The organism is Wenzhouxiangella sp. 15190 (assembly GCF_003417465.1).
Lineage (GTDB): Bacteria > Pseudomonadota > Gammaproteobacteria > Xanthomonadales > Wenzhouxiangellaceae > Wenzhouxiangella.
This window is the reverse complement of the sequence record NZ_QVMV01000045.1, coordinates 1-48723: the sequence shown is the minus strand read 5'-3', so window position 1 is coordinate 48723 and position 48723 is coordinate 1. Positions and strand designations below refer to the sequence as shown.

The window sequence follows — 48723 nt, the reverse complement described above, 5'->3', positions numbered from 1 at the left end:
CGCGCGTAAGCGCGTCCGGTGGAGGCCCGACAGGGCCGGAACGTACTTGAGCGACTTGTTATGTTTCATCATCTACTATTGGCCCGCCGACCGTATCGAAAAGCATAGAATGGCATTCAACTGAGAACCAATTGTCAAATAGCTCAAGGGACCGCTGTCTAGGCCAGAGATCGGGATCGGTATACCAGCCTTCTAGTTCACTTTCAAAAAGGACACTAAAGTTCGTCTCAACCCAACCACGAACGGCCTCGGACGTCTCAGCGTCCTCGTCACTTATCAAGTACACAGGGCGGTCTAAATTGGCGTCTTCGAGGGTAACTTCTTTTGCAGCCGGATTAGGATCGGCAGCATTTATCCACCGAATGGCTGGCTCTTTGTACCGAAGAAGCAGAGCTGCTCTATTCAACAAAGCCAATCTCCTGATCGAAACATAACTAATAACTAGGTGGATTAAGTGTGGGGCGGTCGATTGGGGAAGCAAAGTTCCGTTTAATTGTGACCTCACGGGTTTCGATTGGCAGTTTCTTCATAAATTCAGAGCTTTGGCCAGACACCTGAGCGGCTTCATTGCGGCGCTTTTCCTTTTAAGTAGCAACTTTCCTACCGCACAGCGCGCTTTGTTCTCATTTTGCCGCTCAATGCGGTGCGCTTCAATCGTAGGCTCACTCGATACGGTTGAACAGGCATGGCGAGCAAATTGCTGGATCGGCTTCGGGCGGCGATTCGGGCCCGGCACTACAGCTCTCGCACCGAAGAGGCCTACGTGCACTGGGCTCGGCGATTCATTCTGTTTCACGACAAGAAGCATCCCGCGGATATGGGCAAGCGGCAGGCCAGCAGTTGCTGAGCCATTCGGAGGTGCGCACCACGATGATCTACACGCACGTGATCCATCGCGGTGCGATGGGCGCGAGGAGTCTGATGGACGGGATGTGAGATTGGCCACGCTACCGCCGTGGCCCGCCCGCATTCACGCCGCGTCCCCGGGGCCAGTCTAGCGAGCCCGGATTCGGGGTTCAAATTTGGGGTTCACTCGAGTTCTTTGAGCAGCGCTTCCATCGAGGCCTTGGCGTCGCCGTAGAACATGCGGGTGTTGTCCTTGAAGAACAGCGGGTTCTCGATGCCGGAGTAGCCGGTGCCGCTGCCGCGCTTGCACACGAACACCTGTCTTGCCTTCCACACTTCCAGTACCGGCATGCCGGCGATCGGACTGCCCGGGTCGTCCTGGGCGGCCGGGTTCACGATGTCGTTGGCGCCGATGATGATGACCACGTCGGTGTCGGGGAAGTCTTCGTTGATCTCTTCCATTTCGAGCACGATGTCGTAGGGCACCTTGGCCTCGGCCAGCAGCACGTTCATGTGCCCCGGCAGCCGGCCGGCGACGGGGTGGATGGCGAAGCGCACGCTCTTGCCCTGCTCGCGCAGTTTCTTCGTCAGCTCCGACACCGCGGTCTGCGCCTGGGCGACGGCCATGCCGTAGCCGGGCACGATGATCACGCTATCGGCATCGGCCACCGCCGAGCCCACGGCATCGGCGTCGGCGGCGACCATCTCGCCGTCGACTTCCGCGGAGCCGCTGGACTCCCCGCCCCAGCCGCCAAGGATGACGGAGACGAAGCTGCGGTTCATGCCCTTGCACATGATGTAGGACAGGATCGCGCCCGAGGCGCCGACCAGCGCCCCGGTGACGATGAGCAGATCGTTGCCCAGGGTGAAGCCGATGGCCGCCGCGGCCCATCCCGAGTAGGAGTTGAGCATCGACACGACCACGGGCATGTCGGCCCCGCCGATGGCCATGATCAGGTGGCAGCCGATCAGCCCGGCGATGACGGCCACGGCGATCATTGTCCACAGGCCCGCGCCGCCCAGGTAAAGCCCGCCGAGCACCAGGCAGGCGATGACGGCGACGAGGTTGAGCATGTGGCGGCCCGGCAGCGTGAGTGCGGCGGAGCTGAGCTTTCCGGACAACTTGCCGTAGGCGACGATCGAGCCGGTGAAGGTGATCGCCCCGATCAGGATGCCCAGGAACAGCTCGACCTGCAGGATGCTGAGTTCCACCGCCGACTTCTTGGCGATGGTGGCCGCGAAACCGGCCAGTTCGGCGACGGTGCCGGCCTCTTTCGCGGCGAGTGCGACGGTCATTTCCAGGTGCGCGTTGATGCCGATGAACACCGCGGCCAGGCCGACCAGGCTGTGGAAGCCGGCGACCAGTTCGGGCATCTGCGTCATCTGCACGCGCTTGGCCACGAACCAGCCGACCAGGCCGCCGATGGCGACCAGCAGCGCGATCAGCGGATACTGGCCGACACCCGGCGTGCCGATGGTGGCGAACACCGCCAGCGCCATGCCGACGATGCCGTACCAGATGGCGCGCTTGGCCTTTTCCTGGTTGGCGAGCCCGCCCAGCGCGAGGATGAAGAGTACGGCCGCGACGACGTAGGCGGCAGTGATCAGTCCGATAGGCATCGTTATTCCTTTAGCTGCGCTTGAACATGGCGAGCATGCGGCGGGTCACGAGGAAGCCGCCGAAGATATTCACCGAGGCCATCAATATGGAAGCCGCGGCCAGCCACATCACCGTGGCGTTGGACGAGGCCACCTGTAGCAAAGCGCCGACGATGATGATCGACGAGATCGCGTTGGTGATGGCCATCAGCGGCGTGTGCAGCGAGTGCGCCACGCCCCAGATCACGTGGTAGCCGACGAACACCGCCAGCACGAACACGATGAAGTGCTGCATGAAACTCGGCGGTGCCACCGCCCCCACGCCCAGGCACAGCAGGCCGCCGATGCCCAGCATCCAGCCGGTGCGGTTGAGCGAGGCTTTCAGTTCCGTGGCCTCGCGCTCGGCCTTTTCTTCCTTGGTCTCTTCCGGCTCCTTCTTCTTCGGCTTGGCCGAGGCGATGGCCTTGGTCTTGGGTTCCGGCGGCGGCCAGGTGATCTCGCCGTCGTAGCAGACCAGCGAACCGCGGATCACGTCGTCTTCCATGTCGATCACCGGCGTGCCGTCTTTCTCCGGCGTGAGGTCGTCGAGCATGTGGCGGATGTTGGTGGCGTATAGATTGGATGACTGCGTGGCCATGCGGCTGGGGAAGTCGGTGTAGCCGATGATGGTCACGTCGTTGTCGGTGACGATGCGCTCGTCCTTCTTGGTGAGCGTGCAGTTGCCGCCGCGCTCGGCGGCGAGGTCGACGATCACCGAACCGGGCTTCATGGCCTCGACCATGTCCTCGGTCCACAGCTCCGGCGCCGGGCGATTGGGAATCAGCGCGGTGGTGATGACAATATCGACGTCGGGTGCGAGCTCGCGGAATTTCTCGAGCTGCTTCTCGCGAAACTCCGGGCTCGACGGCGCCGCGTAGCCGCCGGTCTCGGCACCGTCCTGCTGTTCTTCCTCGTCGAACTCGAGGTAGACGAATTCCGCGCCCATCGACTCGATCTGCTCGGCCACTTCGGGGCGAACGTCGAAGGCCAGGGTGATGGCGCCCAGCGAGGTCGAGGTGCCGATGGCGGCCAGCCCGGCTACGCCGGCGCCGACGACCAGCACTTTGGCCGGCGGCACCTTGCCGGCGGCGGTCATCTGGCCCATGAAGAAGCGGCCGAAGTTGTTGCCCGCCTCGATCACGGCGCGGTAGCCGGCGATGTTGGCCATCGACGACAGCGCGTCCATCTTCTGCGCCCGGCTGATGCGCGGCACCATGTCCATGGCCAGCACGGACATGTTTTTGGCTTTCATCTTCTCGAGCAGGTCCTCGTGCTCGGCCGGCCAGACGAAGCTGATCAGGGTCTTGCCCTCGGGCGCGGCCTCGATTTCCTCATTGGAGGGTTCGCGCACCTTCACGATGATGTCGGCCTGCTGCCACAGCGCCTCGGCCGAATCGACCACTTCCACGCCGGCCTTTTCGTACGCCTCGTCGGTGAACGAGGCCGCCAGCCCCGCGCCCTTTTCGACCAGGCAGTCGTAGCCCAGCTTCTGAAGCCGGCCCGCGCTCTCGGGTGTCAGCGCAACCCGCGCTTCACCCGCTGCGGTCTCTTTCGGTGCACCTACTTTCATTCCATGCGCTCCTGGAAATTTCTGTTGGGGTGGCCCCGCATTCGGTGAGGCCGATTCCCTCCATCAAGGGGTCGTCGCCGGATCAGCGCCATCCCCTTGCTCCTCTGGGATGCTAGTGTACCCCGTCACTCATTCTGCAACTTATAGCGAGTCGGAGAGCGTTTAGCTGCAAGGCCTGTCTCGCAGGGAATGGTGGGGCCATTTTCAAGAGACAGAACGCCGCAGATGAACGCTCTCCGGCTCGCCCTTCGGGAGCGCGCCTGAACCGACATTGCAGGGCAGGCGGAGCCGCATGGCGGCTTTCGCGGAGCGAAAAAAGCCATGCGAGCGTAGCCGTCGCCCGTGTTGCGCCCCTTGCAAAGGGCGCTGCCATTCACTGCGGGTCGCGCCTTGCACTGTCGGCTCAGGCACGCTCTATAAGTTACACAATGAGTGACGGGGTACACTAGCCCACTCCGCCGGGCCCGGCAACTTCCGGCCCGACCGGCATCCCCTTCGATGCTTTTTAGTCCGCGATCTTCTTCAGCGCTTCGCCTGCCGCGCCCACGGTTTCGGTGACGTCGGCGGCGGTGTGGGCACTGCTGACGAAGCCGGCTTCGAAGGCCGAGGGGGCCAGGTAGATGCCGGCATCGAGCATCGCATTGAAGAAAGTCTTGAAGTGCTCGATGTTGCAGGCGGCGGCCTGGTCGAAGTTGGTGACCTGCTCGGCGTCGGTAAAGAAGTAACCGAACATGCCGCCCACCGCCACGGTGGCCATGGGGACGCCGGCGTTGTCGGCGGCCTGCTTGAAGCCCTCTGCCAGTTGCGTCGTGCGGGCCTCGAGCTTTTCGTAGAAGCCTTCCTCGCGCAATAGCTCCAGGTTGGCAATGCCGGCGGCCATGGCAACCGGGTTGCCCGACAGCGTGCCGGCCTGGTAGACGGGGCCTTCCGGGGCGATGAGCTTCATGATCTCGTGCTTGCCGCCGAAGGCGCCGACGGGCATGCCCGCGCCGATGACCTTGCCGAAGGTGGTCAGGTCGGGAGTGACGCCGTAGCGGCCCTGGGCGCCGGTGGGGCCGACGCGGAAGCCGGTCATGACTTCGTCGAAGACCAGGACGGCGCCGTACTCGTCGCAGATCTGGCGCAGGCCTTCCAGGAAGCCGGGTACGGGCGGCACGCAGTTCATGTTGCCGGCCACCGGTTCGACGAAGACGCAACCGATCTCGTCCGGATACTGGTCGAACAGCGATCGAACGCTGTCGAGGTCGTTGTACCGGGCATTGAGGGTGAGTTCCGCCAGCGCGGCGGGCACGCCCGGTGACGTCGGCACGCCCAGGGTCTGCGCACCGGACCCGGCCTTGACCAGGAAGCTGTCGCCGTGGCCGTGGTAGTTGCCCTCGAACTTGATGAAGCGGTCACGGCCGGTGGCCGCACGCGCCACGCGCAGGGCCGACATGGTCGCCTCGGTACCGGAGTTGACCATGCGCACGCGTTCCAGCGAGGGAATCAGCTCGCACAGCATTTCGGCCATGGTGACCTCGCCTTCGGCGGGCGTGCCGAAGCTCAGGCCCTTGGCGGCAGCTTTTTGTACGGCCTCGATGATGTGCGGGTGGGCATGGCCGCAGATCATCGGGCCCCAGGAGCCGACGTAGTCGATGTAGCGCTTGCCGTCTACATCGAACATGTAGGCGCCTTCGGCATGTTCGAAGAAAATCGGCTCGCCGCCGGTGGCGGAAAAGGCGCGTACGGGCGAGTTGACGCCGCCGGGAATGCGGGCACAGGCTCGGGTGAACAGGTCGTGGCTGACGGTCATGGCGTTTCGAACAACTCCTGGAATTGGCATGCACGGGTCGAAATTTCGGGCAACCAGTTTACGGCATCCGGCCCCGACGGCGAGCAGGTACGCTGCCGGAGACGAGCTCCATCATTTAGAATGCGCATCTGATTTCCCAATACGGATTTTAACGCGTGAGCGAAGAGCAACCCTTCAAGAGCTGGATGTGCATCGTCTGCGGCTTCATCTACGAAGAGGAAGAAGGCTGGCCCGATGACGGTATCCCGCCCGGAACCCGCTGGGAAGATGTTCCCGAGGACTGGGTCTGCCCCGACTGCGGGGCGGGGAAGGAAGACTTCGAGATGGTCGAAATCTAAGAAGCCGCCGCAGAGCTACTGCGCGGGCGACTGACGGCGTCCGGCGGTACTCGCAATCCTCATGTATCTTCTACATACACTGCGGTTACTGCGTGCCGGCGGCCACCGTCACTCGCCCGCTCGCTACGCTCTGCGGCGGCTTCTTCCGGAATCCAACGCCTGAACTTACCTGATCTCTGTTCAGATTCCGGTTGCTTCGAAGATTCCCGTCTCCCATTTGCCGTCCGGCCACAGCCGGAACCAGCGCGCGGAGGGGCCCTGCTCGCTCGGGCTGAATTTCGGCGCTTCGCGTACGCCGTTGGCGGCCGTCGAGGGTGCCGACAGGCAGGCCACCCCGTCATGCTCTCCTTCGAAAATCTGATGGACATGGCCGAAGGCCACCGCCTTGACGGGCTTGCCAGCCAGGCGCTCCCACAATCGTGCCGGCTCGATCAGCGGGTACTTGTCGATCCAGGGTGAACCGACCGCCAGGGGCTGGTGGTGGACAAACACCAGTGCGGGCTTGTCCTCGGCCAGGTTCTCCAGCCCGGCCAGGCGTTTCTCGGTCAGTTCGCCTTCGGGTCGGTTGGGCCAGGCCGAGTCGAGCAGCGCGATCTGCCAGCCGCCGTCTTCGATCAGCGGCCCGGCTTCGAAATCCAGTTCATCGAAAACCTCGGCCATGACCCCGCGTTCGTCGTGGTTGCCGGGGATCCAGGCAATCCGCGGTGCCAGATCGCGCACGAAGCCGCCCATGCGCCAGTAGGATTCCGGCGATCCGTCCTCGGAGACATCGCCGGACAGGACGATGGTGTCGGGTGAGAGATCCTGAATGCCCGGGCGCAGGCTGGCCAGGTTGGCGTCGGCGGGCTGGCCGCGATAGCGGGCCTGCGGGTCCTTCGACAGGTGGCTGTCCGAAAGTTGCAGGAGGGTAATGGGTTGCGCAGTGGTAGCAGGTAGATTCATACCGGTCAGGATATCGCAGAGACGGGTTGAGCTCGGCTAAAAACCTGGAACCACGGAAGACACGGAAATCACGGAAGAAAATCCCGGTGGCACCCAGGAGCCCTCGATCCCAAGTGGGAGCGGTCTCCAGACCGCGACCTCCCGGTCCAGCTTTGCATCGCGGCTTGGAAGCCGCTCCCACGTCGGGTCCGAGTCTCTGAAAATGTTGACGGAAAAACTCTTTCCGTGAATTCCGTGTCTTCCGTGGTTCCCTGGATTTATTCCTTTGAGGAAGACGCCTCGCTTTCATCCGAGTCGCTCTTTCGCCGCTCGCGGAAGGCGCCGACGATGACGGTAACGACCAGCATGATCATTTCGTCGATGAAGGGAATGGGATCCGGGATGAACAGGTTGGCGCCGAACAGGCCGGCCAGGATCAGGAACAGGGTGGGAAAGCGCCGCCGCTCTAGAAAGCGCTGGAAGGGGCCGAAGAGTTTCTTGAAGATCCACATGCTTGCTGCGCCTGGAGGTGAAGCTAAACCCCGAGCTTATCACCCGGTTGAGCCTCCATCGTGCCATGTCGTCCCGGAAATCGCGCGAGCGATTATCCGGGATCTCGCAGCTTTCCGGGTGGCACTGCGTTAGGCCGTACAGATTCCGCGCCTGCGAGGTCCCGGCTCGGTGGCCGGGACGACAGGTGGTGCAGTCATTTCCCCTGGTCGCGGGATTCCAGTTGCGCGACATTCCCCACCTGGATGCGATCCCCCGGCTCGATGCCGTACTCCGCGGCCAGCCCGCCGTTGATTTCGAGCACGTACTTTGCCGGGCCGTCGCTGGGATAGTTCGGGCAGCGTCCGGTGCGCGATCGGCACGGCGGGGTATCGGCGCTGATGCTGACCACTTCCAGGTCGCGGTCGAGGTAGATGATGTCGAGCGGGATGCGGGTGTTCTTCATCCAGAACGAGCGCGGCCGTTCATTCGGAAAGATGAACAGCATGCCGTGGTCGGCGGGCAATTCGTCGCGAAACATCAGGCCCTGGGCACGGGTGGCGTTGTCGGCGGCGATTTCGACGCTGAAGCGCTCGCCCTCGACCGTCACGTAGGGCTCGCCCGCATCGCAGCCGGCCAGTGCCAGCATCGCCATGACGGCCACCACCAGCTTGATCCGCTTGTGTGCCATGTTGGGCATCATAGCGTTTTCGAGGTTTGGGGGCATCCGCTTGTGGTCTCGCCTGGTGCGTAATGGTCAAAGGCGAATAACCGCGAAGACGCGAGAAACGACAAGGACAGAACAAAAACCGAGGAACCACGGAAATCACGGAAGGCGCGGAATGAAAAACTAATTCCTTGTTTCCGTGCTTTCCGCGTCTTCCGTGGTTTCCATCTTTCAGGTTCTATATTCTTTGCGCTCTTTGCGTCTTTGCGGTTAAAGCGCTTTTGTCTCGCTTCTGCCGCTCAGCCTTCGAGCATGGCCTTCAAGGCGGCGATGTTGTCCATGGCGTCTTCGGCCGAGGCTTCCTCGCTGCCGTGGCGCGCCGGCCAGGAGATGGCGCTTTCGGGCAACTCGTCGAGGAAGCGACTGGGGGTGGTCTCGACCTGTTCACCGCCGCGGCGGCGACGGCGCGCGTAGGAAATCGCGAGCTTGCGCTCCGCGCGGGTGATGCCGACGTACATCAGGCGGCGTTCTTCCTCGATGCTGTCCTCGTCGACCGAGCGGGTGTGCGGCATCAGGCCTTCCTCGCATCCCGCGAGCCAGACACGTGAGAATTCCAGCCCCTTGGCTGCGTGCAGGGTCATCAGGCGCACCATGTCGGCACCGTCGTTCCGATCGTCGTCGGGACCGGCGGCCAGGGAGACCCGGGCGATCAGCTCCTCGCCGGACTGCACGTCGGCGCTCAGACGCTCGACCCAGCCGGTGAGGTCCTTGATTGATCGACGGCGGCGATCGGCCTTTTTCGGGTCGTCGTCGGTGTCAATCAACCACTCGATGTAACCCATGTGGTCGAGCATCTCGGCATAGGCTTCGCTGATGCTGTTTCGCTCGGCCCGGTCGTTGAAGTCGATCAGCATGTTGGTGAACGAGCGAAAACCACGCTGCGCCTGGGTCGGCAGCTCGGACTGGAACATCGGATCGATGGCCGCCTCGAACAGGCTCTTGTGCGTGGCGTCGGCATAGGTGGCCAGGCGCGACATCGCGCCTGAGCCCAGTCCGCGCCGCGGCGCGTTGGCCACGCGCATGAAGGCGGGGTTGTCCTCGGGATTGACCAGCAAGCGCAGATAGGCGAGGCAGTCGCGCACCTCGCGCGCATCGAACCAGCTCGGCCCGCCCGAGACCACGTAGGGCAGGCCGTACTCGCGCAGTTGCTGTTCGATCGCCCGCGCCTGGAAATTGGAGCGATAGAGCACGGCGCAGTCGCCGTAGCGCGCGTGGCCGCCGTGTACCTCTGTAATGATGGCGCGTGCGATCGATTCGGCTTCGTCGGCCTCGTCGGCATACTCGGCGATCTCGATCCTGTTACCGGGGCCGCGCTCGCTCCAGAGCTGCTTTTCGAACTCGTGCGGATTGCAGGCGATCACCGAGTTGGCGGCGGTCAGGATATAGCCGGTGGAGCGGTAATTTTGCTCGAGCTTGACCACCTCGAGATTGGGCCAGTCGGACTTGAGGCTGACCAGGTTTTCCGGCCGCGCGCCCCGCCAGCCGTAAATCGACTGGTCGTCGTCACCCACCGCCGTGAAGGCACCGGTGTCGGCGGTCAATCTGCCCAGCAGGCGATACTGCGCCTCGGAAGTGTCCTGGTATTCGTCGACCAGCAGGTACTTGAGCTTGTGGCGCCAGCGCGTGCGCAGCACGGGATCCTCGAGCATCCTGGCCGGAATCGCGATCAGGTCGTCGAAATCCACGGCGTTGAGCGCGGCCAGTCGTTCCTGGTAGCCAGCGTAGATCTCGGCCGCGCGGGCGGCATTCTCGCTTTTTGCCGCGGCGTGCGCCTGCTCGACGTTCAACCCGGCATCCTTGTAGCGTCCGATCCCGGCCTGCACCGCGTAGACCATGTCGTTGGGCGCGCCCGAGGGCAGCAGTTCGCGCACCAGGTCGCCGGCGCCGTGCTGGTCGAGAATGCTCAGGCCCTTGCGCCGGCCGGCGGCTTCCGGCTCGGATCGCAGAATCTGCCAGCCCAGGGAGTGGAAGGTGGAAATGGTCAGGCCCTCCACCTTCTTGCGCCCCAGCCGCTTGCCGATGCGGCTCTTCATCTCGCGCGCGGCCTTGTTGGTGAAGGTGATCGCCGCAATCTCGCGCGCACCGTAGTGGCCCTTGTCGATCAGCCAGGCGATCTTCTCGGTAATCACCCGCGTCTTGCCCGAGCCCGCCCCGGCCAGGACCAGCAGCGGCGTGTCGATATGCGTGACCGCAGTGTGCTGGGCCGGGTTGAGTTTTATGGCGGGCTTCGACATGGGCGCGGCATTGTAGCGGATAGTCGATTCTACAGGCCGGAATTTTCCGACGTCGGCCTGCGCACCGGAAACGATATACTGCTGTTTATGCGATTACTCCTTTGCCTCACCATCGTGCTGACCAGCCTGTCCGCCGCGCCATCTTTCGCTGCCGATGTCACCCGCATCGAGCTGCACCAGCGCGAAGACGTGATGCAGGCGCAGCAGCGTTTCGTGGGCAACCTGCGTGCGCAGGCCCAGCGCGAGGGCATCGTGGTGAAGGTGCCGCAGCTTTTCGTCTATTTCACCGACCGGAGCAGCGCCTGGCATTTGCTGGGATTCCGGCGCGGCTTCGAGCGGGAACTGGGTCTGACCTACGAGCACGGTCGACGCGAGCGCTCGATGGTGAACCTCGAGCGGCTCCTCGATCGCACGCTCACGCCCGAGGGCGAGCCCTACACCCATGAAGACCTGCCCGAGGCCGACCTCTACCTGCTGTTGTATCGCCGCGAAGACTGTGACGATTGCCGGCTGGTGGAATCGACCCTGAGTGACTGGCTGGATGAACAAGAGAACCTGAATGCGGTCTGGTTCGACGTCTGGGTGGATCGGCACGAAGCGGACTGAACGTTCGAGCATGGCCAAGCTTTATTTCTATTATTCGACCATGAATGCCGGCAAGACCACGGTCTTGCTGCAGTCGGCCTACAACTACCTCGAACGCGGCATGCGGCCGCTGCTGCTCAGTCCCGGTATTGACGACCGCGCCGGCGGCGGCGTGATCCGTTCCCGCGTGGGCATCGAACAGCCGGCGCTGGCGGTGGGCCCCAAAGACGAGCTGTTCGAGCTGGTCCAGGGCGAACTCGACTCCGGCAACATCCACTGCGTACTGACCGACGAGTCGCAGTTTTTCACCCGCGACCAGGTCTACCAGCTCACCGAGGTAGTCGACCGCCTGAAGATTCCGGTGCTGGCCTTCGGATTGCGCACGGATTTCCGCGGCGAGCTGTTCGAAGGCAGCCAGTACCTTCTGGCCTGGGCCGACAATCTCAAGGAACTCAAGACCATCTGCCACACCGGCTCGAAAGCGACCATGGTGGTGCGCGTCGGCGACGACGGCTATGCCGTCACCGACGGTGAGCAGGTGGAGATCGGCGGCAACGAGCGCTACGTCCCAGTCTCGCGCGCCGAGTTCAAGCTGGTGTTCTACGGCGGCAAAAAGGTGCGCGACTTCGAACCGGTGCGCACGGAAAGCCAGCCGGATCTGCTCAAGCCCTGACGCGTCTTTCCTTTAGCGCGGCTGCCCAGTCGCCGAGCAAGGCCACGAGCCTGCAGATGATAGAGAAACTTCCTAGCGGCTCCAGCCGGAGGCCTCGGCCTGTTTGACCAGCCATTGCGAGAGGTGGCGGATGCCCGGTTCGTTCATACGCGAGGTCTTGCAGGCGAAGTGGAATTCGTCACCGGTTCTGAACTCATGGGTGGGCAGGCGCACAAGGTCCGGGTCGGTTGCGGTATCGAGCATGTAGTCGTTCGACAGGGCGATGCCCTGGTGGTGACGCGCCGCCTCCTGGGCCAGCAACATGTGCGAGAAGTGCTGAACGTGCGCGTCGGGTGGCAGCTTCGCCTCGCCGGCGGCGAACCAGCGGCGCCAGTCCTCGCCCGGGCGCTCGAAGATGCTGGCGGCCGACAGCAGGGTAAAGCGCGCAAGCCACTCGGGCCGTATGGCGCCACCACCCTTCTTCCGCAGACCGGCATCGTCGAGTTCGTCTCGAATATGGTTCCAGTACTGACGTGAACACACGGCGAACAAGCGCTCGACGTAGAGGCGCTGCGACTGGTAGCCGCGTTGCTTGTAGCGAAAGGTGATGTAGCAATCGGCCAGGCGTTCGGACATCAGCGGCATGTCGGCGAGCATTTCCAGGTCGACATCGAGCTCGGGATGCTGGCGCTGCAGGTGCGGCAGGCGGGGAATCAACCAGCTCACGGCGAAGGAGCTGGGTACCGCCAGCCGGATGCGGGAGTCACTGACACCGCGCAGCTGTTCGCTGGCGCGCTCGATCTGGGCCAGGGCCGGGGCGACGGTCTCCAGGTAACGTTCGCCCTGCTCGGTCAGCGCGACGCGGCGGCCGCCGCGCTCGAACAGCGATTCACCCAGGTGATCCTCGAGCTGGCGAATCTGGTGCGAGACCGCCGACTGGGTCACGTGCAGTTCCTCGGCCGCGGCCGAGAAGCTGAGCGTACGGGCGACGGCCTCGAACACCGGCAGGGCCCTGAGCGGAGGCAGGCGCATTATCTAAATATCTCATGTGTGATGATTATTGATCATTTTACATAATCCATTTGCAGTCCCAGAATTGGCGCCTGAGCAGATGCTCGTCCGTTAGCCCGACGTTGGCCACCGGAGCCGCTGTCGCCCCGGAAATCACGCAATGATTATCCGGGGCCTCGTCGATCGGTTCGGTTGAGCTTCAATGCAATGGTCCCGGATAACGCCTTCGGCGTTTCCGGAACGACTGGTATTGGTTGAGTCACCGTCCATACAGGAGGTACGGCATGTCCGGACGCACCGTCAACAGCGCGATCTTCCTGCTGGTCGTCGGCAACCTGCTGGCGATCTTCTCGGACACGCTGATCAAGTGGGCCAGCGGCGACCTGGCGGTGTTCCAGTTCGTGGCCGTGCGCCTGGTATTCACCGTGCTGTTGCTGGTGCCGTTTCTGTCGCTGGTGGACTGGAAGAATTTCTGGGGCGGTTCCCGCGTTCACCTGGTGCGCTCGCACGTGGGCCTGGGCGGCATCCTTTGCATGGTCGTCGCCCTGGGCGCCCTGCCGCTGGCCACGGCCAATGCCATCTTCTATGCCGCGCCGGTGCTGGTGATGGTCTTCGGCGTGCTGTTATTCGGAGAACGGCTGAACAAGTCGAGCCTGTTCGCCGTGATCGGCGGCATGCTCGGCGTGCTGATCATCCTGCGCCCGACCGAAATGAACCTGGCCGGCTTCACCGCGCTGGGCCTGGCCGTGGCGCTGGCGGTCAACGCCTTGCTGGTGCGCAAACTGCCGCGCGAGCAGTCGGTGGTGCACAGCCTGCTGCTGAATTACCTGTTCGCACTGCCCGCGGCACTGGTGCTGGCAGCCATCGAGGGCGCGCCGCTGGATGTGTCTTCACTGGGCGCGGCTTTCGGCTCGGCGCTGTTCATCCTGGGCTACAACATGACGGTGATCCTGGCCTACCGTCACGTCGACGCCAACCAGGTGACCGCCTCGGAATACACCGGTATCGTCTGGGCCTTCGTGATCGGCTGGTTGTTGTTCGCCGAGGTGCCGGACCTGTGGTTCTGGGTCGGCACGACCCTGATCGTGGTGCCCTTGCTGGTGCAGGCCCTGCAATCGACCCGTCCTGCGGGACGGCGGCGCCTGGCCACACAAGTGGGCGGTTCGCGCCGCGCTACCGACCGGCTGTCGGCCGCAAGCGAGGAATCCGAGACGACCCCGATCAGTCAGCCGGCAAACGCTCACGGTCGTGCTTGCGATGAAAGTCCAGCGCCGGTCCGATCGGCACGATGTGGTTCGGATTGATCGTGTCGTGGCTGCCGTAGTAGTGCAGCTTGATGGCGTGGAAGTCGACCGTCTCTGAAATACCCGGCACCTGGTAGAGCTCGCGCAGGTAGTTCGACAGGTTGGGGTAGTCCTCGATGCGCCGGATATTGCACTTGAAGTGGCCGACGTAGACGGCATCGAAGCGGATCAGGGTGGTGAACAGGCACCAGTCGGCTTCGGTGATTCTTGACCCGCAGAGATAGCGATTCTCGTCCAGACGCGCCTCGAGTTCGTCGAGGGTCTCGAACAGCGGGATCACCGCCTCTTCGTAGGCATGCTGCGCGGTGGCGAACCCGGCCTTGTACACGCCGTTGTTGACGTTGTTGTAGACGGTTTCGTTGATGGCGTCGATTTCTTCGCGCAGATCCTCGGGGTAGTAGTCGCCCTCGGCGGCACCGACCTCGTCGAAGGCCGAATTGAACATGCGGATGATATCGGCCGATTCGTTGCTGACGATGGTGTTTTCCTGCTTGTCCCACAAGACGGGCACGGTCACGCGGCCGGTATAGTCGCTCTTGGCGGCGGTGTAGACCTGGTGCAGGAACTCGGCGTTATGAATCGGGTCGGGCGTGACCTTGTAACCGGGCTGGAAAGTCCAGCCGTTTTCGCGCATCAGGGGATTGACCACCGAAACCGGAATCATCTCTTCCAGGCCCTTGAGCTTGCGGAAGATCAGCGCACGGTTGGCCCAGGGACAGGCGTAGGCGACGTAGAGGTGATAGCGGTCGGGCTCCGCCTTGAATCCACCCTTGCCCTGCGGGCCGGGAGATCCGTCGGCGGTGACCCAGTTACGGAAGGCCGCCTTGTCGCGCTCGAACCGGCCACCGGTGGATTCGGTGTCATACCACTGGTCGTGCCAGACCCCGTCGACGAGAAGTCCCATCTTTCACTCCGGATTGGTTTCTGATGTAACTAGTTTAACAAGATGCAGCTTGGACGTTCCCCGGAGCGGCCAAAGTCAGCATGCCCACAATCAACCGGCTGTCAGCGCCTCGCCCGTTTGGAACATGCGAATTTGCTTGGTACTTGGTGCTTGCAATTTGAGATTTCCAAGGCTCAATCCCATGGCCCAACCGGGTTACTCACTCTCAAAGGATCCGCCTGCAGAACTGCTGGCACGCTTCAATGTACGGCCCACCGAAGAGATTGGCGTGGTTGAGCATGTGGTAGAGCTTGTAGTAATGGCGGCGGGTTTCAAATCCCTCAGGCAAGGGCCACGCCTCGTTATAGGCGCGAAAGAAGGCGTTGTCGAAGCCGCCGAACAGATGTGCCATGGCCAGGTCGCATTCACGGTCGGCGTAGTGAACGGCCGGATCGAAGATGACCGGCTCGTCGTCGCCCAGGGCGGCGGCATTGCCACGCCAGAGGTCGCCGTGAATCAGCGATGGCGGCGGATCGTGCCTGGCCGAAACGGTCTGCCAGGCGGAGATCACCTCGTGCTTGAGATCGTTCCAGCCCTGGTCGGGAAGGTTGCGACGCAGGCGGTCGAACTGCGCGGCCAGGCGGTGCGAGGCGAAAAAGGTCGCCCACTCCCCGGCCGGGGTATTGATTTGTGGCGTCCGGCCGATGTAATTGTTGCGGTGCCAGCCGAAATGCTCGCCCGTGCTGCGATGCATTTGCGCAAGCTGCTGACCCAGGTTGGCATCGGCGCGGCTGTTTCGTCGGCCGAGCTCGAGATATTCCAGCGCCAACCAGGCAAAGTCTGCCTGCATGCCGCGGCCGATAACACGGGGCACACGAATCGTGCCGGTCCCGGCCAGGGCCGAGAGACCATCGGCTTCGGCTGACAGAAGACCGGATTGCTCCAGCGGCAGGCTCTTGAGAAAGATTTTCGAGTCGGCGGCTCGAAGAAGCCAGGCATCGGCTATGTCGCCGCCGGGAATCCTCTCGATGTGCAGGCCGTGCTCGTCAAGCCCTAGGGTTCTGGCGACCGCAGATGCCTGTTCTATATCCAGCGACATTGCTTCCCCTGACCGGGGTCAGCCGGTTACGTAGCGTTCCAGTTGTTCAATCAGCTGCTTCTGGTCACCGATGACGGCATTCACGAGGTCGCCGATGGAAACGACACCCAGCAGTTGGCCTTTCTCGACGACGGGCAAGTGACGAATGCGCTTATTGGTCATTAGCGCCAGACCCTCTTCCGCGGTCGCCTTCGGTGAGATGGTGATGGCCGGACTCGAACAGATGTCGCCTACCTCGGTGTCGCGTGAGGATCGGCCTTCAAGAATCACCTTGCGGGCATAGTCGCGCTCGGAGACGATGCCGTGGAGCTGATCGTCGTCCAGGACGATCAACGCGCCGATTCCCTTGGTCGCCATCAGGCGAATGGTGTCGTAGACCGTGTCTTTCGGGCTGACCGACCAGATCTGATCGCCCTTCTCAGCGAGAATCTGTCGAATCGTGTGCATGACCATCACCCTCTTGCTATGCGGTTGTCGGATTCGAGTATAGGCCTGCCGGGCCCGGGTCGGCAAATACGCTATTTGCCGATGCAGAAGCTGGAGAAGATACGACCGAGCAACTCGTCGGAACTCATTCGCCCGGTGATCTCGCCCAGCGCTTCGGCCGCCAGGCGCAGTTCCTCGGCCAGCAGTTCTCCCGATCCGCTGGCGGCCAGCTCGGCCTGGCCGCGGCGGATATGCTCGCCGGCGTGATCGATGGCGTCGACGTGTCGCTGCCGCGCGGAATACTCGCCACCACCCGATTCGTTCAGGCCGAGTTCTTCGACCACCAGCTGCTCTAGCAGGTCCAGACCGTTGCCGGTTTTGGCCGACACGCGGACGTGTCGCCCTTCCCTGGTCGGCGCTTGCCCCAAGAGATCGATCTTGTTGTCGATACGGATCAGCGGCACATTCTCGGGAAGTCCCGGCAGAGGATGGGCTTCGGGGTCGGCGGCGTCGACTACCCAGAATATGAGGTCGGCGGCGTGCATCTCGCGTTCGGCCCGACGAACGCCTTCGGTTTCGATCCGGTCGGCGGTCTCGCGAATGCCCGCGGTATCGGCCAGTGTGACCGGCAGACCGGCAATGGTGATGGTCTCGCGCAGTACGTCGCGCGTGGTTCCCGGAACCTCGGTGACGATGGCCGTGTCATGGCGGCTGAGCGCATTGAGCAGGCTCGACTTGCCGGCATTGGGCCGGCCGACGATGGCGATGCGAACCCCGCTGGACAGCAGCCGGCCGGTGCCGGCACGGGCAAGCAACTCTTCCTGACGGGCACGCAGGTCGGCCACACGCTGTGCCACCTGACCGTCGGCCAGGAAGTCGATTTCCTCGTCCGGAAAATCCAGGGCGGCTTCGACCCATACGCGTAGTTCGACCAAGGCTTCGGCAAGTTCGTCGACTTCCTTGGAGAACGCGCCTTCGAGACTTCGGTGAGCGGCGCGTGCGGCGGTATCGGTGGCGGCGGCGATCAGGTCGGCCACGGCCTCGGCCTGGGCCAGGTCCATGCGGTCGTTAAGAAAGGCGCGCTGGCTGAACTCCCCCGGCCCGGCTCGCCGGGCGCCGAGTTCCACGCAGGCGGCAACCATCATCTCCAGTACCACTGGCGATCCGTGACCCTGCAGTTCGACGACGTCCTCGCCGGTGAATGAATTCGGCCCGGGAAAAACGATCACCAGGCCGGAATCCAGGGTTTCACCCCCGGGGGCCCTCAACGTGCGCAAGCTGGCATTTCGAGGCGACGGCAGCTTGCCGCCGAGTTTCTCCGCAATCGCGCGGCTATCCGGACCTGAAAGACGCACGACGCCAACACCGCCCTGACCCGGTGGTGTAGCAATGGCGACAATTGTTTCGGTGGGAGAATCCATGTTTTGGGATTTTGCCATGCAGCGGGATTGGTTACCTGGTGGGTGACACTGGCCGCTGTGCGGGCTTCGACACGTCAAGGGCGGTTCCGCCCGCCTGCTCCGCAGGCTGATGGCGGGTGGTTCGCAAACTTACCAGTTGCTGGGTTGCTTGGCGCCCCGTCACTCCATGAGACGCTGAAAGGCTTTCAGGGTCTTCTTGTCGAACAACACAAAGCGAACCTGCAGGTTCGCAGGCGCATGTGCCTGAACCGTTTCGCTTGCGATGGTTGCCGCATCCTCCAGCGGATAACCGAAAGCCCCGGCCGACAGGGCCGGAAAGCCGATCGACTTGATACTGTTTTCCTCAGCCAGGCGCAAGGCATTGCGGTAGCCGTCGGCAAGCAGGCGATCGGCCGGTTCGTCGAGCCCATAACGCGGACCAAGTACATGAATGACCCAGCGATTCGGCAACTCGAAGGCTTCGGTGATGACCGCTTCGCCGGGCTCGATCGGCGCCATGGGCCGGCAGGCCTCGGCAAGCTCCGGGCCGGCGGCGCGATGAAGCGCGCCGGCCACCCCTCCGCCGGGCATCAATTGCGCGTTAGCGGCGTTGACCACGGCATCGAGGCCGGGTTGGTTTGCGATATCTCCTTCAACGATTTCGATGGGCATCTTGCCTCCGTTTGGTTGGATACTCTTCAATGGTGCCATGATCCTAGGAAGTGCCTGAAAACGTAGCGAGCGCGCGACTGGCGGTGGCCGCCGGAGCGCAGGAACCGCAGTGTATGTGTGAAATACATGAGGATTCCGAGCACCGCCGGACGCCGTCAGTCGTGTGCGCAGTAGTTTTCAGGGGCTTCCTCAGTCACCGCCAGCCGGGGCAAACTCCGGATACGCTTCCATGCCGCAGTCGACCCGGTCGAGACCGGCCGCTTCGTCGTCGGGATGAACCCGCAGGCCCACGGTGGCCCGGAGGATGCCCCAGAAGGCGAAGCTCATGGCGAATACGAATCCGCCGATGACGGCCAGCCCTGCCAGCTGCCCGCCCCATGTGGCGTCCGAATTGGTCCAGAGCACGATCAGCACACCCCAGATGCCGCATGTTCCGTGCACCGAAATGGCGCCGACCGGATCGTCGATCTTCAGCTTGTCGAGCAGCACGATGGAGCCGACCACCAGGCCACCGCCGACCAGGCCGATCAGGGCGGCCTGTACCGGCGCGGGCGCCAACGGTTCGGCGGTGATCGAGACCAGGCCCGCCAGGGCGCCGTTGAGCGCCATGGTTAGGTCGGCCTTGCCGAATGCCGTGCGGGCAACCAGCAGAGCGGCAACCAAGCCGGCCGCTGCCGCGGCATTGGTATTGACGAAGACTCGGGCAACGTTGTTCGCCGACTCGACGCTGGAGACGGCCAGTTCCGAGCCGCCGTTGAAGCCGAACCAGCCCATCCACAGGATGAAGGTCCCCAGGGTGGCCAGGGGCAGGTTGGCGCCGGGAATGGCGCGGGCCTTGCCGTCGGGGCCGAAACGGCCCTGGCGAGGTCCGAGCAGCACAACACCGGCGAGCGCGGCGGCCGCACCGGCCATGTGCACGATACCCGAGCCGGCATAGTCGCTGTAGCCCAGGCCGTCGAGGAATCCGCCACCCCAGCTCCAGTAACCCTGAACCGGATAGATGAAGCCGGTCAGGATGACGGCGAAGGCCAGGAAGCTCCAGAGTTTCATGCGCTCTGCCACCGCACCGGAGACGATCGACATGGCGGTGGCCACGAACACGACCTGGAACATGAAGTCCGACAAGCGGGAGTAGTAGATCTCGCCGTCGCTGGCGAGCACCGCTTCAGTGCCGTGATCCGTGGCCGAAAGCAGCCAATCGACGCCCGGCCAGAAGCCGTTGATGCCTTCGGCCGGGTACATCAGGTTGTAGCCGATGATCATGTACAGCAAGCAGGCCACCGAATACAGGGCGACGTTCTTGGTCAGGATCTCGACGGTGTTCTTGGCCCGTACCAGTCCAGCCTCGAGCATGGTGAAACCGGCGGCCATCCACATGACCAGGGCGGCGCAGACCAGGAAGTAGAAGGTATCGAGGGCGTAGCGTGTTTCGATGATGGCTTCCATTTGTGTCGGTCCTCCCCTAGATGGCGTCCTGGTCGCGTTCGCCGGTGCGAATGCGGATGACTTGATCGAGTTCGGCGACGAAGATCTTGCCGTCGCCGATTCGGCCGCTGCCGGCCGAGGACTGGATGGCCTCGATCACGTCGTCGAGGCGGCCGCTGTCGACGGCGATCTCGAGCTTGATCTTGGGCAGGAAGTCGACGTGATATTCCGCGCCTCGGTAGAGTTCGGTATGCCCCTTCTGGCGACCGAAGCCGCGCACCTCGGTGAGCGTCATGCCAGTGACGCCGACCTCGGCCAGCGCGGAGCGCACCGGGTCGAGCTTGAAGGGTTTGATGATGGCCGTGACCAATTTCATGGCGGTTCTCCCGTGGATGTCCCTGACCAACAGGGCAAGCGGCGTGCCATTTCTTCAATGCCCTGATTTCTAGTGATTTTTCCCAACAGACCTCCTGACCACTGCCCCGATTCTGGGCAGACGCTGGTCAAATTTGGCGCAGGCACTCACCCGGCGTGCGCGATAATGCCCTTCGCCATTCATCGCCTGGATCACGCCATTCCATGCCCGAGTTGCCCGAAGTCGAGACCACCCGCCGGGGCCTGAGCCCGCTGGTCGCGGGACGGCGCATCGCCGCCGTAACGATTCGCCAGCGGCAGCTGCGCTGGCCGATTCCCGAGGAGGTCGACGGCATCGCCGGGCAGACGATCACGGCACTGGAGCGGCGCGCAAAGTGGCTGATCTGGCATCTGGAGTCCGGCTCGCTGCTGTGGCACCTGGGCATGTCGGGATCCTTTCGCGGCTGGCAACAACCCCCCGCTCCCGGACCGCACGACCATGTCGACCTGCAGGTCGAGAACGGCTACCTGATCCGCTTCACCGACCCGCGCCGTTTCGGCGCCCTCTTGTGGGGCGGAGACCAGCCACTCGAGCATCCGCGCGTGGCCAACCTCGGCCCCGAGCCGCTGGGCGATGATTTCCACGGCGAGCGGCTGTGGCGCTTGAGCCGTGGTCGAAAAGCATCGGTCAAGCTGTTCATCATGGATGCAAAGACCGTGGTCGGCGTTGGCAACATCTACGCCTCCGAGGCCCTGTTTGACGCAGGTATTCACCCGCGCCGGCCGGCCGGGCGCATCAGCCGGGCGCGCTACGGTGTGCTGGCCGATACCATCCGGCAGACCCTGGCCGATGCCATCGAACTCGGCGGCACTTCGCTGAGGGATTTCACGGTCGGCGATGGAACGCCCGGCTATTTCGGGCAGTCCCTGAAAGTCTACGGACGCGAAGGCTTACCGTGCCCCGGCTGCGGCGAGCCCGTCCGGCGCGAGATCATCGGCCAGCGCAGCACCTTCTTCTGTCCAAGATGCCAGCGTTGATTGCCAGAAACCGTTCGATGCTGCCAACAACCATGTGGTCCCATCGGCCTTGCCCCGGCATGCTCCACGCTGTACAGGTCGGCACGGCGCGGGCTATGCTCTGGGCAGGGGGATTCACCAAGGAGGTAAATCCATGAGCACCAATCGGATCATCGGCATCATCCTCATTATCGTCGGCGGCGGACTGCTGTTCTTCGGCCTGCAGGCCACCGGCTCGTTTGCCGAAGAAGTCCACGAAACCTTTACCGGTCGCTTCACCGACGAAACCACCTGGTACCTGCTCGGTGGCGGGGCGGCGCTGGTCGTGGGCCTCATCATGGCCTTGCGCGGCGGGAAGTAAATAGTTTCGGCAACCTCAACCGTTCGAGACCATGACCCGAAAAGCCTCAATTGAGACCGCCTGCGTTCACGCCGGCGAACAGCATCACGACAGCCGCTTCGGGCTCAACAGCCCCATCGTGACCAGCACCGCCTTCGATTATCGTCAGTCGGGCGTTCGTTACCCACGCTACGTCAACGCGCCCAATCACGACGTGGTCGCCGGGAAGCTCGCGGCGCTCGAGGGCACGGAAGCGGCACGGGTCACCGCTTCTGGCATGGGAGCGATCAGCGCCGTCTTTCTCAGCCTGATGAAGCCCGGCGAACACGCCGTGATTCTCGACGGACTCTATGGCGGCACGACGGACCTGATCGAAGGCTTGCTCGAGCCCCTGGGGATGCACTTTTCAACGTGGGATGGCGATCCGGATGCACTGGCCGGGTTGTTCGAGGACAAGACACAGTTGTTGATGGTCGAGTCCCCGACCAACCCCCTGCTTTCGATCGTCGACCTGGCGGCCACGGCCGGCATCGCGCGCCAGCATGGCGTGGTGAGCTTTATCGACAACACCTTCGCCACCCCCGTCCTGCAGCGTCCGGCCGAACACGGCTTCGAGCTGATCATGCACTCGGCCACCAAGTACCTGGGCGGGCATTCCGACCTGCTTTGCGGGGCTCTGGCCGGCTCGAAGGAGCTGATTGATCGCATCCACCCCAACATCGTCCGCCTGGGCGCGACCCTCAACGGCCAGGACCTGGCCCTGCTGGAACGTTCGATCAAGACCCTGGCCGTACGCGTCGAGCGCGCATCCGGGAACGCCGGCGATCTGGCGAAACGCCTCGACAGCGATTCGCGCATTGCCGAAGTGCGCTACCCGGGCCTGCCCGACCATCCGGGGCATGCCGTCGCGGCGAAGCAGATGAGCGGTTTCGGGGGCATGCTGACGTTTCGGCTGGCCGACTCGATCGACCCGGAGGCATTCCTTGAGCGACTCCAAATGATCGCCCCGGCCATCAGCCTCGGTGGTGTGGAGTCGACGATTTCCCAGCCGTCGAAGACGAGCCACGCCAAGCTCACCGACGAAAAGCGTCAGGCACTCGGCATCGACGATCGGCTGATGCGGCTGTCGGTTGGAATCGAGGGGGTGGACGAAATCTGGGCCGATCTGAATCAGGCCTTGGAAAACTGATCCAAAAAAAGCAAAATCTCTAAAACGCAAAGACGCGAAGCAGCAAAGAACGCTAAGAGAAAATGAATTCTGGTTTTCCTTTGCGCTCTTCGCTGCTTCGCGTCTTTGCGTTTTAGAGATTTTCAGGACGACCAGTAGGCAACCCCCGAATCTGGCTACAGCTCCGGCGGCACGCGTTTCTTCGTTGCCTGCTCGTAGGCATAGGCCAGTGCCAGTAACTTCGGTTCGCTCCAGGCCGAGGCGAAGAAGGACAACCCCACCGGCAATCCCTCGATCTGCCCCATCGGCACGGTGATGATCGGATAGCCCGCCCGGGCCGAAGGCGAGGAACTGGCCAGCTGGAAGTTGTCTCCCAGCACCAGGTCGGTCATCCAGGCCGGTGATCCGGTGGGTGCGATGACGGCGTCCAGTTCATGTTCGGCGAGTACGCGGTCGATACCTTTCTCGCGGCTGTACTCGAGCATGCGCTTGAGGGCTTCTAGGTATTCCTTGCTTTCGATATCTTCCTTTTCGGCGGCCTGGAACAGGAGCGAACGATCGAAGCGCGCCGTTGATTCCGGATCATTGCGTACGGCTTCGACCAGGTCCTTGTAGTTCTCGAACGGCGCACGCTCACCCAGTGCGGCAAGGTAGGCATCCATGCCGTGATGGAATTCGTAGAGCAACACATTGAAGGCATCGCCGCCAATGTTCTCCTCGGTGATGGTATCGATTTCGATGACTTCGGCCCCGGCAGTTTCGAGTGTCGAAACGGCTTCGCGCGTCAATGCCTCGACCCGATGGTTTTGTTCGGTCGGGCCGGTCCACAGACCCAGGCGCTTGCCCTTCAGCGCACCGGCATCGAGAAACTGCGTGTAGTCGTCATGGCGAACAACGTCATCGCCGACAGTCTTGTCGTCAATCGGATCCTCGTGCGCCAAAGCGCCAAGCAGTACCGCCACATCGCGCACGCTACGCGTCATCGGGCCGGCGCTGTCGGTGGTGTGTGAAATCGGGATGATGCCGCTACGGCTCCACAGTCCCACCGTGGGCTTGAGACCGACGATACCGTTGGCGTTGGACGGGCAGACGATCGAGCCGTTGGTCTCGGTGCCGATGGCCAGGGCCGCCAGGCTTGCCGCGGCCGCCACGCCGGAGCCAGCGCTCGAACCGCAGGGATTGCGGCCCTCGCCATAGGGATTCCTGACTTGGCCGCCGAGCCGACTCCAGCCGCTGGACGAGGTGCTCGAGTGGAAATTGGCCCACTCGCTCAGGTTGGTCTTGCCCAGGATGATCGCGCCGGCCTCGCGCAGACGCTCGACGATGAAGGCATCCTTCGGGGGAATCACGCCTTCGAGCCAGATGCTGCCGGCCGTGGTCGGCATGTCGGCGGTGTCGATGTTGTCCTTGATCAGCACCGGTATGCCGTGAAGCGGGCCCCGAACCTTGCCTTCGGCCCGTTCGCGATCCAGTGCGGCAGCCCGCTCAAGGGCATCTTCGTTGACGTGACGAACCGCGTTGAGCATCGGGCCGGAGCGATCGAGTTCTTCGATCCGGTCGAGATAGGCGGCGGTAATTGCTTCAGCGGTAAAGTCACCGCGCTCGTAACCCGCCTGGATGGCGGCCACATCCAGCCCGGCCACATCGACCGCTGCCATGGCCGGCCAGGGCAGCACCGCGATCAGCATCAACAGGGAACCACGGAAGGCACGGAAGAACACGGAAGAATTCTTTTGATCCGTGAATTCCGTGCTTTCCGTGGTTGCAATAGTGTTCATCACTTAGCACCTGGCTCGGCGAAGTCGGCGAACCACTTCCGGACTTCTTCGTACCAGTACAACGAGTTGTTGGGTTTGAGCACCCAGTGATTCTCGTCCGGGAAGTAGATCAGACGCGATTCGATGTCCTTGCTCTGCAAGGTTCGGAACAACTCGAAGCTCTGGCCGACCGGCACACGCAGGTCCTGTTGGCCGTGGATGATCAAGGCCGGCGTGTCGAAGTTCTCGGCATAGTAATGCGGCGAGATTTCCTGGTAGATCTCGGGGGCTTCCCAGAAATTGCCGAAACGCTGGGCGTGCACGGCAAAATCCGCGGCCATCTGCGAATACATGTTGTAGACCGGCGCGTGGATCATCAGCGCATTGAAGGGATGCGCCTTGCCGAGCAGGATCGAAGACAGGTAGCCGCCATAGCTGCCGCCGCCGGCAACCATGCGATCTTCGTCGATCCAGTCCTCGTCCTCGAACCACTCGGCCGCGGCAATGGTGTCGTTGTAGGGCGCGGTGATCCAGTCCGGATTGATGTAGTCGACGAAATCCTGGCCGAAACCCGACGAGCCGTGGAAGTTGTGCCAGGCCGTGACGTAACCCCAGGACGCGAAAGTCTGCGCGTTCCACCGGAAGTGGAAGACATCGTTGATCGATCCGTGCGGGCCACCATGGATGAGCAGGAACAGCGGGTATTCCTTGCTGTCGTCGAAACCCGGCGGATAGTTGACCCACATCTGGATTTCGGCACCGTCGTGGCCGGTATAGGTCACCGACTCGTAGCTGCCGGCATCGAGCGAATCCAGCAGTTCCTTGTTGATGGTGCTCAGGCGATCGGTCTCGCCGCTGTCGGTATCGATTCGCACCAGGCGCGGCGGATAGAGGAAGCTTTGATTGGTACCGACCAGCGTGCCGTTATCGGCAATGGCCAGATCGCCGTAGCTTGTGTCGGTCGTGATCGCGCGCGGCTGGCGGCCCTGCGCGTCGATGAAGAATACGCGTACCGTGCCCTCGTCCTGGATACTGCCGTAGAAGCCGTCGGCATCCGGCGCCCAGACCAGGCCCGAGGCCGAGCGATCCCAGTCCGCGGTGATGTTGCGCTCATCACCCGAATCGAGATCGACGAGGATGATGTTCTGCGTGTCGCCGTAGAAGCCGGGAATGTTCTGCTTGAGGTAGGCCAGGGTTTCGCCGTCGGGGCTGAACATCGGCGTGCCGTCATTGGCTTCGTTTTCCGCGGTGAGATTCTCCGCCGACTCGCTGCCGACCTCGGCCAGGAATACGTCGTAGTCCGGATCGACACCGTCACGCTTTCGATCGGAAACGAAGGCGATATGCGTCTCGTCGGGATGGATGTCGTAGCTGCCGGCACCGGCGCCCGAACGGGAAAGCTGTCGGCCGAGCGGCTGTGTAAGCGGCTCCACTTCACCGTCGTCGGCCGGGATTCGAAAGACGTGGTTCTGCCGATCTTCCTCGATCCAGTGATCCCAGGACGAATAAGGCAGGGCGTTCCACTGGCGGGCGGAAACCTTGGATTCCTCTTCCTCCTCGAGTTTCTCTTCCATCGCCTCCCAGTCCTTGTCAGGCCAGACGCTGGAGACGAAGTAGATATGCTCACCGACCCACTTGAGCGCACTCGCACCCGTGGGCACGTCGCTGAGGCGTTGCGCCTCGCCGGGGCCGTCCATATTGATCAGGTAGATCTGGCCTTCCTCGTCGTCACCGCGCTTGGCGACAAAAGCCAGCTGATCACCGTCTGGCGAGAAGGCCGGGCTGGAGGCGTCCTGCCCCTCAACCGTCAGAGGCCGTTCGACCGAGCCGTCGGCCGCGAACAGCCACAGCCGTGTCTCGCCCTCGTCTTCCTCGACGTCGTAGTCGGTCACCGGCGCGACGACCCAGTCACCGTCAGGCGAGATCGCGGGCGAGCCGATGCGGTCCAGTTCCCACAACACTTCGGCCGAGAGAACCTTGCGGTCATCGTCAGCATTGTCGTCCTGGGCCAGTGCCAGGATGGGAAGGAGGAGTAACAAAGTGAGAAGTATTCGCTTCATATCGATGCCCTCGATGTTCTTCGTTGCTAGTTGGGTCTCACGCAGATCCACACAGACGCGGAGTTCGCAGATAAAAATCTAAACAACTGTAACCACGGAAGACACGGAAATGCACGGAAACAGCTTCTCAAGAAAGGAAAGTTCTTGTGCAGGATATTTTCTGAATCCGTGCCTTCCGTGTTTTCCGTGGCCAAATGGTTTGTAAGCTTTCTACCGCACTCCTAACCGGAGTACGGCTTCAACGAATCCACTGCCATCGTGTAAGCGGAGTCGGCGGTTTCGTTGGACACTTCCTCGATATTGAGCGTGCCTTCCATGTAAAAGGCGTCCCAGATGTTGACCATCTCGATGGGTTCTTCGAGGCGGCCGTAGATGATCTGGTTGGCCGGCGGCGGGGGCACGTGAATGCAGGCGCCGAAATAGGGTACCAAAAAGAAGGTTTCGAGCTTGCCTTCGCCGTCGGTTTCGACCGGCACAACGAAGCCGGGAATACGCAACTTCTGGCCGTCGAGTTCACCCACGGTTTCCCAGGACTGGAACTCCTCAGCCGAGGCGTAGCCGGAATGATCGACATTGTTGGAAGCCTCGTCCCAGGCCTTCTGCTCCGCTTCCGGCATGAGGTCCATCCATTCGACCTCCTGCACGTCGTTGGCCAACGCGCTTGCGGCCCACAACAGGCCGAAGGCCGCGACGATCCGGATCATCGTTCGATTCATGAAACTCCCGTTCACTGCTTCGGTTTGGTTAGTATGCAGACAGTCTAATACGGTGGTGGGTTCAAAGCCGAACCTGCATGCCGTCGGCCAGGGTACGGCGATAGGCCATGATGGCCGGGGCAAGCGCGACCAGCAAGCCGATCACGAAGATACCGCCGAGTACCGCCCATTGCCAGGGTTCGGGCAGGGTCACCCCGACAGCCAGGCCGAAAACCTCCAGCAGCCACGGCCCGAGCGCGTAGATTGCGCCGAAGGCCAGCAGGATGCCCAGCAACAAACCGCCGGCGACGATCAGGCCGGCCTCGAAGACCAGCAGGGCGGCGATCTGCCAGGCGCGCGCGCCATTGGCGCGGAGAATGGCCATCTCCCGGCGTCGCTCGTTGAGCGTGGTCAGCAGCACCGTGACCATGCCGAGCAGGCCGGTGATCACCACCAGCACGGCGACGGCGCGCAGTACCAGTTCGGCCACGCCCGTCAGTCGCCAGAGTTGCTGCAGGGTGATTCCGGGCATCAATGCCGTAAGCGGTTCGGCCTCGTATTCATTGAGGTCGCGCTGAAGTCCGAATACCGCCGCCGGGGTGGTCAGGCCGACCAGCACGGCGGAGATTTCCTCGGGTTCGTGTTCGTGGGCTTGTTCGCGCGCCTCGTCGGGATCGAGCCCGCTTCCCGGTCGGTGCACACCCGATTCCCAGCCGACGTGAATCACGCCGTAGGCGTTGACCGGGATGTAGAGGTTGCGATCGACCGGCGTGCCGGTGGGTTCGAGCGCGCCGCGTACGGTGAAGGGATGGGCCTCGTGCTCGTGGAGGCTGACGTTACCGCCACCGTGAGCCAGGTGAATCTCGTCGCCCACGGAATATCCGAATCGACGGGCGATCTGGTGCCCGATAACCACGTCGAACAGGTCCGCGAAAGGTTCACCGGCAGCCATCTCGAGCGATTGGCGGTCGGCATAGCGATAGTGCTCGAAGAAATCCTGCGTGGTGCCGATCACGCGCTCGCCCCGATGGCTGTCGCCGATCAAGAGCGGGATGGTCCACTCGACCATACGCTGGTCCCGGATGTGTTCGAGGGTCTCGTGCGAAATGCTGTTGCCGGGCGTGCCGATACCGAAGACGGTATTGAGCAGCAACTGCACGGGTGCCGTGCGCGCACCGACGATCATGTCGGTGCCCGAGACCGAGCGGTAGAAACCGTCACGCACGTCCTGACGCAATTGCTCGACCAGCACCAGCAGGGCAATCGACAGGGCGATGGTGAAGATCGTGAGCATCACCGTTGTTCGGCGATTGAGCAGGGAATGCCAAGCCAGGCGCAGCAGGGTCATGCCGGCATCGCCGCCCGGTTGATTTCCGGCAGATCGACGACGCGGTCGAAGCGTACGGCCAATTGCCGGTCGTGGCTGACGAACAACAGGGCGCTGCCGGCTTCCTCGATACGCTCGAACAGCAAATCGAGAAAGCGATCGCGCCGATCGGCATCCAGTGAAGACGTCGGCTCATCGGCCAGCACCAGGTCGGGCTGGCCGATCAGGGCCCGGGCCGCGGCCACGCGCTGCTGCTGGCCGACGCTGAGTTGGTCGGCCCGGCGATGCCACAACGAGGATTCAAGATCCATCCCTTCAAGCAGGCGTGCGGCCGCAGCCTCGACATCACCGGCGCGCCGGGCGCGCGCCCTGGAGAAACGGCACGGCAGGGTCACGTTGGCGGTCACGTCCAGCCAGGGCAGCAGGTTGAACTGCTGGAATATCACGCCGAGATGATCGGCCCGGAACCGATCGCGACCGCCGCGCGACAGCGACGATAAATCCTGCCCGCACAATTCGATGCGCCCGGCCTGCGGCACCACCAGTGCGCCAATGGCGGCAAGCAGCGTGGACTTGCCCGAACCGCTTGGCCCGTGAAGAAACAGCTTCTCCCCCGGCGCAATCGTCAGCCGCTCGATCGCCAGCACCGCCTCGTCCTGGCCGGGCCAGGTGAAACGCAGGTCTTCGATGTCGAGTACGCGATTCATGGTCCCTCATTCTGCCGCATGGCGTTCCACATTTGGTGAGGCAACACCCTATCGTCCCGGAAGCCGCGCAGCGCAGGCAATGGAGGAGGCCCGGCTTTCGCCGTCAGGCGAAAGAAGGAGTTCCGGAATGCCGTTAGCGCGTGGCTATCCGGGACCTCGCAACATTTCGGTGGCTTTCAGTCGGGCCGTACAGATGCCTGGCGTGCGAGGTCCCGGCTCTCCGCTACGCTCCGGCCGGGACGACAGGGTGGGGGATTCCCCGACGTGTCGTCCCGGCTCGGAGGCCGGGACGACAACAGGCGAGAATGTGCTCGCCTGCTGTCGTTTCGAACATTCAAATTTCGGTCATTCGAATTTGTTTGGTACTTGGTGCTTCGAATTTGAAAATTTGAAGCCAGACCACGCCCCCGGGAGTGGCGGACGGCGAGTCCTTCGATCGAAGGCGCCAATTCCGCCAAGTTTGCACCCACCAGGACCTTGACGCACAATTGCCGGCCAGTAATAACAACTTCATTACTCGGGGACTCGAAAACAATGAAAACCACTTCCATTCACGGCATGTGGTCGTCGCGGCTGGCCTTCATCCTGGCCGCCACCGGCTCGGCCGTCGGCCTGGGCAACATCTGGCGCTTTCCCTACGTCACCTCCGACAACGGCGGCGGCGCCTTCGTGCTGATCTACCTGGCCTGCATCGCCGTCGTCGGGTTGCCGGTAATGTTTTCCGAGATCGTCATCGGCCGCCGGGGCCGCATGAGCCCGATCAATTCGCTCAAGGAACTGTCCGACGACGCCGGCGCCAGCCGGGCCTGGACCGGCATCGGCTGGATGGGCATCATCGCCGGGTTCCTGGTGCTGTCTTTTTACTCGGTCGTCGCCGGCTGGACGCTGCACTACGGGTTCGCCTATTTCAAGCAGTTGCTGGGCGGCGCCGCCATCACCGATCCGGAAGCGACCTTCACCACACTTCTGTCCAACCCGGGTGAGTTGACCTTCTGGCATGCCATCTTCATGACAATGACGCTCGGTGTCGTGGCGTTCGGTGTGGAGCGTGGGCTGGAACGGGCCGTCAGCATCCTGATGCCATTGCTGTTCTTCCTCCTGCTGATCCTGCTTGGCTATGGCATGAATACCGGTCACTTCACCGAGGCCGTCGGCTTCCTGTTCCAGCCCGACTGGTCGCAGGTCTCCGGTGCGATGGTCGTCACCGCCATGGGCCAGGCCTTCTTCACACTGAGCCTGGGCATGTGCGCCATCATGACCTACGGTGCCTACCTGCCGGCCGGGGTGAGCATTCCGCGCGTGGGCATAACCGTGGCCGCAGCCGATACGGCGGTGGCGATCATCGCCGGTCTGGCCATCTTTCCGATCGTGTTGTCCTTCGGCATCGACCCGGCCGGCGGGGGTGCAGGCCTGATCTTCACTTCCCTGCCGCTTGCCTTCAACGAAATGCCCTTCGGCATTCTCTACGGGATGATGTTCTTCCTGCTGCTTTCGGTGGCCGCCTGGACCAGTTCCATCTCGTTGCTCGAGCCGGCCACTGCCTACCTGGTCGAAAGCACCAACCTCGGCCGCAAGGCAGCCGCCCTGGTCATAGGTATCCTGGCGTGGCTGGCCGGCATGGCCTCGGTGTTCTCGTTCAACGTGTGGTCGCACGTGTCGATCGGCGGGCGCGACATCATGAGCGCCATCGAGCACGCCGCCAACAACATCATGATGCCGCTCGGCGGACTGTTGATCGCACTTTTCGCCGGCTGGGTGCTGTCGGACAAGGTCACCCACGAAGAACTCGACAAAAAGATGCCCGACTGGGCCTTCAAGACCTGGCTTTGGCTGGTGCGGGTGGTGACTCCCGCGCTGGTGCTGGTCGTGTTGGCGAGCCTAGTGGGTCTCATTTGAGGGCCTGAACCGACCGGAAAGCCCCTCGGCTTCGGCCGGGGGGTCGTGTTTCGAAATACGAAATCCGAAGCACCAAGCTTGAATCAAATCCGAAATCCGAATATCGAAATCCGAAACAAGCACGAAATTCGAAATTCAAAACAAAGAATTTCAGTTCGCCACATTTCGTATTTGGGTTTTAGAATTTGTTTCGGGTTTGGTGCTTCGGATTTCGAATTTTTTGTGCGGGATTGAGGGCACTACCCCTTCAACCACGCTCCAACCCCTTCTGCCAGCAGTGGGCTCAAATCAATCTCCCCCTCCGGTACATCAATGCTGTTGGTGCATACGATCTGATTCAGCCCCGCTTCGGCCAGGGTTTCGCGGGCGCAATCTCCGAACAGGCCGTGGACGCCGACGACCACGGGTGCGCGGAATCCGGCCTGGACCAGTTGGCGTCCCGCTGCGGCCATCGTCGTGCCCGAGGAAATGATGTCGTCGACCAGTACCGGCGTATGCCGGGCCAGGCCGGACAGGTCGGGCATCTGCAAGGCCACATCCCGGTCGCCGAGGCGCTTTTTGGTAAACACTCGCCAGGGCAGTTTGCGCAGTTCGGCTACCGCCGAAACCCACTGCTCACTTTCACCGTCGGGCCCGATCAGCACCGGATCCTCGACTTCGGCGGCTATCCAGTCGGCCAGGGCGGGGGCGGCCTCGACCACCGTGGATTCCAGGGAGTAGATTTCATCCAGGCTGGCGTAGCGGTGCAGGTGTGGATCGACCGTGACCAGCCAATCGAACGCGGCCGAAATCAGGCGCGCGAAGGATCTCGAGGTCACCGCCTCGCCGGGATTGAACCGCATGTCCTGTCGCATGTAGGGCAGGTAGGGAGCGGCCAGCCCGATTCTTCGCGCGCCCATCTCCCGGAGCAGGTCGGCGGCAAAAAGCAGGGTGGCCAGTATGCTGTCGGGATGATCGAGGCGAGCGACGACGACGATGTCGCGGCCCGCCGGATCGTCGTGCAACCTCAAGTAGCTTTCGCCGTCGGGAAACCGGCGCCACTCCAGCTCGCCGCGATCCAGGCCGAGTCGCCCGGCCAGGGAGATCGCGAGATCATCGCTGCCAGGCAGGGGAAGGATCAGTGCCTTCTCGCGACCTTTCATGCCTTGGCCGAGATGGTCACGATGCCGTTGTGCTCGGCATACTCGCGCGCATAGGACAGCTCTCCGTTCGACTCGGCGTGAATGGCATAGAGGGGCTGACCGTGTTCAACACGATCGCCGAGTCGCACATGCATGAACACACCCGCGGCGGCTGCACCCGGCGCACCGGCCAGCTTGGCGACCTGTGCCAGTCTGCGGTTGTCAAAACGGGTGATCACTCCGGTGTGCCTGGCGGGCATCTTGTGTTCGTATTCAGCCCGGGGTGGGCGTTTCAGGCCACCCTGGGCCCGGCAGATGGCTTCGAATCGTGCCCGCGCACGGCCACTGGCCAGGGTTTCCTCGGCCATGATCTCGCCCCGTCCCTGCTCGGCCACGCCGGCCAGCTCCAGCAGCGCACCGGCAAGCAGAACGGCCCGTTCACGCAGGTCACGCGGCTGTTCCTCGGCGTTGGCCAGAACCGCCAGCACGTCGTGCGCTTCCAGCGCCGGCCCGATGCCACGACCCACTGGCTGACGGCCGTCGGTAAGCAACACCCGGACCTTGATGCCGAAGCGTTCGCCGACGGTTTCGAGCCGCGCGGCCAATCGCTCGGCGTCGGCCTGAGAGCGGATCTTGGCTGTCTCGCCCACCGGCACGTCGAGCACCAGATGCGTGGACCCGGCCGCCACCTTCTTGGACAAAACCGAGGCGACCATCTGGCCTTCGGCGTCGATATCCATCAGGCGTTCGACCCGAATCAGGGTGTCGTCGACGGGACTGAGCCGCATCGCGCCGCCCCAGGCCATGCAGCCGCCTTCCTTCTGGACCACCTCGCGGAGCATCCGGATATCGAGATCGACAGGAGTCATTGTCTCGACCGTATCGGCGGTTCCGGATGGAGAAGTGATCGCGCGCGAGGAGGTCTTGGGCATCCACAAGCCATGTTCGGCGACGATGGCGACAACCAGCGGTGTAGTCCGGTTGCCGGGCAGACCGCCGACACAGTGTTTGTCGACGATGATGGCGCGAGACCATTCGAGTCGTTCCCCGACGTCGACCATGGCGGCAATCATGTCGGCAAGCTCGTCGTCGTCGGGATCGCGGGCGGCCACGCTGGTCAGGAACATGGCCAGGTGAACGTCGGCGTAGCGCCCGGCTGCAATGTCATTGATGACTGCGTGCATCTGGGCCCGGTCGAGACGCTTGCCGTAGACGCGACCGCGCACGGCACTCAACGAAGCGACGGGTTGCGGGTGGGCGATGTGTACGAAATCGCCTTCTTCGGCCTCGAGACGTTTCCAGGCCGACTCGGACAGGCCCAGCTCGTCGAGGCCGAGCAATGTCGAATCCACCTGGTAGAGGGTGGCGATGATGGATCGCCGGCCGTTCTTCAGGCGAACCCGTGCATGTGCGGAAAACCCTTCCGAGCGGCAGATCGGGCAGTCGCGCCGCGTGATGACCACGAGTTCATCGTGGGTATCCAGTCCGAGCCTGCGCGCGACCAGGTTGTTGCCCTCGTCCGCATCGGTCCGGGGCCTCATGCCAGTTCGTGCTCCGATTCGTGTTCAGGCACCAGGCAGTCCCAACCCAGCTCTTCCTCGATTCGCAGGCGCAAGGTGTCGGCCGCCGCCGACTCCCCATGCACGATGAATGTCTTGCGCGGCGGCTTCTCGAAGCCCGACAACCAGCGCATGATTTCGTCGCAATCGGCATGGGCCGAAAGCATGTCGAGGTTCTCGACTTGCGCCTTGACCGGCCAGTACTGTCCGTGGATTTTCACGGATTTCTCGCCGGCGACCATCTTGGCGCCGCGGGTGCCACCGGCCTGGTAACCGGCGAACAGGATGGTGTTGCGCTCGTCCGGGGCATAGACCTTGAGGTGATGGATGACGCGACCGCCGGTCGCCATGCCGCTGCCGGCAATGATGATCTTGGGATGCGGGTCGCGATCGAGGGCCTTGGAGCCCTCCACGTCGCGAACGTATTCGGGCAGCGAACAGGCCGCCTCGGCCTCGGCCACGCTGAGGCGGTGATCGTCGGGGTGATTGGAAAAGACTTCCGTGGCGTTGATCGCCAGCGGGCTGTCCAGGTAGACGGGAAGCGTCGGAATTCGCGCGGACTGAATCAGCCGGTTGAGATGATGCAGCAACAGCTGGGTGCGCCCCACGGCGAAGGCGGGAATGATCACACTGCCGCCGCGGTTTACCGTTTCGTTGACGATGCGGGCGATTTCGGTTTCCGGATCATCCTGATTACGGCGCCGGTCACCGTAAGTGGATTCGACCACCAGGTAATCGGCTTCGGCTACCGGTCGGGGTTCGGGCATCGTGGCGCTGTTGTAGTTGCCCAGGTCGCCGCTGAACACGATGCGGGTGCCGCCGATGTCGATCTGTGCGGTCGCCGCACCCGGGATGTGGCCGGCATGCCTGAAAAGCAGCTCGAGGTGATCGGTCCGATAAGGCTCGTGAAAACGCACCGCCCGGAAATTTTTCAGTGAGGCTTCAGCTTCCGCCTTGGTATAGAGCGGTTTGGCCGGCTTATGCTTGGTCCAGCCGTGGCGATTGGCGTCCTCGGCATCCTTTTCCTGGATGAAACCGCTATCGGGCAACAGGTGGCGACACAGGTCGCGGGTACCGGGCGTGGCGAGAATCTTGCCGCCGAAGCCCTCGCGACAGAGTACCGGAAGCCAGCCGGAATGGTCGATATGCGCATGAGTCAGGATGACGTGCTTGATCTGCGAAGGCTTGATCGGCAGCGATCGCCAGTTACGCGCGCGCAGTTGCTTGTAGCCCTGGAACAGGCCGCAATCGACCAGATAGTGCGAGCGCTTGCAGCGCAGCAGGAACTTCGAGCCGGTGACCGTGCCAGCGGCACCCAGAAACCGGATTGTCTTGTCAGCGGCTTTCGCCATTTCCTCCACCTCGGTCTGCATCGCAAATTGCGGCAAAGCGCCGCAACACGTTTATTCCGGCTCGCGTCTCCCGGACATTGTCGAGAATGGCGCGGCTGTCGAAGCCTTCCCCGTCGAGCAAATCGGCGCGCGCCTCGACATAGCATCGCATGATCACCGCATCGAATTCCGGGTGGAATTGCACGCCCCAGCTTCGGCCACCGAAGTGCAAGGCATGGTTGGCGTCCACTGCGGTTCGGCCGAGCACGCGCGCGCCCGGCGGTGCATCGAGTACCACTTCCAGATGCGTGACCTGTACCGGGGCTTCGGGCGCCAATGGGCCGACCAGCCCGTCGTCGGCTTGCCCGACCTTGAACCGATCAGTGCCCATTCGGCGGCCGTCCGGGTTGGGGCCGACACGACCACCCAGTGCATGGGCGATAAGCTGGTGCCCATAGCACACACCCAGCACGGGCAGACGATCGTCGGCGATGACCTCCGCCAGCCAGCGAGCGGTCCTTTCGGACCAGTCCAGCCTGTGGGAGACCATGGCCGGCGAACCGGTCACGACGACGCCGGCATAGTCACCGGCCGTCTCGAGCGACGGGAGGATCTCGTGATCGGAGACATCCACCGTTTCGTAATCGAATCGATCCGGCCCGATGGCACGGGCAAACCAGCGTTCGAAGTCTCCGAAACGCCGTCGGGCCTCGATGGCGGCGGATCCGGTCTTGACGATAAGCAGTCGGTCGCGGGTCACGACAGTCCAATCTACAGCGGGGTGAAGGGCCGCTCGGGGCGATCATGATAACCGGATGGGCGCCACCGTCCGGTATATGGGCCGTTATACTTGCAGGCTTGCCTTACAACGTCGGACAAGACCGTGTATTTTCAGGACTTCATACGCACTCTGGACCGTTACTGGGCCGACCAGGGCTGTGTGCTGACCGCGCCGCTGGACCTCGAGATCGGCGCCGGGACCTTTCACCCGGCCACTTTCCTTCGGTCCATCGGCCCCGAGCCGTGGAACGCCGCCTACCTGCAGCCCTGCCGGCGTCCCACGGACGGGCGCTACGGCGAAAACCCCAATCGCCTGCAGCACTACTACCAGTACCAGGTGGTCATGAAGCCCTCACCGCTTGATTTCCAGGAACGCTACCTGGGCTCGCTCGACGCGGTCGGCATCGACCCGAAGGTGCACGATATCCGCTTCGTCGAGGACAACTGGGAATCCCCCACCCTCGGCGCCTGGGGCCTGGGCTGGGAAGTCTGGCTCAACGGCATGGAAGTCACGCAGTTCACCTATTTCCAGCAGTCCGGCGGCCTGGCCTGCAAGCCGGTGATGGGCGAACTCACCTACGGTCTCGAGCGCCTGGCGATGTACCTGCAGGGTGTCGACAGCGTCTACGACCTGGTCTGGACGGAAGGGCCGTTCGGCAAGGTCACCTATGGCGATGTGTTTCACCAGAACGAGGTGGAGCAATCGACCTACAACTTCGAGTGGGCCGATGTCGACAGCCTGTTCGGCTGGTTCGATACCTGCTACCGCGAGGCGGTACGCCTGGTCGAGGCCGACCTGCCGCTGCCCGCCTACGACCAGGTGCTCAAGGCCTCGCATACGTTCAACCTGCTCGACGCACGCCAGGCGATATCCGTGACCGAAAGGCAGCGCTACATCCTGCGCGTACGTGATATCTCGCGCCGCGTGGCCGAGGCCTACTACGCCAGGCGCGAGGAGCTGGGTTTCCCCGGCCTCAAGCATGAGCGGGAGGACGCGGCATGAGTGAGCACGCGGACCTGCTGATCGAAATCGGCTGCGAGGAATTGCCGGCCGGACAGCTCCAGGGGCAGGTGAAGCTTTTGGCCCAGGGCCTGGGCAGCCGCCTGGTCGACGCCGGCTTGATCGACAGCGATGACGACATCGCTCAACTCGGCACACCGCGCCGCCTGGCTGTCCGCATTCCGGCAGTCAGGGAACGCCAGGCCGACCAGGTGCTCGATCGCAAGGGCCCGGCCGAGAACGTGGCCCTCGACGCCGATGGCAATCCGACCAAGGCGGCCGAGGGCTTCGCCCGCAGCGTGGGCAAGTCGTTCGACGAACTCGAGTGGCTGGAGAACGACCAGGGCCGCTGGCTTTTCACGCGCGTCGAGCAGCCCGGCAAGTCGCTTTCCGAACTGCTGCCGGAAATGTTCGACGCCACCGTGCGGTCCATGGCCGGGGCTCGTTCCATGCGCTGGTCCGATCGCGACGATCGCTTCCTGCGACCGGTACGCTGGTTGCTCGTGCTGCACGGTGAGGCAACGATCGAGCTCGAATACTTCGGCTTGAAGGCCGATCGACAAACCCGCGGTCATCGCATTCATGCGCCGGGCTGGCATGCCGTCGATAGCGCCAGCGCTTACGACCAGGTACTCGAGAAAGCTTCGGTCATCGTGGACCCGGCCCGCCGTCGAGAGCGGATCGTGGCGCAGGCCAAGCGCCTGGCTGGGGAGTCCGGCCTTATGGCCGTGCTCGATGACGCGCTGGTCGACGAGGTTGCCGGCCTGACGGAATGGCCGGTGGCGGTCATGGGCCGCTTCAGCGAAGACTTTCTCGAAGTGCCCGAGGAAGCACTGATTTCCTCGCTCGAGCAACACCAGAAGAGTTTCGCGCTAAGAGACGGCGAGGGCAGGCTGGCCCCGCGCTTTATCGCGGTGGCCAATATCGAAAGTACCGACCCGGAACTGATGACGGCCGGCTTCGAGCGCGTGATTCGTCCGCGGCTGGCCGATGCGCGATTCTTCTGGGACCAGGACCGACGCAACACCCTGGCCGATAAAAGGGACCGGCTCGACGCCATCCTGTTCCAGGAAAAGCTGGGCAGTATCGGCGACAAGGTCCGGCGCCTCGAGAGGCTGGTCGAGACCACGGCCCCCGCCCTGGACGCCAATATCGAGATCAGTGCCCGGGCCGCCCACTTGTGCAAGTGCGATCTGGTCACCGAAATGGTGGGCGAGTTCCCCGAACTGCAGGGGATCATGGGCCGCTACTACGCGCTCTCCGACGGTGAACCGAAGGCCGTTGCCGACGCCATCGAGGGACATTACCGCCCGCGCCACGCCGGCGACGAGCTGGCCCACGATGCGGCCGGCCGGGCCCTGGCCCTGGCCGACCGGCTCGACACCGTCCTGGGCGTCTTTGCAGCCGGTCAGAAACCCAGGGGCGGCAAGGATCCATTCGCATTGCGCCGGGCCGCGCTGGGCATCGTGCGCCTGCTCGCCGATTCCGGAACGACCTTGACGATCCGAAAGGCCCTCGAAGCCGCCGCCCAGCCCCTCGAGGGGACGGTGGCCATCGATGAGACGCTGGTGGATGAAGTCGAGCAGTTTGTCTTCGAACGTCTGCGTTCCTGGGCATCGGAGCAGGGCATGGAGACCAACACCGTACATGCAGTCGCCGCAGGCGAGGCCGGCTCGGTCGCCGATTTCCTGGCGCGGGCCCGTGCCGTCCAGCAGTTCGCCGACGACCCGGCCATGGCTTCGCTGGTGGCGGCCAACAAGCGTGCGGGCAACCTGCTCAAGCAGGCCGGGCTTCAGACCGGGCAGCGTATTGACCGCCAACTGCTTTCCGAAGTGGCCGAATCCAGGCTGGCGGCGGCCATCGACTCGACCGAGTCCGAACTCGACCGGGCCATGGAGCAGGCCGATTATCCGGCCGCGCTGGCAACGCTGGCCAAGCTGCGCGAGCCGGTCGACGCCTTCTTCGACGAGGTCATGGTGATGTGCGACGACGAGTCGCTCAGGAACAATCGCCTGGCCTTGCTCGGCCACCTCCGTGCGCTGTTTCTGCGCATCGCCGATGTCGCCCGGCTGGGTCGCTGATGGGTGGGCCGGCCGCTCCGGTATTGATCGAACGGGCGTTGCTGCTCGGCCGCGGCGGACGGTCGCCCGACGCCGCTCGCATCGAACGCGTGGTGGCCTTTCAGCGCCGCGGCCATCGCATCGTCCTGGTCGCACCCAAGCCGAGCGGATGGCGGCCGACCCGACGCAGCGTGGACCACGACCTGGCGCTGCAACAACAGCTCCATCAACTGTTCACCCGCGCCGGTGCCGAGCTCGACGGCGTTCTCTACCTGGGCACCGGCCTGTTCAGCCGCAAGCACCGCCAGAAAAACGAATTCGAGCAGACGGCGCAGCGATATGGCCGCAACGTCGGCGAAATGACCCTCATCGGTTCCGATCAGGCACTAATCGAAGCCGCCGACCGTGTCGGGCTCAAGCTCGGCGTCGTGGGATCGACGCCCATCCCCAACATCCCCACCTTCGAAAACCTCAAAACCGCCCTGGCAAACGTCGATTAGTGACCAGTTACAGGCTGTCGCTTGTAACTTGCAAGCCACCGGCACGCTCAATCGTACCGACCCAGACTCCGGACGAGAACGCCCGATCGTTTGGATCATTCGAATTTCGGTCATTCGAATTTGTTTGAGATTTGGTGCTTCGAATTTCGAATTTCGCCGTTCAAACGAAGCCCGGCGACTGTCCGCGCCGGGCGACACGCTCGAAGTCGTCAAATATCCAGGTTCGAAACCTGCAGGGCGTTGTCTTCGATGAAGGCTCGCCGCGGTTCGACTTCGTTGCCCATCAGGGTCGAGAAGATTTCGTCGGCGGCCACGGCATCCTCGATATTCACGCGCAGCAGGCGGCGGGTTTCCGGGTTGACCGTGGTATCCCACAGTTGCTCGGGGTTCATCTCACCCAGACCCTTGAAGCGCTGGAACGAGCGACCCTTGCGGGATTCTTCCATCAGCCAGTCGAAAGCCTCGGCAAACCGCGTGATCGGCGAGGCATTGTTACCGCGCTCGACGCGTGCCCCTTCGTCGAACAGATCGTGGACGGCTTCGCCCACTTTCGCCAGCTGCCGGTACTCCGGCGAGTTGAAGAAGGAAGTGTCCAGCACCGTGTCCTGGACCACGCCCTGGGCGTGGCGAGAGATCACCACACCGCCACCGCCGAGCGGCTTGATCTTCCAGCTCACCCCGGCCGGCGTGCTCCGCTCCAGGCGGGCGCCAAGGGCTTCGGCCCAGGGATCGAAGTCGGAATCTGAAGAAAGCGGTTGAAAATCAACAAGTTGTTCGATGACGTCGGCATCGTATCGGAGTTTGAGTCGCTCGCCCACCAGGCGCGCCTGCTGGAAATTCTTGAGCAGTTCCCCTAGGGCCGCATCGTCGATCGCCGGGGCATCGGACGATGGATAAAGGCGCGCTCCGTCCAGGGCGCGCTCGAGCAGGTAGCGGTTCATTTCCGCTTCGTCCTTGAGATACCACTCCTGCTTGCCCTGCTTGATCTTGTACAGCGGCGGCTGGGCGATATAGATGTGGCCACGCTCGATCAACTCCGGCATCTGGCGGTAGAAGAAGGTCAACAGCAGCGTCCGGATGTGCGAGCCGTCGACGTCGGCGTCGGTCATGATGATGATGCGGTGGTAGCGCAACTTGTCGATGTTGAACTCGTCCTTGCCGATGCCGGTACCGAGGGCCGTGATGAGGGTGCCGACCTCTGCGGACCCCAGCATCTTGTCGAAGCGGGACTTCTCGACGTTCAGGATTTTGCCCTTCAGAGGCAGGATGGCCTGGTACTTTCGGTTCCTTCCCTGCTTGGCCGACCCGCCGGCGGAATCACCCTCGACGATGAACAGTTCCGACAGCGCCGGATCCTTCTCCTGACAGTCTGCCAGCTTGCCGGGCAGCCCGGCGATATCGAGCACGCCCTTGCGCCGTGTCATGTCGCGCGCCTTGCGCGCGGCCTCCCGGGCGCGGGCGGCGTCGATCACCTTGCCGACGATGACCTTGGCTTCGTTCGGGTGCTCGAGCAGGAAGTCGCGCAGATGTTCCGACAGCGCCGATTCCACGGCCGGCTTGACGTCGGAGGAGACCAGTTTGTCCTTGGTCTGGGACGAAAACTTGGGGTCGGGCGCCTTGACCGAAAGAACGGCGATCAGGCCTTCCCGGCAATCATCGCCGGTGGTCTGCACCTTGGCCTTCTTCGCAAGGCCTTCCTCGTCGATGTAGTGGTTGATCGACCGGGTCAACGCCGCACGAAAGCCGGCCAGGTGGGTGCCACCGTCTCTCTGGGGAATGGTGTTGGTAAAGCAGAACACGGACTCCTGGTAAGAATCCGTCCATTGCAGCGCCGCTTCGACGGTGATGCCGTCGACCTCGGTGCAGAAGTGCAGGGGCGTGGGATGCAGCGCACTTTTCTTCTCGCCCAGGTGCTGCACAAAAGACCGGATGCCGCCCTCGTACACGAATCGGTCCTGCTTGCCGCTGCGCTCGTCGAGCAGTTCGATCTCGATGCCGGAGTTGAGAAAGCTCAGCTCGCGCAAGCGCTTGGCCAGGATGTCGTAGTGGAATTCGACATCCGTGAAGGTCACGCTGCTGGGCGTGAACCGGATTTCCGTACCGCTGCGCGTACTCTCGCCGGTCGCCTGCAAGGGCCCGTCCGGTACACCATCGGTATAGCTCTGGTACCAACGCTGCCCCTGGCGGTGGATGACCAGTTCGAGCTTTTCCGACAGGGCGTTGACGACCGAGACCCCGACCCCGTGCAGGCCGCCGGAGACCTTGTAGGAGTTGTCGTCGAACTTGCCGCCGGCGTGCAGCACGGTCATGATCACCTCGGCCGCCGACCGTCCTTCTTCTTCGTGCAGGTCGACCGGGATCCCGCGACCGTTGTCGGAGACGCTGACCGAACCGTCGCCGTGCAGAATCACGCGGATCACGTCGCAGTGACCGGCGAGGGCCTCGTCGATGGAGTTGTCGACGACCTCGAAGACCATGTGGTGCAAGCCGGTACCGTCATCGGTGTCGCCGATGTACATGCCCGGCCGCTTGCGAACGGCATCCAGGCCCTTGAGGACCTTGATGCTGGTTGAGCCGTAACTGTCTTGCGCCATTTGGATGCGATTTCCAGGAAGGTTTGCGCTCGACCGCGGAGCGGGAATCCGCTCGCGGAACTTCATCACGGGATTATACCACCGGCTCGACCCGTCCCTGTTCCACGTGGAACATGCGTGCCGGCACCGGCGATTCGGAAGTGGCCGTAATCCAGCTCTGGACGGATTCGCGCTGAAGCCAGGCCAGCAAGGCCTCCAGGTGCGAGGCATCGAGTTCGGAGACGGGATCGTCGATCAAGAGAATCGGCGCCAGCGACTGCCCCTCGGCGAGAAGCCGGTACTGCGCCAGAAGCAGCACAATGGCAACCAGTTTCTGCTGCCCCCGCGACATTTCCGCAGCCGCCTGCCCGTTGCCGGTGAGCACGAGTTCGGCGCGGTGCGGCCCGTACTGCGTAAACCCGCGCTCGCGATCGCGATCGCGTTTTTCCTGCAGGATCGTTGCCAGCTCTGTGTCCTGGGGGTGGCCCTTTCGATAATGCAATTTCAGGGGTCCCGGGAGTCGAAACCCCAGTTCTGCCTGCATATCCGTTACGTAGCCGGACAGGCGCTCGACCAGGGAAACGCGTGCCCGGCCGATCGCCTCGGCTGCACGCAGAAAGTCGGGCTCGAGGGCGTCGAGAACCTTCCTGCTGGCCTGGGCCTTGAGCGCCGCATTGCGCTGGCGGAGCAGGCGGGCAAAACGCTGCCACGCGACAAGGTAGTCATGTTCCACGTGGAACAATTGCCAATCCAGAAACTGGCGCCGCCGCTCCGGCCCGCCATCGATCAGGGCGTGACTGCCCGGTTCGATCAGTGTCAGCGGCAACAGCGCGGCAAACTCGCTGATGCGCTGGCAGTCGCGTCCATCGATGCGACCGCGCCAGCCATCGGTGTCGCGCTCGACCCCCAGCCGGTTTTCGGTATCGGCCCGTCGCGCGACCACGGTGAGTGCGCGGGCGTCTTTCTGGATGACGCGCGCAATGCGGGCGCTACGGAAGGAACGCCCCCGCGCCAGCAGGTAAATCGCTTCGAGAATACTGGTCTTGCCGGCCCCGTTGGGCCCGCAGAACCAGTTCATGCCGGGCGCCGGCAACAGTTCGAGGGGCTGGAGGTTGCGCACCCCCCGGATCGACAGGCGATCCAGGCTCAAGGGATGCCCGGTAACTTAAAGTTTGAGCGGCATCACGACCTGACGCACCGCTTCGCTGTCGGGGTCGGTGACCAGGCAGGAACTGTTGGCGTCCTTGAGCGAGATCGACACCTTCTCGCCTTCCATCGAGCTCAGCGCGTCCATCAGATAATTGACGTTGAAACCGACCTTGAGCTTGTCGAAGCTGTGTTCGGCCTCGATTTCCTCGGTCGCTTCCTCCTGCTGCGGATTGTGCGCCACGATGCGCAGGGTATCGGGCAGCATTTCCAGGCGCACGCCGCGGTACTTCTCGTTGGAGAGAATCGCGGCGCGCTGCAGGGCATGCGTGAACTCATCGCGATCGACCTTCATCGGATCCTCGCTCAGCAGCGGAATGACCGCCTCGTAGTCGGGGAAACGGCCGTCGATCAGCTTCGTGGTCATGACGATGCGATCCCGGTCGACGCGCAGGAAGCCCTGACCGAGCATGATCTTGAGCGGTTCGTCGATATCCTCGAGAATCCGGTTGAGTTCCATCACCCCCTTGCGCGGCACGATCACGCTGCGCACCTCCCCGTCGATGGGCGCATCGGCCTCGGCCAGCGCCAATCGATGGCCGTCGGTGGCGACGGCACGAAGCTGACCTTCCCGGAACTCCAGCAGCAAGCCGTTGAGGTAGTGGCGAACGTCCTGCTGGGCCATGGCGAAAGAGGTCTTCTCGAGCAGCCAGCGGAGGCGCCCCTGGTTGACCTCGTAGGTCTGCAACGTCTCGGCCTGGTCGCTGGAAGGAAACTCGCTTGCCGGCAGCGTGGCCAGGCTGAAACGACTGCGCCCGGCATGAACCGCCAGCTTGTCTTCGTTGAGCTGGACGTTCATCTGCACACCCTCGGGCAGCGCCCGACAGATATCGACCAGTTTACGGGCCGGTACCGTGATGGACCCGGTTTGTGCGACCTCGGCCTGGGCCCGGGCAACCACCTCGACTTCCATGTCGGTGCCCGTGATGCGCAGTCCCTCGTCGACGGCTTCGATCAGGAAATTGGCCAGAACCGGCAATGTCTGCCGTCGTTCGACCACGTTGACTACCTGAGAGATCGGCGCCAGCAGCGTCTCACGTGGAATCGAGAACTTCATGATTTCTCCTTCATGTCGAGGCAGTCGGATGACTGTTTCTGTTTATGTATATAAAAGAAATAACCAGTAGTAGTAGGGCCTGTTGATACTGTTGATGAACCATTTTTCCCTTTATTTTCAATATCTTGTATACCACAACTGGTCGGTACAACTGTCCCTGGAAGTTGTTGGCCGTCTGTGGATAACTCCCGTCGAAAAATCTGTCCACAGCTTACCCAGCCAATCCCCACAGGTTCTTTCATCAGCTCGTCAGTTCCCTGGTCAGACGGGCGTGTTCCTCGCGTAAACGCCCGTCTGACTCGCATAAACTCTCGATTTTACGACAGGCGTGAAGCACTGTCGTGTGGTCGCGCCCGCCGAAGGCGTTGCCGATCTCCGGCAGCGAGTGTTCGGTCAGTTCCTTGGCCAGGTACATCGCCATCTGTCGCGGCCGTGCGATCGAGCGGCTGCGGCGGCGTGAAAGCAGGTCGGCAACGCGTAGCTGGTAATAGTCGGCCACCACTTTCTGGATGTTCTCGATGGTGATCAGCCGGTCGTGGACCGCCAGCACGTCGCGCAGGATTTCCTGGGTATAGTCGAGGTCGATCGTGCGACCGGAAAAACGGGCGTTGGCGATCAGTGAATTCAGCGCACCCTCGAGATCGCGCACGTTCGAGCGCATTCGCCGGGCGATGAGGAAGGTGACATCGTCGCTCAGTTCCAGTTCACGTTCGGCGGCCTTCTTCTGGAGGATCGCCACGCGGGTCTCGAAATCGGGCGGCTCGATCGATACCGTCAGCCCCCAGCCGAAACGCGAGCGAAGCCGGGCCTCGATGCCGTCGACTTCCTTGGGATAGCGATCGCAGGTCAGGATTATCTGCTGGCGCGATTCGAGCAGGGCGTTGAAGGTGTGGAAGAATTCTTCCTGCGAACGGTCCTTGCCGGCGAAAAACTGGATATCGTCGAGCAGCAGGGTGTCGACCGAGCGATAGCGGCGCTTGAACGCGTCGATGCTGTCGCGCCGCAGTGCCTGGATCATCTCGCTGACGAACTTTTCCGCGTGCAGGTACATGACCTGGGCGTTCGGATTGGCGTCTGCAATGAAGCGGCCGGCGGCGTGCAGCAGATGCGTCTTGCCCAGGCCGGTTGAGCCGTAGAGCAGCAGGGGGTTGTAGACGGTGCCCGGGCTGTTGGCAACCTGCTGGGCGGCGGCAAAGGCCAATTCGTTGGATTTGCCCAGCACGAAATTGTCGAACCGATAGCGATCGTCCAGGCCCCAGGCGCCGCCTTCGGGCTGTGACCGTTGTTCAACGCGTGGCTCGCTACGACTGCCCACGTCGATGGTGACGAGTTCACGATCGAACCCGTGGTAGGCGAAGAACTCGCGCATCATGTCGAGGTAGTGCTGGCGCACCTGGTCGCGCACCAGGTCGTTGGGTGCGGTCAGGCGAATGCGGCTACCCCCGTTTCCATCGAGCTGCAGCGGGCGTATCCAGGTATTGAGCTCCTCGAGGGGAATCTGTCGCTCCAGGCGCTCGAGACATTGCTGCCACAGGTCGGCGACGGAACGGTTGTGCTGCGGCTCGGTCATAAGTTGCTCAGTCTAGTCTCCATGGCAGGCAAATTCATCCCGCCCCGGGGCGCCTCGGGAAAGGGGGTGCGGCAATCACCTGAATTGCCCCCAAATCTTGACACACAAACGGTTCGAACGGTATTCTTGATGTCTTTTGTTAGGCATCCCTGCGCGGCAGGCCGCCGTGCGGGAACGTGTTGTCGTGTCCGGCCCGGCCGGAGACCGCGCAACCGGGCCACTCATTTTATCGCCAAACGTTTACGGATTCGGTCATGAAACGGACATTCCAACCCAGCAGAATCAAGCGCCTTCGCCGACACGGTTTTCGAGCGCGCATGGCCAGCAAGTCGGGCCGCGCGATCATCAATGCCCGCCGGGCCAAGGGTCGCAAGCGCTTGGGCGCCAACCCGGGTCGGTAAGTTCCTTAGTCGAATGCTACGGCGGCACCGCCTGCCGCGAACGGCGCGCCTTTTGTCGGGCGCGCAGTTCAAGGCGATCTTCGCCGCACGCCGCTCCTGCGGCAATGCACTCTTCCGGGTTCACTACACGCCCTCGGATCAGGCGCGACTCGGCATGGCCGTCTCGCGCCGGATCTCGAAGCGAGCGGTCGATCGCAATCGCATCAGGCGCCAGATTCGGGAATCCTTCCGGCTGTGGCGTGACCGGCTCGCACCCATGGACTACGTGGTCGTGGCCCGATCGGCTGCCCGTCAGGCAGACCGTCGCGCCCTGAGAGAAAACCTCGAACAACTTTGGCAGCGGTTTAGCGACACCCCATGAATACGCGCAGTTTTCTTCTTCTTCTCATCGGCCTGCTGGGCTTCATGGTCTACCTGGAGTGGCAGAAGGACTATGCACCGCCGCCGCGACCCGCGACCGAATCCGAACAGCAGGCTGGCAGCGAACAAGACACTCCGGAAACCCGGACGGATACCCAAGCCGGCGATGTTCCCGACGTCCCCGACTTTTCGGACGATCCCGATGAAGAGCAGGCTGCCTCCTCATCCGAAGTCCCGACGCCGCAGCCGGAAGCGCGGGCGAGTCGACGCATCACCATTGATACCGATGTGCTCAATGTTGACCTCGACGCCAACGGCGGCACCCTGGTCGACCTGCGCCTGAAGGACTATCCGGTCAGCGTCGACCGGCCCGATCAGCCCTTTGTCCTCCTTGTTCAGAATTTACCGGAACTGTTTGTTGCCCAGGCCGGCCTGGTCAGTGCCGATCGGCCGGCACCCAATCACCGTACCCGTTGGCAATTCGAGCGCGACTTCTACGAAATGCAACCCGGCGAGGATCGACTGGAAGTGCCGTTGACTTGGCAGCACGAGTCCGGCCTGGAAGTGGTTGCCACCTGGATCTTCCACCGGGGCAATTACGTGGTCGACCTCGAGATAGAGGTCATCAACGACTCTGGTGAACCCTGGCAGGGCGCGCGTTACGTCCAGCTCCAGCGCACCCGGCCCGACACCAGCGAAGCCGGTTGGGTCTTCACCAACCCCGAGCGCATCAGCTACAACGGCGCGGCCATCTATTCACCGGAAGACGCGCTGACCAAGCGTGGCTGGGGCGATATCGCCGAGGAGCCGTATCAGGCGACCCACGCCGGAGGTTGGGCCGCGATGATTCAGCATTACTTCCTCGCCGCCTGGATTCCGCCCGAGGATCAGCGTCACCGCTACACGACGCGTGAAATCGAAAACGGCCAGCTGCCGCGTTACCTTCTGGCGGCCACCTCGCCCCAGGTCACCGTGCCCGCCGGCGGCCGTCACCAGTTCACGGCACGGCTGTTCGCCGGCCCCAAGCTGCAGAATCGACTCGACGAAATCGCCCCGGGCCTGCGCCTGACCGTCGACTATCGCTTCTTCACCATCATCTCGCGCCCGCTGTTCTGGGCGCTGGACAAGATTCACACCCTGATCCAGCACTGGGGCTGGTCGATCGTGGTGTTGACCCTGCTCATCAAGCTGCTCTTCTACAAGCTCACCGAAGCGCAGTTCCGCTCGATGGGCAAGTTGAGAAAACTGCAGCCGCGCATCCAGCAGCTCAAGGAACGCTACGGCGACGACCGCCAGAAGTTCGGTCAGGCCATGATGGAGATCTACAAGAAGGAGAAGGTCAACCCGCTCGGAGGCTGCCTTCCGATCCTGGTACAGATCCCGATCTTCATTTCGCTCTACTGGGTACTGCTCGAGTCAGTCGAGTTGCGACAGGCGTCGTTCCTGTGGGTGCCCGATCTAAGCCAGCCGGACCCGCTGTTCATCCTGCCGGTCCTCAACGGCATCTTCATGATCATCACCCAGCGCTTGATGCCGGCAGCCGGCATGGATCCGATGCAGCGCAAGATCATGCAGGGGCTGCCGATCGTCTTCGCCTTCTTGTTCGCCCTGTTCCCGGCCGGGCTGGTGCTCTACTGGGCAACCAACGCCGGCGTTTCCCTGGCGCAGCAGTGGTACATCCTGCGCCGGCTCGATAAGGAAGAAGAGCGCAAGAAGCGGTAAGGTTTTGTGCCCCGCCTGGGGCGGGGTTTCGGGGCGCTTCATGGTATGAGGCGCTGGGCCGGTTGGCGCCACCGCACGTTGTGCGATCCTCGACAAGTCAAAGGCGGTTTCGCCCGGCGCGCTTCGCGCGCTCTTGCGGCGAATTCCTTT

44 protein-coding genes are annotated in these 48723 nt (G+C 63.0%); 15 read left to right on the top strand and 29 right to left on the bottom strand.

Features of this window, described 5'->3' with window-relative positions:
- The first annotated feature begins 685 nt into the window (after window positions 1-685).
- Window positions 686-847, top strand: a complete 162-nt coding sequence (locus DZK26_RS11660) for a phage integrase N-terminal SAM-like domain-containing protein (RefSeq protein ID WP_116898835.1) — start codon at window positions 686-688, stop codon at window positions 845-847.
- Between the two features lie 182 nt (window positions 848-1029).
- On the opposite strand, the gene DZK26_RS11655 is transcribed toward DZK26_RS11660, so the two are convergent.
- The 3 genes from DZK26_RS11655 to hemL all read right to left on the bottom strand — a co-directional run bounded on the left by DZK26_RS11655 (window position 1030) and on the right by hemL (window position 5846).
- Window positions 1030-2466, bottom strand: coding sequence for an NAD(P)(+) transhydrogenase (Re/Si-specific) subunit beta (locus DZK26_RS11655; RefSeq protein WP_116898836.1), 1437 nt, complete (start codon window positions 2464-2466; stop codon window positions 1030-1032).
- 10 nt (window positions 2467-2476) lie between these two features.
- Window positions 2477-4054 carry a Re/Si-specific NAD(P)(+) transhydrogenase subunit alpha gene (locus DZK26_RS11650; RefSeq protein ID WP_116898837.1) on the bottom strand — a complete coding sequence of 526 codons (1578 nt, stop codon included), beginning with the start codon at window positions 4052-4054 and terminating at the stop codon, window positions 2477-2479.
- A 505-nt stretch (window positions 4055-4559) separates the two neighbouring features.
- Window positions 4560-5846, bottom strand: a complete 1287-nt coding sequence (gene hemL, locus DZK26_RS11645; protein ID WP_116898838.1) for a glutamate-1-semialdehyde 2,1-aminomutase — start codon at window positions 5844-5846, stop codon at window positions 4560-4562.
- A gap of 185 nt (window positions 5847-6031) precedes the next feature.
- On the opposite strand from hemL, the gene DZK26_RS11640 reads away from it, so the two are divergent.
- Window positions 6032-6184, top strand: coding sequence for a rubredoxin (locus DZK26_RS11640; RefSeq protein ID WP_116898873.1), 153 nt, complete (start codon window positions 6032-6034; stop codon window positions 6182-6184).
- 180 nt (window positions 6185-6364) lie between these two features.
- Here DZK26_RS11640 and DZK26_RS11635 read toward each other — a convergent pair whose 3' ends face one another.
- From DZK26_RS11635 to DZK26_RS11620, 4 genes are all read right to left on the bottom strand, one after another.
- Window positions 6365-7126 carry a metallophosphoesterase gene (locus DZK26_RS11635; protein ID WP_116898839.1) on the bottom strand — a complete coding sequence of 254 codons (762 nt, stop codon included), beginning with the start codon at window positions 7124-7126 and terminating at the stop codon, window positions 6365-6367.
- A gap of 257 nt (window positions 7127-7383) precedes the next feature.
- Window positions 7384-7617 (bottom strand): DUF6116 family protein, encoded by a 234-nt coding sequence (locus DZK26_RS11630; RefSeq protein ID WP_116898840.1) that lies wholly within the window; start codon window positions 7615-7617, stop codon window positions 7384-7386.
- Window positions 7618-7811: 194 nt separating this feature from the next.
- Entirely contained in the window at window positions 7812-8285 is a 474-nt protein-coding gene (locus DZK26_RS11625; RefSeq protein WP_220376496.1) for a DUF192 domain-containing protein, read from the bottom strand.
- A 275-nt stretch (window positions 8286-8560) separates the two neighbouring features.
- Complete coding sequence (locus tag DZK26_RS11620; RefSeq protein WP_116898841.1) at window positions 8561-10555, bottom strand: ATP-dependent helicase; 1995 nt, start codon at window positions 10553-10555, stop codon at window positions 8561-8563.
- A gap of 87 nt (window positions 10556-10642) precedes the next feature.
- Between DZK26_RS11620 and DZK26_RS11615 the strand changes: the two genes are divergently transcribed.
- Window positions 10643-11161, top strand: a complete 519-nt coding sequence (locus DZK26_RS11615; RefSeq protein WP_147306699.1) for a hypothetical protein — start codon at window positions 10643-10645, stop codon at window positions 11159-11161.
- A gap of 10 nt (window positions 11162-11171) precedes the next feature.
- Window positions 11172-11813 (top strand): thymidine kinase, encoded by a 642-nt coding sequence (locus tag DZK26_RS11610; RefSeq protein ID WP_116898843.1) that lies wholly within the window; start codon window positions 11172-11174, stop codon window positions 11811-11813.
- Window positions 11814-11885: 72 nt separating this feature from the next.
- Here the strand turns inward: DZK26_RS11610 and DZK26_RS11605 are convergent, their stop codons facing one another.
- A complete protein-coding gene (locus tag DZK26_RS11605; RefSeq protein ID WP_116898844.1) occupies window positions 11886-12824 on the bottom strand; it encodes a LysR family transcriptional regulator in 939 nt (312 codons plus the stop codon).
- A 263-nt stretch (window positions 12825-13087) separates the two neighbouring features.
- Between DZK26_RS11605 and DZK26_RS11600 the strand changes: the two genes are divergently transcribed.
- Window positions 13088-14107 (top strand): DMT family transporter, encoded by a 1020-nt coding sequence (locus tag DZK26_RS11600; RefSeq protein WP_116898845.1) that lies wholly within the window; start codon window positions 13088-13090, stop codon window positions 14105-14107.
- On the opposite strand, the gene DZK26_RS11595 is transcribed toward DZK26_RS11600, so the two are convergent.
- The 7 genes from DZK26_RS11595 to DZK26_RS11565 form a co-directional block, all read right to left on the bottom strand.
- A complete protein-coding gene (locus DZK26_RS11595; RefSeq protein ID WP_116898846.1) occupies window positions 14025-15011 on the bottom strand; it encodes a glutathione S-transferase family protein in 987 nt (328 codons plus the stop codon). The genes DZK26_RS11600 and DZK26_RS11595 overlap by 83 nt on opposite strands.
- 205 nt (window positions 15012-15216) lie before the next feature.
- The gene (locus DZK26_RS11590; protein ID WP_116898847.1) at window positions 15217-16089 is read right to left on the bottom strand and encodes a fructosamine kinase family protein; all 873 of its coding nucleotides are present in this window, start codon (window positions 16087-16089) and stop codon (window positions 15217-15219) included.
- Between the two features lie 18 nt (window positions 16090-16107).
- Window positions 16108-16536, bottom strand: a complete 429-nt coding sequence (locus DZK26_RS11585) for a CBS domain-containing protein (protein WP_116898875.1) — start codon at window positions 16534-16536, stop codon at window positions 16108-16110.
- Between the two features lie 71 nt (window positions 16537-16607).
- Complete coding sequence (mnmE, locus tag DZK26_RS11580; RefSeq protein WP_116898848.1) at window positions 16608-17936, bottom strand: tRNA uridine-5-carboxymethylaminomethyl(34) synthesis GTPase MnmE; 1329 nt, start codon at window positions 17934-17936, stop codon at window positions 16608-16610.
- Window positions 17937-18095: 159 nt separating this feature from the next.
- The gene (locus DZK26_RS11575) at window positions 18096-18587 is read right to left on the bottom strand and encodes a macro domain-containing protein (RefSeq protein ID WP_116898849.1); all 492 of its coding nucleotides are present in this window, start codon (window positions 18585-18587) and stop codon (window positions 18096-18098) included.
- A gap of 189 nt (window positions 18588-18776) precedes the next feature.
- Window positions 18777-20033 (bottom strand): ammonium transporter, encoded by a 1257-nt coding sequence (gene amt / locus DZK26_RS11570; protein ID WP_116898850.1) that lies wholly within the window; start codon window positions 20031-20033, stop codon window positions 18777-18779.
- A gap of 16 nt (window positions 20034-20049) precedes the next feature.
- Entirely contained in the window at window positions 20050-20388 is a 339-nt protein-coding gene (locus DZK26_RS11565) for a P-II family nitrogen regulator (RefSeq protein WP_116898851.1), read from the bottom strand.
- Window positions 20389-20591: 203 nt separating this feature from the next.
- Between DZK26_RS11565 and mutM the strand changes: the two genes are divergently transcribed.
- From mutM to DZK26_RS11550, 3 genes are all read left to right on the top strand, one after another.
- Window positions 20592-21404 carry a bifunctional DNA-formamidopyrimidine glycosylase/DNA-(apurinic or apyrimidinic site) lyase gene (gene mutM, locus DZK26_RS11560; RefSeq protein WP_116898852.1) on the top strand — a complete coding sequence of 271 codons (813 nt, stop codon included), beginning with the start codon at window positions 20592-20594 and terminating at the stop codon, window positions 21402-21404.
- A 133-nt stretch (window positions 21405-21537) separates the two neighbouring features.
- The gene (locus tag DZK26_RS11555) at window positions 21538-21744 is read left to right on the top strand and encodes a DUF3185 family protein (protein ID WP_116898853.1); all 207 of its coding nucleotides are present in this window, start codon (window positions 21538-21540) and stop codon (window positions 21742-21744) included.
- Between the two features lie 31 nt (window positions 21745-21775).
- Window positions 21776-22912 carry a PLP-dependent aspartate aminotransferase family protein gene (locus DZK26_RS11550; protein WP_116898854.1) on the top strand — a complete coding sequence of 379 codons (1137 nt, stop codon included), beginning with the start codon at window positions 21776-21778 and terminating at the stop codon, window positions 22910-22912.
- 155 nt (window positions 22913-23067) lie between these two features.
- On the opposite strand, the gene DZK26_RS11545 is transcribed toward DZK26_RS11550, so the two are convergent.
- The 5 genes from DZK26_RS11545 to DZK26_RS11525 form a co-directional block, all read right to left on the bottom strand.
- Entirely contained in the window at window positions 23068-24669 is a 1602-nt protein-coding gene (locus tag DZK26_RS11545) for an amidase (protein WP_220337217.1), read from the bottom strand.
- Window positions 24669-26708, bottom strand: a complete 2040-nt coding sequence (locus DZK26_RS11540) for a S9 family peptidase (protein ID WP_116898877.1) — start codon at window positions 26706-26708, stop codon at window positions 24669-24671. Before DZK26_RS11540 ends, DZK26_RS11545 begins: the two co-directional genes overlap by 1 nt.
- Window positions 26709-26929: 221 nt before the next feature.
- A complete protein-coding gene (locus tag DZK26_RS11535; protein ID WP_116898855.1) occupies window positions 26930-27424 on the bottom strand; it encodes a DUF3299 domain-containing protein in 495 nt (164 codons plus the stop codon).
- Between the two features lie 61 nt (window positions 27425-27485).
- The gene (locus DZK26_RS11530; protein WP_116898856.1) at window positions 27486-28751 is read right to left on the bottom strand and encodes an ABC transporter permease; all 1266 of its coding nucleotides are present in this window, start codon (window positions 28749-28751) and stop codon (window positions 27486-27488) included.
- On the bottom strand, window positions 28748-29437 hold the full coding sequence (locus DZK26_RS11525; protein ID WP_116898857.1) for an ABC transporter ATP-binding protein: 690 nt from the start codon (window positions 29435-29437) through the stop codon (window positions 28748-28750). Before DZK26_RS11525 ends, DZK26_RS11530 begins: the two co-directional genes overlap by 4 nt.
- A 534-nt stretch (window positions 29438-29971) precedes the next feature.
- Here DZK26_RS11525 and DZK26_RS11520 point away from each other — a divergent pair.
- On the top strand, window positions 29972-31333 hold the full coding sequence (locus DZK26_RS11520; RefSeq protein ID WP_116898858.1) for a sodium-dependent transporter: 1362 nt from the start codon (window positions 29972-29974) through the stop codon (window positions 31331-31333).
- A gap of 239 nt (window positions 31334-31572) precedes the next feature.
- Here the strand turns inward: DZK26_RS11520 and DZK26_RS11515 are convergent, their stop codons facing one another.
- The 4 genes from DZK26_RS11515 to DZK26_RS11500 are packed head-to-tail and all read right to left on the bottom strand — an operon-like array spanning window position 31573 to window position 36104.
- Complete coding sequence (locus tag DZK26_RS11515) at window positions 31573-32475, bottom strand: ribose-phosphate pyrophosphokinase (protein ID WP_116898859.1); 903 nt, start codon at window positions 32473-32475, stop codon at window positions 31573-31575.
- Complete coding sequence (locus DZK26_RS11510) at window positions 32472-33995, bottom strand: thymidine phosphorylase family protein (RefSeq protein ID WP_116898860.1); 1524 nt, start codon at window positions 33993-33995, stop codon at window positions 32472-32474. Before DZK26_RS11510 ends, DZK26_RS11515 begins: the two co-directional genes overlap by 4 nt.
- Window positions 33992-35365 (bottom strand): MBL fold metallo-hydrolase RNA specificity domain-containing protein, encoded by a 1374-nt coding sequence (locus DZK26_RS11505; RefSeq protein WP_116898878.1) that lies wholly within the window; start codon window positions 35363-35365, stop codon window positions 33992-33994. Before DZK26_RS11505 ends, DZK26_RS11510 begins: the two co-directional genes overlap by 4 nt.
- On the bottom strand, window positions 35349-36104 hold the full coding sequence (locus tag DZK26_RS11500) for a glutamine amidotransferase (RefSeq protein ID WP_116898861.1): 756 nt from the start codon (window positions 36102-36104) through the stop codon (window positions 35349-35351). The genes DZK26_RS11505 and DZK26_RS11500 overlap by 17 nt, the downstream gene beginning before the upstream one ends.
- 123 nt (window positions 36105-36227) lie before the next feature.
- Between DZK26_RS11500 and glyQ the strand changes: the two genes are divergently transcribed.
- Genes glyQ through DZK26_RS11485 form a run of 3 tightly spaced genes read left to right on the top strand, consistent with a single transcriptional unit; the run spans window position 36228 to window position 39684 of the window.
- Window positions 36228-37127, top strand: a complete 900-nt coding sequence (glyQ, locus tag DZK26_RS11495) for a glycine--tRNA ligase subunit alpha (protein ID WP_220337218.1) — start codon at window positions 36228-36230, stop codon at window positions 37125-37127.
- The gene (gene glyS, locus DZK26_RS11490) at window positions 37124-39205 is read left to right on the top strand and encodes a glycine--tRNA ligase subunit beta (protein WP_116898863.1); all 2082 of its coding nucleotides are present in this window, start codon (window positions 37124-37126) and stop codon (window positions 39203-39205) included. The genes glyQ and glyS overlap by 4 nt, the downstream gene beginning before the upstream one ends.
- Entirely contained in the window at window positions 39205-39684 is a 480-nt protein-coding gene (locus DZK26_RS11485) for a hypothetical protein (RefSeq protein ID WP_116898864.1), read from the top strand. The genes glyS and DZK26_RS11485 overlap by 1 nt, the downstream gene beginning before the upstream one ends.
- 209 nt (window positions 39685-39893) lie before the next feature.
- Here the strand turns inward: DZK26_RS11485 and gyrB are convergent, their stop codons facing one another.
- The 5 genes from gyrB to dnaA all read right to left on the bottom strand — a co-directional run bounded on the left by gyrB (window position 39894) and on the right by dnaA (window position 46090).
- On the bottom strand, window positions 39894-42278 hold the full coding sequence (gene gyrB / locus DZK26_RS11480) for a DNA topoisomerase (ATP-hydrolyzing) subunit B (RefSeq protein WP_116898865.1): 2385 nt from the start codon (window positions 42276-42278) through the stop codon (window positions 39894-39896).
- A gap of 73 nt (window positions 42279-42351) precedes the next feature.
- Window positions 42352-43407 (bottom strand): DNA replication/repair protein RecF, encoded by a 1056-nt coding sequence (recF, locus tag DZK26_RS11475; RefSeq protein ID WP_116898866.1) that lies wholly within the window; start codon window positions 43405-43407, stop codon window positions 42352-42354.
- 15 nt (window positions 43408-43422) lie between these two features.
- On the bottom strand, window positions 43423-44520 hold the full coding sequence (dnaN, locus tag DZK26_RS11470) for a DNA polymerase III subunit beta (RefSeq protein WP_116898867.1): 1098 nt from the start codon (window positions 44518-44520) through the stop codon (window positions 43423-43425).
- Window positions 44517-44762, bottom strand: coding sequence for a hypothetical protein (locus tag DZK26_RS14190; RefSeq protein ID WP_147306700.1), 246 nt, complete (start codon window positions 44760-44762; stop codon window positions 44517-44519). Before DZK26_RS14190 ends, dnaN begins: the two co-directional genes overlap by 4 nt.
- Window positions 44762-46090 carry a chromosomal replication initiator protein DnaA gene (gene dnaA / locus DZK26_RS11465; protein ID WP_116898868.1) on the bottom strand — a complete coding sequence of 443 codons (1329 nt, stop codon included), beginning with the start codon at window positions 46088-46090 and terminating at the stop codon, window positions 44762-44764. Before dnaA ends, DZK26_RS14190 begins: the two co-directional genes overlap by 1 nt.
- Window positions 46091-46344: 254 nt before the next feature.
- On the opposite strand from dnaA, the gene rpmH reads away from it, so the two are divergent.
- Genes rpmH through yidC form a run of 3 tightly spaced genes read left to right on the top strand, consistent with a single transcriptional unit; the run spans window position 46345 to window position 48573 of the window.
- Window positions 46345-46491 carry a 50S ribosomal protein L34 gene (gene rpmH, locus DZK26_RS11460; protein WP_116898869.1) on the top strand — a complete coding sequence of 49 codons (147 nt, stop codon included), beginning with the start codon at window positions 46345-46347 and terminating at the stop codon, window positions 46489-46491.
- A gap of 13 nt (window positions 46492-46504) precedes the next feature.
- Window positions 46505-46852 carry a ribonuclease P protein component gene (rnpA, locus tag DZK26_RS11455; RefSeq protein WP_116898870.1) on the top strand — a complete coding sequence of 116 codons (348 nt, stop codon included), beginning with the start codon at window positions 46505-46507 and terminating at the stop codon, window positions 46850-46852.
- Window positions 46849-48573: a membrane protein insertase YidC gene (yidC, locus tag DZK26_RS11450; RefSeq protein ID WP_116898871.1), complete on the top strand. Its 1725-nt coding sequence runs from the start codon at window positions 46849-46851 to the stop codon at window positions 48571-48573. Before rnpA ends, yidC begins: the two co-directional genes overlap by 4 nt.
- Window positions 48574-48723 lie beyond the last annotated feature (150 nt).

What these genes read in the sequence shown, in the direction of transcription:
- DZK26_RS11625 (WP_220376496.1), bottom strand. Translation starts at nt 8,285, where the DNA reads ATGGCACACAAGCGGATCAAGCTGGTGGTGGCCGTCATGGCGATGCTG.
- mnmE (WP_116898848.1), bottom strand. Translation starts at nt 17,936, where the DNA reads ATGGATTCTCCCACCGAAACAATTGTCGCCATTGCTACACCACCGGGT.
- DZK26_RS11590 (WP_116898847.1), bottom strand. Translation starts at nt 16,089, where the DNA reads ATGTCGCTGGATATAGAACAGGCATCTGCGGTCGCCAGAACCCTAGGG.
- DZK26_RS11505 (WP_116898878.1), bottom strand. Translation starts at nt 35,365, where the DNA reads ATGGCGAAAGCCGCTGACAAGACAATCCGGTTTCTGGGTGCCGCTGGC.
- DZK26_RS11565 (WP_116898851.1), bottom strand. Translation starts at nt 20,388, where the DNA reads ATGAAATTGGTCACGGCCATCATCAAACCCTTCAAGCTCGACCCGGTG.
- yidC (WP_116898871.1), top strand. Translation starts at nt 46,849, where the DNA reads ATGAATACGCGCAGTTTTCTTCTTCTTCTCATCGGCCTGCTGGGCTTC.
- dnaA (WP_116898868.1), bottom strand. Translation starts at nt 46,090, where the DNA reads ATGACCGAGCCGCAGCACAACCGTTCCGTCGCCGACCTGTGGCAGCAA.
- DZK26_RS11540 (WP_116898877.1), bottom strand. Translation starts at nt 26,708, where the DNA reads ATGAAGCGAATACTTCTCACTTTGTTACTCCTCCTTCCCATCCTGGCA.
- dnaN (WP_116898867.1), bottom strand. Translation starts at nt 44,520, where the DNA reads ATGAAGTTCTCGATTCCACGTGAGACGCTGCTGGCGCCGATCTCTCAG.
- DZK26_RS11610 (WP_116898843.1), top strand. Translation starts at nt 11,172, where the DNA reads ATGGCCAAGCTTTATTTCTATTATTCGACCATGAATGCCGGCAAGACC.
- DZK26_RS11515 (WP_116898859.1), bottom strand. Translation starts at nt 32,475, where the DNA reads ATGAAAGGTCGCGAGAAGGCACTGATCCTTCCCCTGCCTGGCAGCGAT.
- DZK26_RS11600 (WP_116898845.1), top strand. Translation starts at nt 13,088, where the DNA reads ATGTCCGGACGCACCGTCAACAGCGCGATCTTCCTGCTGGTCGTCGGC.
- DZK26_RS11530 (WP_116898856.1), bottom strand. Translation starts at nt 28,751, where the DNA reads ATGACCCTGCTGCGCCTGGCTTGGCATTCCCTGCTCAATCGCCGAACA.
- DZK26_RS11525 (WP_116898857.1), bottom strand. Translation starts at nt 29,437, where the DNA reads ATGAATCGCGTACTCGACATCGAAGACCTGCGTTTCACCTGGCCCGGC.
- DZK26_RS11605 (WP_116898844.1), bottom strand. Translation starts at nt 12,824, where the DNA reads ATGCGCCTGCCTCCGCTCAGGGCCCTGCCGGTGTTCGAGGCCGTCGCC.
- DZK26_RS11555 (WP_116898853.1), top strand. Translation starts at nt 21,538, where the DNA reads ATGAGCACCAATCGGATCATCGGCATCATCCTCATTATCGTCGGCGGC.
- DZK26_RS11485 (WP_116898864.1), top strand. Translation starts at nt 39,205, where the DNA reads ATGGGTGGGCCGGCCGCTCCGGTATTGATCGAACGGGCGTTGCTGCTC.
- rnpA (WP_116898870.1), top strand. Translation starts at nt 46,505, where the DNA reads ATGCTACGGCGGCACCGCCTGCCGCGAACGGCGCGCCTTTTGTCGGGC.
- rpmH (WP_116898869.1), top strand. Translation starts at nt 46,345, where the DNA reads ATGAAACGGACATTCCAACCCAGCAGAATCAAGCGCCTTCGCCGACAC.
- DZK26_RS11550 (WP_116898854.1), top strand. Translation starts at nt 21,776, where the DNA reads ATGACCCGAAAAGCCTCAATTGAGACCGCCTGCGTTCACGCCGGCGAA.
- gyrB (WP_116898865.1), bottom strand. Translation starts at nt 42,278, where the DNA reads ATGGCGCAAGACAGTTACGGCTCAACCAGCATCAAGGTCCTCAAGGGC.
- DZK26_RS11535 (WP_116898855.1), bottom strand. Translation starts at nt 27,424, where the DNA reads ATGAATCGAACGATGATCCGGATCGTCGCGGCCTTCGGCCTGTTGTGG.
- DZK26_RS11575 (WP_116898849.1), bottom strand. Translation starts at nt 18,587, where the DNA reads ATGCCCATCGAAATCGTTGAAGGAGATATCGCAAACCAACCCGGCCTC.
- DZK26_RS11510 (WP_116898860.1), bottom strand. Translation starts at nt 33,995, where the DNA reads ATGAGGCCCCGGACCGATGCGGACGAGGGCAACAACCTGGTCGCGCGC.
- DZK26_RS11585 (WP_116898875.1), bottom strand. Translation starts at nt 16,536, where the DNA reads ATGCACACGATTCGACAGATTCTCGCTGAGAAGGGCGATCAGATCTGG.
- DZK26_RS11660 (WP_116898835.1), top strand. Translation starts at nt 686, where the DNA reads ATGGCGAGCAAATTGCTGGATCGGCTTCGGGCGGCGATTCGGGCCCGG.
- DZK26_RS11650 (WP_116898837.1), bottom strand. Translation starts at nt 4,054, where the DNA reads ATGAAAGTAGGTGCACCGAAAGAGACCGCAGCGGGTGAAGCGCGGGTT.
- mutM (WP_116898852.1), top strand. Translation starts at nt 20,592, where the DNA reads ATGCCCGAGTTGCCCGAAGTCGAGACCACCCGCCGGGGCCTGAGCCCG.
- DZK26_RS11520 (WP_116898858.1), top strand. Translation starts at nt 29,972, where the DNA reads ATGAAAACCACTTCCATTCACGGCATGTGGTCGTCGCGGCTGGCCTTC.
- DZK26_RS14190 (WP_147306700.1), bottom strand. Translation starts at nt 44,762, where the DNA reads ATGAAAGAACCTGTGGGGATTGGCTGGGTAAGCTGTGGACAGATTTTT.
- DZK26_RS11640 (WP_116898873.1), top strand. Translation starts at nt 6,032, where the DNA reads ATGTGCATCGTCTGCGGCTTCATCTACGAAGAGGAAGAAGGCTGGCCC.
- DZK26_RS11545 (WP_220337217.1), bottom strand. Translation starts at nt 24,669, where the DNA reads ATGAACACTATTGCAACCACGGAAAGCACGGAATTCACGGATCAAAAG.
- hemL (WP_116898838.1), bottom strand. Translation starts at nt 5,846, where the DNA reads ATGACCGTCAGCCACGACCTGTTCACCCGAGCCTGTGCCCGCATTCCC.
- amt (WP_116898850.1), bottom strand. Translation starts at nt 20,033, where the DNA reads ATGGAAGCCATCATCGAAACACGCTACGCCCTCGATACCTTCTACTTC.
- DZK26_RS11595 (WP_116898846.1), bottom strand. Translation starts at nt 15,011, where the DNA reads ATGGGACTTCTCGTCGACGGGGTCTGGCACGACCAGTGGTATGACACC.
- DZK26_RS11615 (WP_147306699.1), top strand. Translation starts at nt 10,643, where the DNA reads ATGCGATTACTCCTTTGCCTCACCATCGTGCTGACCAGCCTGTCCGCC.
- glyS (WP_116898863.1), top strand. Translation starts at nt 37,124, where the DNA reads ATGAGTGAGCACGCGGACCTGCTGATCGAAATCGGCTGCGAGGAATTG.
- DZK26_RS11620 (WP_116898841.1), bottom strand. Translation starts at nt 10,555, where the DNA reads ATGTCGAAGCCCGCCATAAAACTCAACCCGGCCCAGCACACTGCGGTC.
- DZK26_RS11630 (WP_116898840.1), bottom strand. Translation starts at nt 7,617, where the DNA reads ATGTGGATCTTCAAGAAACTCTTCGGCCCCTTCCAGCGCTTTCTAGAG.
- DZK26_RS11655 (WP_116898836.1), bottom strand. Translation starts at nt 2,466, where the DNA reads ATGCCTATCGGACTGATCACTGCCGCCTACGTCGTCGCGGCCGTACTC.
- DZK26_RS11635 (WP_116898839.1), bottom strand. Translation starts at nt 7,126, where the DNA reads ATGAATCTACCTGCTACCACTGCGCAACCCATTACCCTCCTGCAACTT.